The organism is Falsochrobactrum ovis (assembly GCF_003259955.1).
In the GTDB taxonomy this organism is placed as follows: domain Bacteria; phylum Pseudomonadota; class Alphaproteobacteria; order Rhizobiales; family Rhizobiaceae; genus Brucella; species Brucella ovis_A.
The window spans coordinates 18,095-71,595 of the sequence record NZ_QLMK01000012.1 but is presented as its reverse complement, the minus strand read 5'-3'; the positions used below and the strand labels follow the sequence as shown (position 1 = coordinate 71,595).

Genomic DNA, 53,501 nt, shown 5'->3' with positions numbered 1-53,501 from the left:
TGCGGTTAACGAAGATGATCCCGCTCAGAACGCGCCGATCATCAACGCGCTGGCGACCATGGCTCTTGGGGAAATAAGGACGAAGACGAGCCATTTGCTCGTCCGTCAGCCAAAATAAATTGCTCATGATTCAGGCTCCTGCACTGCCCTCTGAATCATAGACATCACGTCAAATCAATGGGTCCTGAACCTAGGCTTGCTGCGCCTATATTATAAATATAGCCAAGTTCTCGTAGTGAGTTTTCTACCCGCTCACGCGTCAAAGCGCTGACAAGCGGGCTTTTTCGGACGACTAAGGATGCTGTTGCGCGCGAAACTTTAGCGTGGCGTGCTACATCCAGCAGGGTAACCCGTTTTTTCTTCCACTCGCTGGCCGTCATATGCCTCCTGCGTAGTTTTGTGCCGGGCCCTATTTTCCGGCGAAGGGACTATGCAAATAGTGTTTTGTGGCTTTCTATATCAATTATTCGTGAGAAATGGGTCAACCCTACGGGAATAAGAATTTTGATAAAAGCTTAGTTTTATGCAGTATCGTCTTCGAACTGTTCTATTTCGGTTCAACTATTCTCATTTACTTACTCGCTTTAACATCCACTCAATTAAAGGTTGCTTGTAAGCCACCAGCAGAGTATTGCGGGTAATTGCGGGTTGGGATTGGTTCGGAGGATGTTTTATGCTTGCAGAAGGCAGCCACCAGCTGACGATTTTCAACGTCCCAAGTCCGTATAGACGCATTTTAATTTATGGGAGCGGAAACCTATCTTCATAAAATCCTTTCAGTTCGAAAATCCTTGATTTCCCTTCCTCACCGGACCTTCAACATATCAAGTTGATGGACTGAACCTATTGTTCTGACCAGCTTTACATCATCACAATTCGACGCCAACCTAGAGCAGGTTGTAAATTGAATTATGATATGTGCTATTTCGGGTACAGGGCTTTACTAGGTTTGGTGGTTTCATTGATAATAGGTTGTTGTTTAGCGAATTGCGCTATACTTCTGGTGGCGTTTTCTCCTAGTTCCCGAGGAACTTGCTTTTCATGACCTACCAACAAATTTTGTCTTTCAGTGTCATTATTCTCATGATGGCAGCGTTCATCTGGGGCAAAATCCGTTATGATATCATTGCGCTCTGCGCACTGCTTTTGGCCATCGCGGTGGGTGTCGTGCCTTTCGATCGAGCCTTCACCGGATTTAGTGATGACATTGTTATCATCGTCGGTAGTGCATTGATTGTTAGCGCGGGAGTTGCACGATCAGGCCTCATGCAAAATGCCGTTCAGCGTTTTCTCCCGGACTTAAACAATGTCCGGCTCCAGCTCTTAGTTTTGGTAGCGATTGTGAGTGTCCTATCGGCATTTGTAAAAAATGTGGGCGCTTTGGCGATTATGATTCCGATTGCTATTCAATTTGCGCGACGTTCGAATGTCTCGCCTTCAGTATTTTTAATGCCGATGGCCTTCGGCGCGCTATTGGGCGGTCTGATGACGCAGGTCGGGACTTCGCCCAACGTTGTGGTGTCTCGCCTTCGTGAGGAGCTGGTAGGAACACCTTTTACGATGTTCGATTTTACTCCAGTCGGCGCAATTTTGGCTATTGTTGGATTGATCTATCTGGTCGGCTTTTATTGGCTGGTGCCCGAACGTAGCCGGGGCAATCTTTCGCTTGATGAAGCAATCAAGATCAAAAACTATGCTTCAGAAGCCCGTGTACCCAAAACCTCGCCGCTTGTGGGAAAGCGCGTTACTGATCTTATCAAACCCGCTGAAGGTGAGGCGATGGTGACGGCAATCATCCGCAAAAAGCAACGGATGAAACCGCTACCGGACACGATTATCCTTCAAGATGATATAATCTTGTTGCAGGGCGATCCTAAAGCCCTAGACCTTGTGATTAGCGCGGGCAATCTCACTTTGGGTGAGGTTCGTAACCTATCGGACGCAACCGGAACCGGTAATATAGAGGTCGTTGAAGCTGTTATTGGCAAGAATTCGCGTCTCGTCGGCCTATCTGCGCAAAAGCTTGAGCTCCATGCTCGGTATGACGTTAATCTATTGGCGGTTAGCCGTCCTGGTGAGCGAATTACGGACCGTTTAAGCGAGGTAACGCTGCGGTTTGGTGACGTGGTTGTGCTCCAAGGTCGGCAGGAGAAACTGACCTCTTACCTTCCTGAGTTTGAATTGCTCCCGCTTGCCCGACGCAAACTTATGCTCGGCAGCGTTCGTCGGGGGCTGATCCCCTTTGCTATTTTGATGACAGCGGTTATCGCAACCGCATTCAGCCTGTTGCCGGTTGCAATCGCATTTTTTGCGGCCGCAGTCGCAATGCTAATCTTTAAAGTCATTCCTCTCAATGAAGTCTATGACGAGATTGACGGTCCGATTTTAGTGATGCTTGCGGCCCTAATCCCTGTGTCTGACGCTTTGCGAACCACCGGCGGAACAGATCTTATTGCGCAAGGGCTGGTTAGTATTGGCTATCAATTGCCGCCTGCGGCTGCATTGGCTCTTATCCTACTAGCGGCAATGATGGTGACGCCATTTCTTAACAATGCCGCGACTGTGCTGGTTATGGCTCCCATTGCCACAAGCTTTGCAAGTGGGCTTGGATTTAAACCAGAAGCTTTTCTGATGGCGGTTGCCATTGGAGCGGGCTGCGATTTCCTAACCCCCATAGGCCACCAGTGCAACACGCTTGTGATGGGGCCTGGTGGCTATAGGTTTAGTGATTATCCTCGGCTAGGCTTGCCGCTTTCAATTCTCATAGCGTTGGTAACGGTCCCGGCCCTGATGTTTTTCTGGCCGCTTCATTAAGTTTAAGCGTCGGACCCAACTGTGTTAATCCATTGCAGGCTTTGTTCCACAATCACATCGACACTATCGGAAACATCAGCACGGAAGACATGCGGTTCGCCGACAGGACTTTCAAGCGTTTCCATCTGAGATTTCAGCATGGATACTGGCATGAAATGCCCGGTTCTGCGCCCCATATGCTCGTGAAGGACTTCGAAACTACCATCCAGAAAAACAAAAAGAAGCCGCTCGCCAGCCGCCGCACGCAGACGGTCACGATATGTTTTCTTCAGTGCAGAACAGGAAACTACAAGGCCCGAATCTGCCTTTGAAAGATGTTCACCGATTTTATCCAGCCACGGCCAGCGGTCCTCATCTTGCAGCGGTATTCCTGCCGCCATTTTTTCGACATTAGACGGAGGATGCAGCACATCACCCTCAAGAAAATCTAAACCGAGCGCACGTGCGAGACGTTCTCCAATAGTGGTTTTCCCCGAGCCGGAGACACCCATCACTATGATTCGCAATTTATGCCCTTTACTATTTACTGATGATCAGAACGTCGGTCGCTCGTTGACCGCGCTCCACTGAGCATCACTTTCCGGAAATTTGATAGAAGATAGAGGATAATTTCACCCAAAAAGCGATGGTTACAATTCAAATCAGCGCATAACATAAACAATAGTTTTCAACGAGCAATTATCAAGTTATCACACAACTATGAGTAATGCGGATCAGGCTCTTGGTAGCGCTGCTCGCGTGAAAAATGCGTAAGCAATGAAGTGGCTTGTGCTAAACACAAGGCTTCTGTCGAATAAATTTCAGAGCCGTCGGAGCGAAGGCTCGTGACGGCGTGAGGAGGCTGTCTGAGATGCATGTTGCAATTATTGGTGCTGCGGGGATGATCGGGCGCAAGCTCGCGCAACGGCTTGCTAAGGATGGTAAAATTAACGATCAACCGATCGAAAAATTATACCTTGCCGATGTGATTGAAGCCGAAGCACCAGAGGGTTTTACCGGCGAGGTTGTTTCAGTAGCTATGGATATTTCCGCTCCTGAAGCATCACAACAAATTGTCGCCGCCCGCCCTGACATTATTTTCCATCTGGCGGCTATTGTGTCCGGCGAAGCCGAACAAGATTTCGACAAGGGCTACCGCATTAATCTTGATGGTACTCGCTATTTGTTCGACGCTATTCGGCACGCACATAATCAAGATGGATATACGCCACGGGTGATTTTCACCTCTTCGCTCGCTGTGTTCGGAGCTCCCTTTCCACAGTCCATTCCTGATGAGTTTCATACAACTCCACTTACCAGCTATGGTGCGCAAAAGGCGATTGGCGAGCTATTACTTTCAGACTACACACGCAGAGGGTTTTTTGAGGGTATTGGCATTCGCCTTCCTACGATTTGCATTCGGCCCGGCAAGCCGAATAAAGCGGCTTCAGGCTTCTTCTCAAATATTTTGCGCGAGCCGCTGATCGGCCAAGAGGCGATATTGCCGGTATCAGAAAATGTACGCCATTGGCATACGTCACCGCGTTCGGCTGTCGGATTTTTGATCCATGCCGCCACAATCGATAGCGAAAAAGTGGGTGCAAATCGCAACCTTACCATGCCGGGACTAAGTGCCACTGTAGGCGAACAGATTGAAGCTCTTCGTCGGGTTGCCGGTGAAAAAGCAGTAAAGCTTATTCGTCGTGAGCCTGATGAAGCCATCATGCGCATTGTAGGCGGCTGGGCACCCGGCTTTGAAGCCAAACGAGCTCGGGAGTTGGGCTTCACCGCTGAAACCTCATTTGACGAGATTATTAGAGCTCATATTGAGGACGAGCTGGGCGGCAGGCTTTAAGCATTCGCCCTGCTAAACCGCTAAACTATCAACATAAATCTGAACCTCAGGAGATTATCAGTGCAAGAGAACCCTGTTTTGAACTCGACCCTCATCCTGCCTGAAGACAGCTCTTCAGCGCTGCTGATTGGGCGCGTCTGGTCCAAAGCTAATAACGGTCCCTGCCCCGTTCTTATATCCAATGGTCAGGTCTTTGACCTTTCAAATCTCTGCGCGACAGTCTCCGGATTGCTCGAGCGTCAGGGACTGGTGGATGAATTAAAGAACGTCAGCCAGTTTGAAGATTTGGGAAGCCTAGACGAGTTTTTATCCGGCGAAAAAGGCTCACTACTCGCGCCAATCGACCTGCAGGCGGTCAAAGCTGCTGGCGTGACCTTCGCGGATAGTATGCTGGAACGCGTGATCGAAGAACAGGCCAAGGGCGATCCGAGCCGCGCGCTTGAAGTTCGCGAACGTCTCGCTCCGGTCATTGGCGATAGCCTGCGTGGCGTTGAAGCCGGATCTGAAAAGGCAGCCCAGGTCAAAAAATTGCTTCAAGAAATGGACCTATGGTCGCAATATCTTGAAGTTGGCATTGGTCCGGATGCTGAAATTTTCACCAAATCCCAACCTATGTCAGCGGTTGGTTGCGGTGCAAAGGTTGGTATTCTTCCAATTTCTGAATGGAACAATCCTGAGCCAGAAGTGGTGCTAGCAATTGCATCTGATGGCCGCATCGTTGGTGCTACATTGGGTAACGACGTCAACCTGCGTGACGTTGAAGGCCGTTCGGCGCTGCTTTTGGGTAAAGCCAAGGATAATAACGCATCCTGCGCAGTAGGCCCGTTCATCCGTCTATTCGACGGAGATTTCACAATGGACGTTCTGCGCAAGCTTAATATTGCGCTGAAGGTTGAAGGCAAGGACGGTTTCGTAATGACGGGCGAAAGCCCGATGGAGGCAATTAGCCGTGATCCAGAAAATCTGGCCGGCCAGCTGATGAACCGCAATCACCAATATCCAGATGGTGCAGTCTTGTTCCTGGGAACCATGTTCGCTCCCGTGAAGGATCGCCGTGGTGCCGGTCAGGGCTTTACGCACGAAATTGGTGACCGCGTGGAAATCGCGACACCTAAACTCGGTCGGTTGATTAACTGGGTGGATCGTACTGATAAGTGCCCTGAATGGACTTTCGGTGTCCGTGCACTGATTCAAAATCTCGCACAGCGTAATCTTATTGATAAGATTTAATCATCCATTTTGAAAAGAAAACCCCGCATATCGACTAGATATGCGGGGTTTTTTGTTTGATTATAGAACTAGCTATAATCAGCGTTTGAAAGCTTAGCCTTCAGGGAAGAAAGTGAACTTGATCACAAAAAGCAGTGCAACAATCCAAGTTGCGATATGCACTTCACGGCCCCGACCGGTAACAGCTTTGAGCAGCACATAGCTGATGAAGCCAAAAGCCAGACCATTCGCAATCGAATAGGTGAACGGTATTGCCAAAGCCGTCAAAGCGGCAGGCGCAGCTTCGGTAATTTCTTCCCATTCAATTTCTGCAAGTTCGCGCATCATTAAACATGCGACATAGACAAGCGCAGGCGCTGTCGCAAACGCAGGAACTGCACCTGCAAGAGGCGCAATGAACAGAGCTGCGATGAACATCAAGCCAATAATAAGAGCGGTTAATCCAGTGCGACCGCCGGCCTGAACCCCTGCTGCGCTCTCAACATAGGCAGTTGTTGAAGAAGTACCGAGTACCGAACCGCCAAGAATTGCGGTGCTGTCTGCAAATAAAGCACGTCCAAGTCGGTTTTTCTTGCCCGGTTCGAGAAGATTTCCGCGCTTGGCCACGCCGATCAATGTGCCGGTGGCATCGAAAACCTCAACCAGCACAAAGGCTAGGATGACGTGCATGATACCCATCGTAAAGACACCGGCCAGATCAAGCTGCATGAAGGTTGGTGCAAGGCTCGGCGGTGCAGAGAATATCCCGCTGAACTGGCTTATTCCCAATGCAATTGAGATAATAGTAACAAGAAGAATACCGATAAGGATTGCACCGCGGATCCGAAGTGCATCAAGTGCCGCAATCACGAAAAAGCCAAGGATCGCAAGCAGGGTTCCCGATTGAGTGAGATCACCCAAACTGATCAGGGTCGCTGGATTACCTACGACAATTCCGGCACTCTTAAGTCCGATCAGAGCGAGGAACATACCAATACCCGCGGCAATTGCACTGCGCAATGAGGCCGGAACGCCATCAACCAGCCAGCGACGTATGCCTGTTACCGTCAGGATGAGAAATATAACACCGGAAACAAAAACCGCACCCAGCGCCTGCTGCCATGTGAAGCCAAGGGCGCCAACAACAGTAAACGCGAAAAATGCGTTAAGCCCCATTCCTGGCGCCATACCAATCGGCCAATTGGCCACAAATGCCATCACGAATGAGCCCAGCGCGGCGGCAAGGCAGGTAGCAACGAAAACAGCGTTGCGATCCATACCCGTGGTGGACAAAATCTCAGGATTAACAAATATGATGTAGGACATGGTGAGGAAGGTCGTCAGACCTGCGATCACTTCCGTTCTTACGGATGTGCCATGTTCATGCAGTTTGAACAGCTTTTCGAGCATAGTTCCTCCAGGGCATCAATCTCGCCTAAAGCCCCTCACCGCAAATGCGCTGGCTATTGCCATGACACCAACCCGGATCTGGAGCTACCTTTGTAGCGTTTGCCATTTATGTTAACCGCCCCCCTGTTGGATCGGCGGATAGTTCCCCTTTACACCCATTGGACAGAAAAGCACAGTTCCGTCACATGAATGACTCTTTATTGACACGATTCATTTTGGACTGCCAGTGAGCATTATGCCAGCTATCGATCTTCGTATTATTTTTGAAAGAGCTTCAAAAACCACAGCTTAGCGGCATATGATTATATATTAATGTCGCTTTAGTCGTTAAATTAGCAAAGCTGTACCAAACATTCCAATCGCAAAAAAACTGTGCGCAACAAGGTTGAGGAAGCGAACGCGGCGCGCATGAGGCAGTCTGGACGCTGCCCAACCGATTCCCATGCCTGGTTGTAACAGAAACCATCCGGCTGCAACGGTCAGTAGTGCAAAGATCCAGACAGGCAAAAATGTTGGTTCTGCGAACCAATCAGTTCCAGCCCAGAAAGCAAAGATCACGCCGTAAATTATACCGACAATATAATGCCCGACCCAGCCCAGCGCGAGTTCATATTTATAAGGCTCGGCCTGTGCAATATCGTCATGGAAAACTTGCCCACGGCGCAAATGCCAGAACCAACGGCCCACCGGCGCCCAGTTAGGACGTGTTTGCCCCGGAAAAAATCCGAGGATGAACGCCCATATGTCCATCACAATGGTCGCGCCAATTCCGATCAAGATACCGTTGAGTAAAAGATAGGCCATTGCAAAGAAACCCCTCCAATTGCGCCCTCAAATAAGCGCGAATGGGAATATTCACAAGCTAAATCAATGGCTGGCCGTGTTGCAGAAAATTCAAAAGTAACGGCTAATAAAATAAAGCGTCGGGACTGGAGCACCGACGCTTATCAATTTAAATCTATTTTAGTTTCAATTTCAGGGCGATCCATTATTCGAGACGCCATGAAATTATTTACCGTAAACGGCGCTCTGGATCTGCGAACGGGATACACCGATATCGGCAAGCATATGATCATCCATTGCACCAAGTTCACGCAGTGCACGGCGACGGGAAACATATTGATTGAATTTCTGACGAATGTTCATTTCTTTTCTCCTCTTTGGATGAGACTTATTTAATCTTTCGGCCAATTTTTTACTACGGATATGATTGCAAATGAGGCATGCATTTTCGCTGGCACTCTCACACTTGAAAATGCCGTAAACGCTTACATTTTAAGCACTTTCTAATCTAAGAATTTCTTTTTTAAACCCTCTAGAACATCTCATTTTGCAATGTCCGATAAGATCGTCTAATGGCGAATAGAGGGGACAGTTCTTATTAATGGGATCGGGCATGCTTTACGGTATTATTTTGGCGTTCGCCTCATATGGCGCATTTGCGATTAGTGATGCATGCGTGAAGCTGCTCGACGGCACTCTTTCCCCTTATGAAGTTGCATTTTTTGGTGCGGTTTTGGGTATTCTCGCCATACCTTTTACCAAGAAAGCCGATGATCAATGGGGTGACATGTTCCGTACCACCAATCGCGGCTTGTGGTTGCTGCGAACGGTGTCGGCAGCTATGGGTGTCATAGGCAGCGTTGTCGCCTTTACATATCTATCTATGGCAGAAGCCTTTGCTCTCATTTTTCTGCTTCCGGCCTTTGTCACAATACTCTCTGTTATCTTTTTGAAAGAACAGGTCGGCTGGAGACGCTGGGCGGCAGTTGTGATTGGTTTCATTGGCGTGCTGGTGGTGCTTAGGCCCGGCTTCCGGGAGCTTTCTATCGGCCATTTGGGCGCGTTAGGGGGCGGCCTCAGCGGAGCCATCAGCATTATTATTTTCCGTCTTATGGGTAAGCAAGAAAAGCGTATCTCGCTTTTCACCTCGGGACTTATTGGCCCAATTATTATTTGTGGGATTTTGATGATCCCTTATTATAAAATGCCAGACCTAATTCAGTGGATCTATTTGGCGGGTTATGGTCTGCTTGCCGCATTAGCCAACATTCTTCTTATGCTTGCCGCACAGCGTGCGCCCGCCAGTGCCATTGCCACCCCACAATATAGTCAAATGTTATGGGCCATAGGTTTCGGATATTTTGTGTTCAATGACCAGATTGATCTTCCTATGTTCATCGGGATCGTTTTGATCACGATCTCTGGCCTCGTGACCTTTGTGCGAGAACGTCAGCGTGGCGTAGAGGGCCCGCCTGCTGTTGCAGCAACAGAACCAGCACCCGCTGTGATTGATGAGCGTTCTTGATACAAAGCGTCAAATTGAGTTTTCACCCCGCTCTGCTTGCGTTAAAACTCGATTTCGAATCTTGGTCGCGTCCTGAGTGAAAGGTTTTTAGGATGAGTAGCAAGCGGTCAATGTGGACCTATTATCAAGGGGAATGGCGTGAAGGCGACATACGTATCCTTGGCGCAGCCTCCCACGCAACTTGGCTCGGATCGCTTGTATTTGATGGAGCGCGTCTTTTCGAAGGTGTGACCCCCGATCTTGATCTTCATGCGGCCCGGGCCAATGATTCTGCCCGCGCTCTGGGTCTTCATCCAACGCTGACTGCCCAAGATATAGAAGCGCTTGCGCATCACGGATTGAAAAAATTCCAACCAGGAACAGATGTCTATATCCGTCCGATGTATTGGGCAGAAGAAGGCGATGCAACAACTGTCGGTGTTCTTGCCGAATCCACTGATTTTGCGCTCTGTCTTGAGGCAATACCAATGGTTGAGCCAAGAGGTTTTACCATCACAACCACTTCCTTCCGTCGGCCCTATCTTGAAGTCATGCCTGTTAACGCTAAAGCAGCATGCCTTTATCCTAACAATGCGCGCATGTTACGCGAAGCCCGAGCAAAAGGTTTCGATAATGCCATTGTGACGGATGTGTTAGGAAATGTCGCTGAAACAGCCACGTCTAACATATTCATGGTGCGTGGCGGAGAAGTGTTCACTCCCCTACCCAATGGCACTTTTCTAAATGGCATTACACGGCAGCGGGTAATTGGACTTCTAAGACATGCCGGAATAAATGTGCACGAAATCACTCTACGCATCGAAGATTTTCGAAATGCGGATGAGATTTTCTCAACAGGAAATATGAGCAAAGTTGTGCCGATTATTGGCTTTGACGATCGGCGTCTCGAATATGGTCCTGTTACACGAAAAGCGCGTGCGCTTTATTGGGAATGGGCCCATCAATAGACCTTAGAACCGCGGCTTCAGATGCTTGAACATTCACCTCTTTTTCTGTCAGTCGCGGTTTTTGCTGCTTTTTTGGTGGGGCTGTCCAAGGGCGGATTGCCGTCTGTCGGCACTCTCGCGGTCCCGCTCATGGCTTTGGTGATATCACCGGTAACAGCTGCTGCATTGCTTCTGCCGATCTATGTTATCAGTGATGTGTTCGGACTTTATCTTTATCGCCGACATTTTTCTGCACGCAATCTGGCAATCCTTATCCCAGCATCCATTTTGGGAATTGCTATTGGCTGGTATTTCAGCTCTCATCTTTCAAGTACATTTATTGGAATGCTGGTCGGGCTTGTCGGCATTTTCTTTTGCCTGAATACGTGGTTTGGCGCACGCTTTCGCAGCCAAGCACGCCGAGCGGATATTCCACGCGGTATTTTCTGGGGCGCTCTGACGGGCCTTACCAGTTTTGTTTCGCATTCGGGCGCTCCGCCATATCAGATGTATGTTCTGCCGCAACGATTGGAAAAACTGATTTTTGCCGGAACATCAACCATATTATTCGCTGTTGTGAATGCTATAAAACTCATTCCCTATTGGCAGTTACAGCAATTTTCTCATCTTGATTGGTCGCTAGGCTACTGGCTTATTCCGGCCGCAGTGATAGGCACTTTTATCGGAGCTAAACTCACCCGTATTCTTCCCGATGGTCCGTTCTTTCTGCTGGTTCAGATCACATTGTTCGGTCTATCCATCAAGCTCATCGCCGATTGGGTACTACCAATATTCGGACTTGTCTGATCTCAATTATGACCCGCCGGAACCACTCGCCACCACCCAGCGTTCGTTATTTGAAAAAGATATGGAGGCTGCAATGGTCGAGTTGGTCAATAATTTCGACAATTTGGAATTTATCATCACCAAAGCCCGGGAATATGACGTGCAGGTGCCCAGTGTGGATGAAAATTCGGGTTCAAATGCAACCGATGATGGCGAGCTTGATATTCTTGATGGCACTAACAACCCGACCGCAAAAGAACTTGTGGGAGCCATACGCGCGCTCAATGATGAAGCCCGAACTGAATTATTGGCACTTATGTGGGTTGGGCGCGGTGATTTCAGTGCGGAAGAATGGAAGGACGCACTTGCTGCAGCTCGCGAGCGCTACAAGGGTCGTGAGGCGAGATATTTGCTTGGAACGCCGCTTCTTGGCGATTATCTCGAAGAAGGTTTGGATGTGCTAGAAATTGATATCGAACCTTATGAAGCTGAATAAAGCCCTCTATAGCTGCGGCGTTGACATCCGCCCTGCCCCTCATAATTCATAAGTTTTCAATCTATTGTTGAGAGCAAAAATCTCGCCATTCAGATCTGGTGGAGATCTTTTTCTGTCGCAAAACTTTTGGTTTCCAGCTGTCGGCCAAGCTTGTACGAAACATTTCCACGCTATTTTTTACAAAAAGCGCATCGCGTGAAACGACAAGCACAGCGGACCCCGTGGCCCTCACTGATCGCTTGAAAAGCCCAGTTTTCCGCAAGTTTTCCTCCAATTTCCGGGCGCGGATTTCAAAGATTTTCTCACTCGGTTTTTTGTAATTTAGAACATTTACAAAAGATGATGATTGACGTCACCGACGCGATTTATTTAAAGATGACTCAATTGATCAACTTTATCGGTGACAAAAAAATGACTAGCCTGTTTAAGGGACCGCTGACTGATAACCCCCGCTATTTGCACTCGATTGCGAGCAAACCGTTATTCATAAAAGCGATTACCGCAGGCACTTGTCTTTCAACTGCGCTCTTATTCGGCACCCCAGCTCAAGCGCAAGATGGAAGCCCTGTTACTGATCCGGCAGCCGCAGTGAGCGGTGGGGTGGTCTTGGATCAGATTGTTGTCACAGCATCGTCAATTGCCACCACAACAAGAGATGCGCCAGCAAGCATCGCGGTGTTAAGCCAGGAGCAGTTACAACTTAGATCGACTCCCGATATCACCGAAGCGTTGCGGACAGTGCCCGGTGTTAATGTGGGTTTTGGCAGCGATGGTACTCGCGGCGTCAGCATACGCGGTATGGGCAGCAGCTACACGCTCATTCTTATCGACGGAAAGCGCGTCAATGCCGGTCTAACCACCATGCGCCATTATAATGGAGATCTGGGCTGGGTACCGGTTGATTCAATCGATCGTATAGAGATTGTCCGGGGGCCAATGTCTACGCTCTACGGATCTGACGCGTTGGGCGGTGTCGTTAATATCATCACCAAGAAATCGCCAGACCGCTGGTCCGGATCGCTTACGACTGAATGGATACAGCCTGAAAGCAAGGCAACTGGCGCCACCAAAAAATTAAGCGCTTATGTAAGCGGCCCCATCGTGCCAGATGAGCTTACTTTTACTGCCTATGGTAGCATCGGCAAGCAAAAACCGGCAGACCGTTCGCAACACGACGATATAGAAGCGCCACGCGGTATTGATGATTATGATATCACTACCAAATTCTCTTGGACGCCTAGTTCGAACCAATTATTTGAGATCGAAGGAAGCACCGGACAGGAAAAATATCGCCCCTATCTCTCCGATGGTGAAATCGATACAAGCAAGACTTCGATCCGCCGGACAACTGGATCTTTACGCCATGTTGGCGAGTGGGGTTTTGGCACATCTACAATAACTGCATTCATTGAAAGCGCTGACAACAGCCACAACACTCTCGATCGAGCGGGCAACATTACCGGCGACACAACGATTAATGTTCGCAGTTATACACTTGATGGCAAGCTCTCCATGCCGCTCGATTTTTGGTTTGAACAAGACCTGACTGTCGGCGGTGAAATTCGTTACGAAGAAATGAACGACCCGGAAAACCTCGGAAAGCTAAATTCCGTGACCGGCACTACCGGTTCGCCCGAAACAAGCATGTGGACCGGCGCCATCTTTGTTGAAGATCAGATCAAACTTCGTGAGGATCTAAAACTCACAACCGGCCTTCGCATTGATCAACATGAAAAATTTGGTACCCATGCAAGCCCGCGCATTTATCTCAATTATGATGTAACTGACAGCCTCACTCTTAAAGCCGGTTGGGCGCAGGCTTTTAAAGCTCCAAACATGCGTCAGTTAAACCCCAATTGGGTGCAAACTTCGCGTGGCAGGGGTTGTGGAGCGGCAGGTGGCCCTTGCGAAATGGTCGGAAATCCTGACCTGAAGCCCGAAACCAGCAACAGCTTTGAATTGGGCGGTGTCTATCAGCACGGCATATTAGAAGCCAGCCTGACTTATTTCTATAATGAGATCGATGATAAAATTACCTCTGCACGCCAGGCATCGCTAATAACGGGCGACGGCACCAAATATGTTCAGCAAATAAATATTGATCGTGCACGCACACAGGGGCTGGAAGGCGGGCTAACAATTTACCCCCATCCAGATTGGACATGGACGAACTCGTTCACATATTTGTTTGAATCCAAAAATCTTGAAACCGGAATGCCTCTCTCAGCGGATCCAGAATATTCAGTCCACTCGGAAGTGAGCTGGCAGGCCCGTGAGGATTTTAGTGTAACCGGCTCTGTCGCTTACTACGGAAAGCAAGTTGATTACGTTGCTTCTCCTGAAACCTTGATTGCACAAAATGTTTCACCTTATGCGGTGGCAAATATTTCGTTCAAATATGACCCGACGGAACATGTCTCGCTGCGTCTTGGCGTCAATAACATCTTCGACAAGCAACCGAAGACAGAATCAAATTACGTGGAAAACGGCAGAAGCTATTTCATCTCTCTGACGTCGAAATTTTAATCAATAGCGAGCGGCGGGCGGCACGATCGCCTGCCGCTGCCTGTTTGGCCCGCCCTCTGAACTTTAAATGTCGTCAGAACTTTAAATGTGGTCAGAACTTTAAGATGCATCCCACCCCACTCGCTAGAGCAAGTTTTTTCTCTTCCGCCTTTGACTGCACGAAAACTAGACTGTAAAGCACAAGATTAGTGAAAGGATCAAATTTCATGTTGAACCGCCGGAATTTCGCGCGTCTTTTTAGCGCTGTATTTATAACTGCCGCTCTCACATCATTTGCTGGCGCAGCGGACATTCCTGTCAAACACGCGCAGGGTGAAACCATCGTTCCCGCCAATCCGGATCAGGTCGTTGTTTTTGATTTTGCGACACTCGACAATCTTGATCGCCTCGGTGTCAAACTCGTTGGAGTCCCGGGCAACATCAAATTTCCAGACTACCTGAAAAAATACGAAAGCACGGATTATACAACGGTCGGCACCCTGTTCGAACCAGATTATGAAGCTGTCAATGCAGTCGAACCAGATCTGATTATTATCGGCGGTCGTTCTGCTGCAAAATATAATGAATTGGCCAAGATCGCTCCCACTATCGACCTAACAGTCTCTGCCGATAAGTTCATTGCCGACACAAAATCCAATATTGAAACGCTCGGTCAGATTTTCGGCAAGCAAGCGAAAGCAGAAGCTGAACTTGAAGAGCTTGATGCAGAAATTGCATCGCTTAAAGAAAAAGCTGCAAATAAAGGCACGGGCCTGATGATCTTGACCTCTGGCGGCCGGATGAGCGCTTTTGGGCCGGGTTCGCGTTTCGGTGTTATTCACGACAGTTTTGGTGTTAAACCCGCGGCTCCGGATCTCTCCATTGGCAATCACGGTCAGCCGATCACTTCGGAATTCATTCTTGAAACCAATCCGGATTGGCTGTTTGTCATCGACCGCGATGCGGCGATTGGTCGGGAAGGCAATTCAGCAAAACAGGTCCTCGACAATGATCTCATCCGCCAGACAAATGCGTGGAAAAACGATCAAATCGTTTATTTGAAATCGCAGAATTGGTATCTCATCGGCGGTGGGCTTGGCGCGCTGCATGATACTATTGCACAGCTTTCTAAAGCATTCGATAAAGTGGATTAATCTTTTATATCAGCCGCTTCTGGCCATTCTCTCCAGCGTATTTGTAAGAGTTTAAGCTTCTTTCAAAAACACGCGCTGAATGGTCCGAAGCGGGTAAGGCAGGAACTGGAACAGGTGTGAAGCGAATTGCAGCCGCTATAATTATTGTCGCCCTACTGGCTTTAATCAGCCTGTTTATAGGCGTTAGCGATGTGTCACTCTCCACGCTTTTCGGACCTGATCGTAGCTCCCGAGCGGTCGAGGTGCTTCTTGTCAGCCGTGTCCCGCGTACAGTTGCAATCATTTTGGCTGGCATGTCGATGGCCGTTGCGGGGATGATTATGCAAATGTTGACCCGCAACCGCTTCGTTGAGCCATCGACAGCGGGAACCGTCGAATCTGCCAGTCTGGGCATTTTGTTGGTTATTCTATTTGCTCCTGAAACGCCGGTCTTTGGCAAAATGCTGATCGCGTCGATCACAGCACTGGCTGGCACGGCACTTTTCCTGCGTATCTTGCGCAGCATTCCCTTGCGCTCAATTCTGGTCGTGCCGCTTGTCGGCTTGATGTTGGGCGGTATCATCAGTGCGATTACCACCTTCATCGCTTACCGCTTTGACCTGTTACAATCGCTCAATTCCTGGACTACCGGGGATTTTTCTGGCGTTCTTCGCGGAAGATATGAGCTCTTATGGCTTTCTTTCTTCCTGACCGTGATCGCGTATATTGCTGCTGATCGTTTCACAGTCGCGGGCTTAGGCGAAGATTTTACAACCAATTTGGGGTTGAACTATCGCCGCATCGTAACCCTCGGGCTTGTCATTGTTTCGATGGTAAGCGCGTCAGTTGTTGTCACTGTCGGCATGATTCCATTCCTTGGTCTGATTGTGCCGAATGTGGTGAGTATGTTCATCGGTGATAATGTGCGGCGCACGGTTCCATGGGTGGCAATTTTTGGTGCCGGACTGGTTCTTGCCTGCGATATTGTCGGGCGCTTAATCCGATTTCCCTATGAAATACCGATCGGCACGATGATGGGGGTGGTTGGCAGCGCGATTTTCCTTTACCTTTTGTTGCGGCGAGGGTCTCGCCTTGCTTAGACGTCCGGCTGTCATATTAACGCTGTTAAGCGTACTCGTTGCGCTCTCCTGCATCGCTTTCATGACTATTGGCGCAAAAGGAAGCTGGTCCTTTGTGCTGTCATTTCGCGGCACGAAACTGGCCGCAATGGTTTTGGTTGCCTATTCGATTGCGGTTTCAACAGTGCTGTTCCAGACTGTCACGAATAATCGCATTCTAACCCCCTCCATCATGGGTTTTGACTCGCTTTATGTCCTCATCCAGACGCTAATCATATTTATTTTCGGGACGGTAAATATTGATGGCCTGGGGCCCAACGCGCGCTTTCTTACTGAAACGGCGATTATGGTGTTATTCGCAGGCGCGCTTTACGCTTGGATTTTTTCAGGCGCGATGAGAAGTTTGCATCTGGTAATGCTGGTAGGCATAGTGTTTGGTGTGTTCTTCCGCAGTTTTTCCAATCTAATGCAGCGGATGCTAGACCCCAATTCCTTTGCAGTTTTGCAAGATCGCTTTTTTGCAAATTTCAACAGTATAAATTCCGAAATTCTGTTAATTGCAGCCATTATCGTATTAGCGGTTTCGCTTTACGGCGGGCGTATGCTGTATCAATTTGATGTTCTTTCGCTAGGGCGTGATCAGGCAATCAATCTTGGTGTCAATCACAAACACGTTGTGCGGATCATTCTGCTTTTGGTGACAATTCTTGTATCCGTCTCAACTGCGCTGGTCGGCCCGATCACCTTTTTTGGCCTCCTTGTCGCCAATCTCGCCCATATGATCGCAGGCTCAGCAAAACACCGCATCATATTGCCGGTGGCGGTTCTGCTTGGCGTGCTCTGCCTCGTTGGTGGCCAAACCATTCTTGAACGGGTCTTTGCATTCAATACCGCGCTCAGCGTCATTATTGAATTTTTAGGCGGTCTTGTCTTTATAACCCTGCTCATAAGAGGAAATGCGCGTTGATTGAAGTCAGCCAAGTCAGCAAGTCCTATAATGCAGCGCTTGTCGTCGATAATGTATCGCTCGCGCTTCCAGCTCGCGGCATTACATCCATCATCGGACCCAATGGCGCAGGCAAATCCACCCTGCTTTCGATCATAAGCCGCCTGTTAATGATGGATAAGGGACAAGTAACTGTCGATGGGTTAGATATTTCGACCACTCGTGGCGATGTGCTTGCAAAACGGCTTTCGATCCTCCGGCAGGAAAATGCCATTACCTCGCGCCTCACCGTGCGTGATCTTGTTACTTTTGGCCGTTATCCACATTCCAAAGGTCGTCCCACTCGCGAAGATTTCAACCATGTTGATCAGGCGATCAATTATCTGGGTCTGGAAGGTCTGGGGGATCGTTTTTTAGATGAGCTTTCAGGCGGACAACGCCAACGCGCCTTTGTGGCGATGGTGCTCTGTCAAGATACCGACTATGTGCTGCTGGATGAGCCGCTCAACAATCTCGACATGAAACATTCGGCTTCAATGATGAAATTATTGCGCCGCGCGGCGGACGAGCTGGGCAAAACGATCGTTCTTGTGCTGCACGATATCAATTTTGCGTCCTGCTATTCCGACCATATCGTCGCAATGCGAAACGGCAAGGTGGCGCATCAGGGAACCCCGGATGAAATCATTCGTCCGGAAATACTACAAGATATTTACCAGATGGAAATTGCCGTCGAGATGATCGGCGGAAAACGTATCGGCGTTTATTATCTTTGATCAGCAGGCGGAGCTGCGAGAAAGATATTTCTCACAAAATATCAAAGAGAACCAATCGGACCGGATGATCAAGCTAAACGCAGGCGCTTGGGCAAATTTGCTCTTGGCGCTTGTGGTTTCATTGATCATTTTACTTTACTTGGGGGAGCCACACTTGAAAAATCACATTTGGGGGAGCCAGCAATGACTGCAACGGCACGGGGAGTTTGGGACTTTTGGACCGATCGCGGCGGCACCTTTACCGATGTGATTGCGCGGGATCCGAAGGGCGCGCTTCATGCGCGCAAGGTTCTCTCTGAAAATCCGTCAGTCTATAAAGATGCTGCCGTACACGGCATTCGCCTGCATCTGGGGCTGGAGCCTGGCAAGCCTATTCCCGCTGGCCTAATAGGCGAAGTGCGCATGGGCACCACTGTCGCTACCAATGCTCTGCTTGAACGCAAAGGCGAGCGTTTGGCATTGATCACTACCAAGGGTTTCCGGGACGCGCTGCGCATAGGCTATCAGGAACGCAAAGATATTTTTGCCACCGAGATTCTTAAACCCGAAGCCCTATATCAAAGCGTCATTGAGATTGATGAGCGTGTCCGGGCTGATGGTAGTGTCGAAAGGCCGCTTGATCTGAATGAAGCGGAAAAAGCGCTTCTAGCGTTGAAGCAACAAGGTTTTAATACAATCGCTATTTGCTTCATGCATGCTTATAAATTTCCCGGCCATGAGATTGAAATTGCTCGCCTTGCTCGCGAAATTGGCTTTGATCAGATCTCTGTCAGCCATGAAGTCTCACCGCTGATTAAATTGGTAGGGCGCGGCGATACAACCGTTGTTGATGCTTATCTTTCGCCCGTATTGCGCAGATATGTAGCGCAGGTTTCAAGCGAACTTGATATCGAGCGCACTGGTGCGCGCGTTATGTTCATGATGTCATCGGGCGGATTGACAGCGGCCGATCTTTTCCAAGGCAAAGACGCAATCCTATCTGGCCCGGCAGGCGGCGTGGTCGGATTTGCCCGAACTGGTGAAGCAGCCGGCTTCGGACAGGTCATAGGCTTTGACATGGGCGGCACTTCCACCGATGTAGCGCATTTTGATGGCGAATATGAGCGCGCATTTGAAACGGAAGTTGCAGGCGTGCGGGTACGTGCGCCCATGATGCTCATTCATACGGTCGCTGCCGGTGGTGGCTCTATATTGCATTATGACGCCGGTCGTTTTCGGGTTGGCCCCGATTCTGCCGGTGCCTACCCCGGCCCTGCCTGTTATCGCAATGGTGGTCCGCTCTGCGTCACCGATGCCAATGTGATGTTGGGCAAATTGGTTCCCGAATATTTCCCAACTATTTTTGGACCAGAGCAAAATCAGCCTTTGGATGTGGAGCGTGTCCGAGATCTTTTCACGAAACTTGCCGATGAAATCGGCGATGGCCGGTCACCGGAAGCGGTTGCGGATGGATATATCCGGGTTGCAGTCGCCAATATGGTTGAAGCAATCAAAAAAATTTCGGTCCAACGCGGCCATGATATTACGCAATATGCGCTAAATTGCTTTGGCGGTGCTGGCGGCCAGCACTCCTGTCTGGTTGCCGACGCTTTGGGTATGGAGAATATTCTTCTTCATCCTATGTCTGGCCTGCTCTCTGCCTATGGCATGGGGCTGGCGGATATAAGAGCAACCCGTCAAAAAGCCTTGGGCGTACCACTTAATGCGAGCGCTCCCGCAGCGCTCAAAAAAATGGGCTTAGAACTAGCGCAAGAATGCCTGGCAGAGCTTAACGCACAAGGCATCGAAACTGATGCCATTCAGCAATTTTTACGTGCTCATATTCGTTATGCAGGGACTGATACGGTCCTTTCTATCGACGCTACTTTCCCCGAACTGGATAGCGCTGAGCGGCTTCGAGCAGAATTTGAAGCAGCGCATAAACGCCGCTTTGGGTTCATTGCTGAGAATAAGGCACTGGTAATTGATGCGGTAGAATTTGAGACCGTAGGCGGTGGCGCAGCCGAGGTGGAAAACGCAATGCCGCTGAATGATAAGGCTGAAGTGATAACAGATAAGCGTACCCGCTTTTTTTCACTGGGCGAATTCCATGATGCCAGCGTGGTTATGCGTGATGAAATTAAACGCGGACAAACGGTAACCGGTCCTGCCATCATCATTGAGGACAATCAAACCATTATTATTGAAGATGGCTGGCAGGCGCGATTGACAGAACTTGATCATATTGTTCTTTCGCGAATTAAAGCCCTGCCAACACGCACAGCAATTGGCACAGAGGCTGACCCTGTGATGCTGGAAATTTTCAACAATTTGTTCATGTCGATTGCCGAACAAATGGGCGTGACACTTCAAAACACCGCCTATTCGGTCAATATTAAAGAGCGGTTGGATTTCTCCTGTGCAGTCTTTGACGCGGAAGGAAACCTAGTAGCAAATGCACCGCATATGCCAGTGCATCTGGGTTCAATGGATGCTTCAGTCGCCACCGCAATTAAACAGAATAGCAACATAAATCCTGGCGACGTGTTTTTGATCAATGCCCCGTATAATGGTGGCACTCATCTGCCTGATCTTACTGTTTGCACCCCAGTTTTTGACGATAAAAATCGCGCAATCCGGTTCTGGGTCGCAAGCCGTGGTCACCATGCCGATATTGGCGGCATTGCCCCCGGCTCAATGTCGCCGCTAGCGGTCAATATTGAGCAGGAAGGCGTCTATATCGATAATTTCAAACTGGTTGATCGGGGCGTTTTTCGCGAAGAAGCTTTGGCTTGCCTGTTGACGGGGGCGAAATATCCGGTTCGAAACCTCACGCAGAATGTGAACGATCTCAAAGCGCAAATCGCAGCCAATGAAAAGGGTGTTGCGGAACTCAAGAAAATGATCACTCATTTCGGTGAAGATGTCGTGAATGCCTATATGGGCCATGTTCAGGATAATGCTGCCGAAAGCGTGCGCCGCGTCCTCGATAAATTGCCCGATGGTGAATTTACCTATGAGATGGACCAAGGTTGTCAGATCAAAGTTCGGGTGACAATCGACAAGGAAAAACGCGAGGCGACAGTCGATTTCACAGGCACATCCGAACAACGCCCGGACAATTTCAACGCGCCAGAGCCGGTCACTCGTGCTGCTGTCCTTTATGTATTTCGTGTGTTGGTGGAAGGCGATATTCCGATGAATGCGGGCTGTCTGCGCCCGATCAAAATTATCGTGCCGCAAGGCTCAATGCTTTCGCCGCAATATCCGGCAGCGGTTGTGGCGGGCAATGTGGAAGTCAGTCAGGCGGTGACCAATTGCCTCTTTGGCGCAACTCGCGCCATGGCCGCAGCACAAGGTACGATGAATAATCTGACCTTTGGCAATGACGAATATCAATATTATGAAACCATTTGTTCAGGCTCGCCTGCGGGGCCCGGTTTTCATGGAAGTGATGCGGTTCACACGCATATGACCAATTCCCGCCTTACCGACCCAGAAATTCTTGAATCGCGGTTTCCCGTTCTGCTAGAGGATTTCCATATTCGCGAAAATTCAGGCGGCAAAGGCAAATGGCATGCCGGCAACGGGACCAAGCGCACAATACGCGCGCTAGAAAAGCTCGACTTTGCTATTCTCTCTGGTCATCGGCGGGTCGCGCCCTTTGGTCTTGAAGGCGGGGAACCGGGCCAAACTGGCCGCAACGAAGTGCGCCGCAAAGACGGCACGATTGAAGTGCTGGGCAATTGCGATCAAACCGTCCTTGACGCGGGAGAGGCTTTCACTGTGATTACACCCACCGGCGGAGGCTATGGAAAAGCCGAATAACAAACCAATAACGCCGCGCTTAAGCGGCGTTTAATTTTATATTTTAGACCATCGGACCTTCACAGTCCCACAACATTAGAAATTTTATTATCTTTACTCTCGTGATCGAAAAAATATTTTTCGAAAATAGCAGGTTTCTGGAGCTTTTAAACGCTCCATTAGAATCTAATTCCTGTATTTTAGATTTAGACGAATATTTTTTACGGGTGCTCGATATGAAACTCTTCAAACTTTTTGCTACTGCCGCAGTGATACAGGCATCGCTTTTCTCAGCAGCATGGGCTGGAGAAAACCTCGACGCCATTCAGCAAGCAGGCGTCCTTAAAATTGGCACTGAAGGTACCTACGCACCTTTTACCTATCACGACAAGGATAACAAACTGGTTGGCTTTGACGTTGAAATTGGTGAAGCCGTTGCGCAAAAGCTCGGTGTTAAGCCAGAATTCATCGAAGGTAAATGGGATGGCCTGATCGCTGGCCTTGATGCAAAGCGCTATGACGCTGTTATTAATCAGGTCGGCATCACCGAAGAGCGCCAGAAGAAGTTCAACTTCTCCGATCCTTATATTGTCTCGAAAGTGGTCCTGATCGTGCATGAAAATAATGATACGATCAAAGGGTTTGACGATCTCAAAGGCGTTAAATCAGCCCAATCGCTAACCAGCAATTATGGTAAGCTTGCGCAAGAATCCGGAGCTGAATTAGTCGCAACCGATGGGTTTGATCAATCAATCCAGCTGGTTTTAACCGGTCGTGCGCAGGCCACGCTCAACGATAATCTTTCCTATCTTGATTTCAAAAAGCAGCAGCCCGATGCACCAGTGAAGGTCGTTGCTGAGAAGGAAAATGCAGATGCGTCCGGCATTATCGTTCGCAAGGGTGATGATGAACTCGTAGCGGCCCTCAATAAAGCGCTAGCTGAAATCAAGGCCGACGGCACCTACGATAAAATTTCACAAAAATATTTTGGACAGGACGTTTCCAAGTAATTCTCTGACACACGGAAAATCGGAAGCCGGAACCCGTTTTCGGCTTCCGTTCTTTGTGCTGGGCCGTCATATTAAGTCCCCGTGCCAAGCAAAGGAACCGCAAACGTGCCCCATTGGCTTCATTTAATGGTCGAGTCCTTGCCCACTTTATTATGGGCTTGCCTGTTATTTACTATCCCGCTTACAATTTTATCGTTCATATTTGGGCTATCTCTTGGGTTGTTAACCGCTCTGGTGCGGCTGTTTGCACCACTTTGGGTTTCGTGGATTGCCCGATTTTACGTCTGGGTTTTCCGGGGCACGCCCCTTCTCGTCCAGCTTTTCGTTATCTTTTATGGTCTGCCCAGCATAGGCATTTATCTGGATGCATTTCCGGCAGCTCTGATCGGATTTTCGTTAAATGTCGGCGCTTATAGTTCCGAAGTCATCCGTGCAGTCATTTCTTCGGTTCCAAAGGGGCAATGGGAAGCGGCCTACTCCATCGGTATGAATTGGCGCCAAGCTCTGACCAGAACCATTTTACCTCAGGCCACGCGAACTGCCGTTCCTCCGCTTTCAAACACATTCATATCGCTGGTTAAAGACACGTCCCTTGCGGCTGCAATTACAGTGCCGGAACTATTTCAATCAGCGCAGCGGATTGTGGCCACCACCTATGAGCCGCTGATACTTTATATTGAAGCTGCGCTGATCTATCTTGGATTGAGCTCGATTTTATCTGCTCTGCAAGTCAGACTTGAGCGTCGTTTCAGACGCTATGGCGGCACCTTGGAGACGAACTCATGATAGAGCTTCAAAACATCCAAAAACGCTTTGACGATGCCGTTATTTTAAACAATATCAATGTCCGCATTGATGAAGGCACCGTGACCGCACTGGTTGGTCCTTCCGGCGGGGGGAAAAGCACTCTTTTGCGCTGCATAAACCTGCTTGAGATCCCGACTTCGGGAACTCTCACGCTTGGCAACCACACCCTCGACTTTTCCCCCAACCGCAAACCAGCTTGGTCGGAAATACAGGCTATACGTCGCCAGACCGGTATGGTGTTTCAGAATTTCCAGCTTTTTCCGCACCAGACAGCTATTCAAAACGTCATGGAGGGTCTGATCACGGTCTTGAAATGGCCGCAGGAAAAAGCACGTGAACATGCGATGGAATTGCTGACCAAGGTTGGCATGGCACATAAGGCAGATGTCTGGCCTTCCACTTTATCTGGAGGACAACAGCAGCGGATTGCCATTGCGCGTGCTTTGGCGCCCTCGCCCCGGGTGCTGCTGTGTGATGAGCCAACTTCCGCGCTTGATCCGGAACTTGCGACAGAAGTGGTAGATGTCTTAAGCAAGCTTGCCAAAGAAGGAACCACAATGGTGATCGCCACGCATGATTTACGTCTTGCAGCGAAAATCGCACAAAATGTCGTCTTTTTAGAATCGGGCAATATAGTCGAAACAGGGACTGCCCGTGACGTGTTCGTCAGGCCTGAGCACAACCGTACAAAGCAATTCGTTGCCACTATCAATGCGGCTCACAGCTACGACATATGACCTTAACGGGCTTTCGCACACAAGGTGCGGCCCGTTCTTTCATTGAACTATCAGCCAATATAATTTTTCAGGTCACTTGCAGCGTCGCCCTATTGGTAAATGTCACAACCGCTGTTACATTATAGGCAACGTAAAATTAAAGCGCCATGCTAGCGTCCTTCGGGTTCGCGCGGCGCCAAAAGGACAAGAACCTTGAAAAACCCCGACGAGCGCCCCAGCAACATGGCGCAATCCGGGGCGTCTAACGGACGATCGAGCTTAAACTACGCTCGGAATCCGTCTGAGAATGGCAACCGCAAATCGCGTAAAAATGCCGTTCCAGAAATCGGCAAAATGCCTGGGGCAGCCGATTTAGGACGCACGGATACGGAAAAACCGGCAATTCACAGTCAGGCCAAACGCTTGCGGCGGCGTAGGCGCGGTAAAATGCGCAGCACGGCAGACGCTATTTCTGAGACCGTACTAGGTCTGGTCGATGCAGCTGCACAGAGCAAAACTGCTGAAGGCAAGCCATCAGGAAAAATTTCGAATCGCCGCCGACGTGCGCGTAAGAAAAAGCAGGCGCGGATAGAGAGCGTTGCCGCTTCATCATCCGAATTCAAACAATCTGTGCAGACCAGCCCTTCGCACAATTGCTCGCATGTGTCTGTCCTAGCTGGCAAACGGGGGCCTGCCGCCTCTCAGATACGCCATAAATGGCATGATACTCGCGACGCTCCGCTTTATGCCGCGCTCGATTTGGGCACCAATAATTGTCGTCTGCTCATAGCGACCCCCACGCGTCCTGGGCTATTTCGGGTGGTAGATGCTTTTTCGCGCATTGTCCGATTAGGCGAAGGGCTCTCAACCACTGGCCGGTTGAGTGATCATGCCATGCAACGAGCCGTTGACGCGTTGAAAATCTGCTCCGAGAAGCTTGCCTCGAAAAAAATCAGACGAGCCCGGCTTATCGCGACTGAGGCCTGTCGCTCAGCAGAAAATGGCGAAGAATTTCTTCAGCGCGTATTAGATGAAACCAACTTGCAACTTGAGATCGTAGATCGACAGACAGAGGCGCGTTTAGCGGTTTCCGGATGCGGAACGCTCATCACCCGGGATACGGATGCCGTCGTGCTATTTGATATTGGCGGTGGCTCATCAGAAATTGCGCTGATTGATGTTTCCGAACGCCGGTCCCCACGTTTGGCCGAACATATTCGCGCATGGACCTCACTGCCTGTAGGTGTCGTAACTCTCGCCGAACGTTTTGGTGGGCGCAATGTGACGCCTGAAAGCTATGATAATATGGTTCAGCACGTCACAGAACTTTTGTCGAGCTTCGCTCAACGCCATTGTCTTGGCCATCTGACCGCGGGTTCTAGGTTTCACCTATTGGGCACCTCAGGCACTGTTACCACGCTTGCCGGAATTCACTTGGGGCTTGAACGCTATGATCGGCGCAGAGTTGATGGTATGTGGATGGGTGCAGAAGAAGTCACCCAAATGACCAATCAGCTTTTGTCATGGGATTTTGAAGCTCGCGTTGCCAATCCTTGCATCGGGGCGGACAGAGCCGATCTGGTCCTGGGGGGCTGCGCTATTCTTGATGCCATACGCATAGTTTGGCCTAGCGAAAAACTTCTCATTGCTGATCGTGGTCTCCGCGAGGGCATTTTAACTGAATTAATGTCGCGTGATGGTGCCTGGCGGCAAAATCGTTCGTCAAACGTCCACAACAGCGCAAGAAACAGGCATTGAGCATGAGTAGATCAGGCGGAAACAGAAGCAGGGCAAAAACCACCGGTGGGCGGGGTGGTTCTGGTACCAGCAGACTGCATGTCCGGGTTAAAAAGAAGGCTGGGACGATTAAGGAGTCGTCGCGTCGCTGGTTGGAGCGCCATCTAAACGATCCCTATGTGCATAGATCGCGTCAGGACGGCTATCGGTCGCGCGCTGCTTATAAATTGATCGAAATTAATGATCGTTACAAGGTACTGAAAAAAGGCCAAAAAATTATTGATTTGGGTGCAGCTCCCGGCGGGTGGTCGCAGGTTGCTGCAAAAATTGTCGGCTCAACTGACGAAAATCCGCTGGTTGTTGGCATTGATTTTCTTCCAGTCGATCCTTTGCCAGGCGTGATCATGCTGCAAATGGATTTTTTGGATGATGATGCTCCGCAAAAATTGATGGAAGCCTTAGGCGATCAACCCGATCTGGTAATTTCGGATATGGCGGCCCCCACAACCGGCCATCGCCGGACCGACCATCTTCGGACCGTGCATCTATGCGAGGTAGCAATTGATTTTGCGGTGTCAGTTTTAAAACCTGGTGGCCACTTTTTGACGAAAACATTTCAGGGCGGAACTGAGAATGAGATGCTAACCGTATTGAAGCAAAAATTCCGCTCAGTCCATCATGTAAAGCCACCGGCTTCGAGAGCTGAATCGGTCGAACTCTATCTTCTGGCTCGAGACTTTAAGGGATAACAGACTAGGTTTGGTCTTGCAAAAAGTGAGGCCGGAAATCCGGCCCCACCTTTAAATTAGATTAGATATTATATTATATGTCGGCGGCGTTCACGTTCGATCTCTTCCGGGGTGTAATAGTCAGCATCCGGATCAAATCTTTCCCAGCCTTCATTTGTATATAGCTGGCGGCGTTCAGCAACATCGACGCGATTAGCGCCGGATAATATCGATTCTGCTTCCGCATAACGCTCATCGGGCACGCGTGCTGTGACTAAAGCGCCGCCGCGGCGCACGCCCTCGGCATAAAGATGAGCATCCTCCTCTGGCACTCCTGCCTCTGTGAGAGCTCCGATCAAACCGCCAGCTGCTCCGCCGACAATAGCGCCGCCAGCTGCGCCTGCAAGTGTTGCCGCAAGCCATCCCGCAGCTACAACCGGTCCCACGCCTGGAATAGCCATGACACCTAAGCCGGCTAATAATCCGCCTGCCCCGCCTACAGCCGCACCAATACCGGCACCGACGCCTGCGCCCTCGGCGGCGTTGCTTTCAGTTTCGTCATGGTGCGACACAATACTGATATCAGATGACGAAAAGCCTGCATTTTCAAGCCTTTCCACTGCATCCCGAGCTGCGCTATATGTATCGAATAATCCCGTTGCGGTTTTCATGATAACGTCCTTTCTGGTGCTAACAGTCGCTGTTAAGGGGTTTTGGTCGTTACATTGCCCTGATAGTCGAGCTGCACAGTGACGTTGTCTGCACCTTTGGTGGCTGTGCCTTCCCAGATCCCATTGTCTTTAAGTGTCAGCCCTGTGACATTGGTAAATCCGGCGTCTTGAATGCGGTCTTTTGCCTGTTCTTCAGTGAAACTATTTTCACCTTCCACAGGAGCTTGAGGGTTCGTTGTGTCCGGGGTAGCAATGGCTGGAGTTTCCGTTGAGGTTGCGTCAGTTCCCGTAGCGGGCGCATCCTGCGCAAAGCCAATTGAAGGCGCAATAATAAGAGCGCTTGAAAGCGCTAATAGCTTGATATTCATCGTGTTTTCTCCTCGAACACAGTTGTTTCGATAAGTGGAAAACTCGCATAACGGCGTTCGGTTCCTTAAGAATTTGAATTATGTGAATGAGCTAATGGAAAAAGCGGGTGGACGCTTCTCTCTTAAATTTACGCGCATTATGGGGAGCAAGCTTAGCGCAGTTCATTGACGCAATTGGAGCGATGCTCATATCAACGGATCCTGACGGTAACGAAGCATTCAGCGCATAGCGCATGAGAGAATATTTGTTGTGCGGCTAAATATGAGCCGCACATAGGTTCCGGCATATGTTCGGTCCCGGCATGTGTTAACGATCTCAAGCAGCTAGACATCTGCTCGCAAACCGGAAGCCATATATTTAAACACTTCGATAGCACGGGGTAAAACCTTTAGCGGATCGTCTCCGGCTGCAACCCAAAGTGCTGCGTCAAAAGCAGCTCCACTCAACAGCCGTGATGCCGATTCAATATCCACGGGCTTCATAATCCCGTCCGATACCAATTCCGTTACAATAGATTTCGTAGCGACCAGACAAGCATTTTGACTAGGCCAGTTCGACGGGTCGCCCAAAACAGCAGGTCCATCAAGCAGCACAATTTGCCGAATTTCCGGATCAAGCGCCATTTCGATATAGGCCGCCCCTTCTGCCAACAGACCTTCCCATTTGCTTGCCGCCTGTCCAGCAATTTCCTGAGCACGTTGTGCCATTTCGCCATCAACTTGCGCTACAACAGCTGCAAACAAACCTCGTTTGTCGCCAAAATTATGATAGAGCGCGCCGCGAGTCAGTCCGGCAGCGGCGGTCATCTCATCCATGGAAGACGCAGAATAACCCTGTTGCGCAAACATCTTGCGCGCAGAAGCTATCAGCTTGGCGCGATTTTCTTCCATTTTTTGGACGCGGCTTTTGGGGATCACCTCAAACATCTCCTAAAAAAGCAAAACCATTCTATTGACATACGCCTCGTATGTGACATATTAACATACGAAACGTATGTAAACTAGCATTCCTAAGATTATCTGAAGCCTCACCATCAAAGAAAGTTGCCATCATGACCCAACGCCAAGCTATTTTCCCCAAAGACCGCCATGCACTTTATGAAAAACACGGATATTCTGCCGCAATCCGTTCCGGAGATTTGGTTTTTGTTTCCGGCCAGGTGGGAAGTCGTCCAGATGGGTCTCCCGAGCCAAAATTCAGTGATCAAGTACGGCGCGCTTTTGCCAATCTGCGTTCAACGCTGGATGCGGCTGGCTGCACATTCGAGGACATAATTGATATAACCACATTCCATACCGATCCAGAAACACAGTTTGAAACGGTGATGGAAGTTAAAAATGACGAATTTAACACCCAGCCCTATCCCAATTGGACAGCTTTGGGAGTGAATTGGCTGGCTGGATTTGATTTTGAAATCAAAGTTATCGCACGCGTCCCTTCCGCCGCCTGATGAACAGGTTTTACATGCCCCTTCTGGTGCTACACCTTCAACCACGGTCTCAATCGCCGGTCGGGGCATATACGGTTTTAAGAAAGATAGTTCATACCCGCTTAGCGCGCAGCATTTTCAAGAAAAGCCTAATTAGCGCGGCTGGTCGGATAGAGTCTCTGCCAACTGTCTTGCGATTGATGCGATTGCCGCATTGCGCTGCTCTATCGACGCATCGGTTTGTGTAATATAAATTGCCGCAATCAACGGTTTTTGCTCTGGCGGCCAGATGATGGCGACGATCCCCCGCGTTCCATAGCCGCCCGCACCGGTACGATCTCCAATACGCCAAGTTTCGGGCAGTCCCGCACGCATCAACGGGCCACCAACTTCATTCGACATCATCCAATTGGTCAAGGTCTTGCGCGAATGGGCCGACAGACCATCTTCCAGAAGCAATTTATGCGACAAATTAACGATAGCATCAGGTGTTGTCGTATCGCGTGGGTCGCCAGGAATTGCTTCATTAAGTTCGGTTTCCCAGCGATCCAATCGCGTGACTATATCTCCTTGCGCACGCAAAAATGCAGTTAAACCCTGCGGGCCGCCAATAGCTTCCAGCACTTTATTGGCAGCAGTATTATCGCTTGTTCGCATTGTCGCGTCGCAGAGAGTCTCCAAACTTACCGCTTGCCCCACCCAATTTTCAGTTAAAGGCGAATAAGTAACAATATCATTTTGGTTAATTGTCACCCGCCGATTGCCATCTTCTTTGCCCTCATCGATATGCGCGAGAAGTGCGGCGCAAGCCAATAATTTGAAGGTACTAGCCATTGGAAAACGTTCATCCGCTCTATAGCGCCATGTTTCGCCGGTACCGGTATTCCTGATCGCCAGACCTATACGGGCATTGATTTGTTTTTCGGCCTCTTGAACCTTACTGATCAACTCCGCCTCACCTGCAACTGCGGGCGATAAGAGGAGAAAAAGAGACCCAAAAAGTCCAAGCGCCGATAGTTTCATGCCCTATCCTTCCGCTAACGCGAATTTAATCCGTGAAAACTATCAGCAATTTGCCAAACACAAAATAGTTTACGCAAAACCTGCACCCGCACTCAAAGAGGGCTACGCAACGAAGTGTTTAAAAGCCCGCAGGGAACAACCGGACAGCGTTTTCCTACCCCATCCGTTCAATAGTTAGACAATTCTGATCAATCAACACTCGATGGCGACTGGTTCCAACAACTCGTCAGCTTCTGACTTTAAACATGCGCCTAGGGTTGGGTTGTGCAAGCGAAAAGCCTATCCCGCGTATCTGGCGCTGATCTTCCGCGGCCGCTTTTACCATTCGTCAAGCCAAGCTGGCGCAAAAGGCGGCCTCTGTCTGGCTGATCATCCAGCCATCAACAATAAGGTAATCGTCTTGATCAAAATCGGCACGACATTGCATCTGAAGGTACGCAAGACGCTCCTTCGGGCACGTCGTTTCCATTGCCGCCGCGCTGTACGGTTTCGCAGCAAGCGACGCAGTCACATATTCAGGGACTGCATATTCCGGACGTTCGCGTAATACCGCCAAGCCGACTTTGCGCAATATTTCTGTGTCAACACCGTCGACACCCTCGAACTGGGCAAAGAAATCGGGGACATTGCGATGGACGAAACGACAACCGATAAGGCCCGCTCCATACGCAACGGCTCCGACACCCAGCACACCGCCGATCCCGAGCAAAGCGCGGCGAGTATATTTGGACATTGAGAATCTCCTCAGGTCAGTTGCATTAGAGCTTCGTCAGCCAGATGATCGGCCAGCCTTATCGCAAGGGCTGTCAGAGTTAGTGTCGGGTTAGCGGTTCCGCCAGTGGTAAACACGGAACTGCCTGCAATAAACAGATTATCGACCGAGTGCACACGGCAATTTGCGTCAACTACGCCCTGTCGGGGATCATCGTGCATGCGCGTCGTGCCAATGTGATGATATCCGGTAAAGACTTGATCTAGATCCGGCGGGTCATCGATACCAAGCTGCAACCGCCCAAGCCCCGCACTACCAAAAGCCTTGCCGATGAGTTCATGAGTCCGCCGGAGGCTCAGCATATCGGAGTCGGAAACTCGCCAATCCAACGTTATGCGTCGCAGGCCAAGCGCATCAATTTCATCGTTAAGCGTAACACGGCTATCTGGATCGGGTGCCTGTTCTGCATCCTGTCTAAACGCAATCGAAGAAATACGGCCCGATCCGAAAACCTTCCTTAGGAGGTGACGAGAAACGCCAGTAATGACCGAGCCTGGAGCCTCAGCGACCGTGCACAATCTTTCCGCCACACGTTCGGGCGCTTGCCCGCGAGCGAAAGACTTCGTCAATGTCGAGAAGGCAAGCCAGGCATGGTCGCGAAAGTCGTCATTATGCGCCTGATTTTCCCAGGTAATATCCATAAAGGCCGCATTATTGAGCAGCTTTTCGCTTCGTTTCACATGATCAGGCAGTTTGAGACCAATGCGCAGCTGTGCGGTTTCTGTCGCCTGCTCGTAAAAGCTCATATCCGTTTGATCGTCCGCTAGCGCCAGACGACTCGCCGTAACATTCAAATGGTCCATGAAATACCGGCCCACCAAATCCCGCTCATTGCCCAATCCGGTTGCACGCTGGCGGTTAGCGTTAAGCAGAATGCGCGGGTTTTCGATGCCACCACAAGCTAGTACATAGGCCTTGGCCGTTATCGTCGCCTTGTTGCCCTCAAGCGTGGAGACGGTGATCGCTTCAATCCTTGAGGTGCCTGTTGATTGCCGCTGAGAAGTGACCCGGTTTGGGGTGATATTTCCATTTAGAATTGACCCATGTTTGAACCTTCCCTCGTTTGTTTTTCAGCGAGGGCTATGGAGTGATCGACATGGCATTATTGAGCGTTATCCGACGGTGGCATTACCGGGACGAACTATCGATCCGCGAGATTGCCCGACGAACAGGCCTATCGCGGAACACCATCCGCAAGTATCTGCGTCTCAATGGCGCTGAGCCAAAATTTCAGGTTCCGGACAGGCCAAGCAAACTCGACCCATTTTCTGACCGACTTACCACGTGGTTAAAGTCGGAAGATCGCAAACCTCGTAAACAGAAGCGCACGGTGAAGCAGATACACGCCGACCTTGTCGCTCTGGGCTATGAGGGATCATACAGTCGCGTTGCCACCTTTGCCCGCGAGTGGAAGGCCGATCTTCATATGCACAACCAGACATCAGGCCGGGGCACGTTTGTCCCTTTGAGCTTTGATGCTGGAGAAGCATTTCAATTTGACTGGTCGGAAGACTGGGCAATTATCGGCAATGAGCGGACAAAGCTTCAAGTCGCCCATACCAAGCTTAGTTATTCCAGGGCCTTTATCGTTCGCGCCTATCTCACACAGTCCCATGAGATGTTGTTTGACGCTCACAACCATGCATTCCGAGTGCTTGGTGGTGTTCCACGACGCGGCATTTATGACAATATGCGTACAGCCATCGATAAGGTCGGGCGAGGCAAAGAGCGTGACGTCAATATCCGCTTTCAAGCGATGGCCAGCCACTATCTGTTTGAACCAGACTTCTGCAACCCAGCATCGGGCTGGGAGAAGGGACAGATTGAGAAGAATGTTCAGGATTCTCGGCATCGGTTCTTTCAACCCGTTCCACGATTTGCTTCGCTGGATGAACTGAACGACTGGTTGGAAGAGCGTTGCAAGTTTTTCTGGGCAACCACAACGCATGGTAAAATGCGCGGCAGCATAGCCGATCTTTGGGCTGAAGAAGTCCAGACCCTTATGCCCGTTTCCCGATCTTTTGATGGCTTTGTCGAATATACCAAGCGCGTATCACCGACCTGCCTCGTTCACTTTGATCGTACGCGTTATAGTGTTCCAGCATCCTTTGCCAATCGCCCTGTAAGCCTGCGTGTCTATCCTGATCGTGTCGTGGTCGCTGCCGAAGGGCAGATTATTTGCGAGCATTCACGCATCTTCAATCGCTCTCACGAAGCACCAGGTCACACCGTCTATGACTGGCGGCACTATTTGTCGGTCATTCAGCGAAAGCCCGGCGCATTGCGCAATGGCGCTCCCTTCACGGAGCTTCCTGAAGCGTTTCGCACACTCCAGCTTCATCTGTTGAAGAAGCCGGGTGGCGATAGGGAAATGGTCGATATCCTTTCCCTCGTCTTACAGCATGATGAACAGGCCGTACTTATGGCAGTCGATATGGCGTTGAAGTCGGGAGTGCCGACAAAAACCCATATTCTCAATTTGCTTCATCGTTTGGTCGACGGCAAATCTCTCATTCCACCCCCGATTAACGCGCCGCAGGCACTGACCCTTAACAATGAACCCAAGGCCAATGTCGAACGCTACGACACCTTGAGAAAGACGGAGGCTCGTCATGCGTCATAATCCAGCGAGTGGTGCTATCGTTATCATGCTGCGGCAATTAAAGATGCATGGCATGGCACAAGCAGTTGGTGAACTCACCGAACAAGGATCACCAGCTTTCGAGGCAGCTATTCCAGTTCTGTCACAGCTGCTTAAGGCGGAAACAGCAGAGCGTGAAGTCAGATCAGTTGCCTATCAGCTCAAAACTGCACGCTTTCCAGCCTACCGTGATCTGAACGGCTTTGACTTCGCAAGCAGTGAGATAAATGAGGCATTGGTCCAGCAGCTGCATCGCTGTGACTTTCTCAATGATGCAAACAACATCGTTCTGGTTGGTGGACCCGGCACGGGTAAAACTCATATCGCCACCGCTATTGGTGTCCAGGCGATTGAACACCACCACAAACGCGTCCGGTTCTTCTCAACAGTTGAACTTGTGAATGCACTTGAGCAGGAAAAAGCCCAGGGCAAATCCGGACAGATCGCCAACCGGCTCATTTATTCCGATCTCGTCATTCTTGATGAGCTCGGATATCTACCATTCAGTGCATCCGGTGGCGCGCTTTTATTCCACCTGCTCAGCAAACTTTACGAGCGCACGAGTGTCATAATCACCACCAACCTCAGCTTCAGTGAATGGGCAAGCGTGTTTGGCGACGCCAAAATGACGACTGCATTGCTCGACAGGCTCACCCATCACTGCCACATCCTAGAAACCGGAAATGACAGCTTCAGGTTCAAAAACAGTTCCGCTCAGGAACCAAAACGAGCGAAGGAATACACGAAACTTGACCGTGAATAAAAACCCGAACATTAATTAAAAGGCGGGTCAATTCTCGGTGGAAAAACCGGGTCACTTCTCAGCGGCAATCAACATCAATGGCAACAAAAACACGCTGTTGAGGACGCTGATAGCCACTAAGGGAGGGAAATCGGCGGGAATTGGCGTTCCCGGTTTTATACCAAGGTGGCGGAGGGAGCCAACCTGACAGCAAACTCTCTCGGCGGAACGCTACGCAAATGCCGGTGGCCGGAGCGAAAAGAGGCGAAAGCGTAGATTTCGAGGGTTTTTGAGAACGGCGGCGTAAAAATAACCCCGATCCACTTCTTTTACAACAAAAATCTTAAATATTCGCTGGCCAAGCCGCGCAAGAAGGGTCAATAAGAGCATACAAGTAAGTGGGGTAGCAATGTTTTCATTGTTTTGGATCTAGGGGAATATCTTGGACAGAATTTATCGTCATAAATTGTGGATGCTGACTAGTGTTTGTGGGCTCGTTTTATTGCCCACAGTGCCGGCATTTTCTCAAATGGCTAACAACGGGCAAGTTACCGTAGTGGGTGATAATCAAGCTGGTCTCTCTTGGACGGCTTCACCCGGTGCAGAGCTGGTGAACACCGAAAATGGTATTATCGATGTTTATGGCGACAAAAGCACAGGCATAAGAGTATTTGGGCCGGGTGTTGAGGGGGCCGAGGTTTCTGTTGAGAACCACGGAACTATCGAAACCTTCTTGGGAGAGGCAGGCAGTTCTCACAAACACGGCATCATTGTTGGCGGTGATCCCAATGCCGGAGATGGTGGAATCGGTGTCTCTACCGACGTAACTATCATTCACTCAGGCAACATAACAACACACAGTGAGTCCTCTCGGGGCATATATGTGCTGCGGGCACAGGGTAATTTTATTGAGCCTGGACCGTTGGGTACGGTCTATATTGATGCTTCTCAGGGCACGATCAGCACACTTTCTACAGGAGGCGGGGATAACACATCTGACGGCATTTATGTTGGTGCCGGTAATGCAGATGTTGCCGTAATTGCCGGAGATATCGATGTACATGGATCGGGAACGGGCGTCGCGGTGACAACGGACCTTTCGTCCGAGGTCTCAACAGTCGAAGGGACAGCTATCCGCACCTTTGCGGGAAGTGCCCATGGAATTCAGAACTTTTCCAGCGGCGATTCCACAGTAAGCGTTATGGGGGATATTTTCACGTCTGGCACAGGGGCTGCTGGTGTGAACGCGTCTGCAGGATGGTTTTTCGAACCTGATGGCAAATCATCGGTAACAGTTGGTGAAAATTCACGCATTGAAGTGAGCGGAGCATCTTCTGTAGGCGTACAAAGCGCTTCATTCGGAGTGGGGGAAATCGATGTCTCCGGAGAGATTGTTGCAAGCGGAAATGATGGAATTGGGATAGATGTAGGAGGTTCGACCTACAGTGTCACGATTGCGAATACCGGCCTTGTCAACGGTGGCTGGGGCGAGAGCGGTGTTGCGATCAACGCATTTGGAACTGGCGGTGAAATCACCAATAACGGTGGACTGACATCGCTCTCTGATCGGCTTGTGACAAGCATTCCACCGTCGGATTTCGGCGATCCTGATGCGCAATTTGGCAACATGACGCTGAATAATACGGGAGAGATGACCGGTTACGTCACATTGGGTGCGTTGGGCGGTAACCAGTTCTTCAATGATAATCTGTTCGTCATCCGAAATTTCTCCGACACTGACGGCGACGGAAATCGGGATCTCCGTGGCGTTGCAATTAACGACATGGGCGGGAGCGATTCCCACTTCGTCAATGGTAGCAATGGTATGATTACGCTTGGAGTCTCAGATGCTGAGGACTTCGATGCAACTAGTTATTATGTGGCTGCAACAGGCATCGACAACAGTCCTTTATCGCCAAATATCTACGATTTCAGTCGCCCGGGCCTTTTGCAGGGCCAGTTCATAAATACGGAAAGCTTCTTGAACAGAGGGCTTATCGATTTGACGGGTGCAGAAATCGGCAACACGTTGGTGATTACCTCTTCTGATGATGCGTCAACCATCGGAACCGGTACTTTTATCGCCGATGGGGGCGTGCTGCGACTCGGCGCGATTCTGAACGATGGCGATGGTGGTGAAGGCTCAATAGCTGACATGCTGATTGCTGATCGCGTCGAACTAGGCTCCGCTGCAACTACCATTGAAGTTGCCATCCGGGATCAGGCCAGCGAGGCCCTAACCGTTGCCAATGGAATTCAGCTAGTTCAGGTTCGTGATAAGGATTACTCCGCAGAAGACGCATTCATCCTTGGTGGAGAAAATTCCTATGAGCACAATGGGGCTCAGGCGATAGGTGATGGAGCTTATGCATATAAACTTTATCACAATGGTTTAGGAACTGATGCCGCTGATGGAAATTGGTATCTTCGTTCTCAGCTCCAAGATGATGATCCTACAGACCCCTTATATACTGGAGGTGTTCCTGTTTATGAGGCCTATCCCCAACTTTTACTGGGTTTGAATGGACTACCAACATTGCAGCAGCGCGTTGGTAATCGCTACTGGAATAACGCTGGCAATAAAGTGCTCATTCAGGGCGCTGATGCCATTGTACCTTTTGCTCCAGCAGAAGAGGCTGGTGTTCTAATCGAAGAAAATGCCATATGGGGTCGGATTGAAGGTTCGCATACAAAAATTACGTCCAAAACATCAACCTCAGCTACTGATTATGACTACAACACCTTCAAACTTCAGGCAGGCATTGATGGCCTATTGCATGAAAATGATGATGGTAAGCTGATTGGCGGTGTGACTGTTCATTATGCGCACGGCAAAGCCGATATCTATTCAGTTCACGGTAATGGCGACATCAAAACCGATGGCTACGGTTTTGGCGGAACACTCACCTGGTACGGTGAGAACGGTTTCTATGTCGATAATCAGGCCCAAGTGACCTGGTATGACAGCGATCTGTACTCCAGCACAGTCCAGTCATCACTGGTAAATGGCAACAGTGGTTTCGGATACGCGCTATCGATTGAGACCGGTAAGCGCATTACCATGGATGACCATTGGTCGCTGACGCCACAGGCACAGCTCGTATACTCTAATGTTCGATTTGATAGCTTCACCGATCAATTCAACGGGCATGTCTCTAGAGAGAAAGCGGCAAGCCTACAGGGACGCCTGGGCATTAGCGCTGACTATCAAAACTCATGGCTTAATGACCAAGGGATGATGAACCGCAGTTATGCATATGGTATCGCCAACCTCTATAACGAATTCCTTGATGGAACGAAGGTTGACGTTAGCGGTGTAACCCTTGCGAATGAACGCGAGCGTCTGTGGGCCGGGATCGGTATCGGTGGCTCATATAACTGGGATGATGACAAGTATTCCATCTACGGTGAAGGCTCTATCAATACCAGTATTAAGAACTTTGGCGACAGCTATAGCTATAAGGGCACTCTAGGCATTCGCGTTAAATGGTAGGCTGACCGACCGATTAGTATAATCGCGAAAAAGGCCGCCAGAAAAACTTGGCGGCCTTTTTCCTTGGAGGGCTGATATTAGTCGCGAATCAGGCGTATTGCGGAACTGCCAGACGCTGCTCAAAGTAGCATTGAATCTATTCGCGCATTCTCGATTGAATACGATTCAAACCTACGATACGCTGCTTGGCAGACTAGAAACTGGGTGATCCCAGTTTCCGCTTGGTCATATTTTGGGGGCATTTTGGGGGCCGGAACAGCCAATCTTCGTTGGAGTGTTGAGCGACGACTCGAATTCATCGAGTTCCGACTGTTTTGGGACGGGCGCGTCAACCGTAGCGACCTGACGTCTGCGTTCGGTGTTTCGGTGAATCAAGCGTCCACCGACCTGAACCGCTACATCGGGATGGCTCCGGACAACATGGTCTACGACAAGAGCGCCCGGACCTACATCCGAGGCAGCAAGTTCGCCCCCCTATTTTTAAAGCCGGACGCCAGCCGTTACCTTTCTCAGCTGCGTTCCGTCGCCGATGGCATCCTCGACCGCGCGGACGCCTGGATTGGCCAGTTCCCTGCCTACGGCGCCGCACCGACCCCTGTGCGGGGAGTCAATGCAAAGACCCTGCGGTCAGTGGTCGCCGCAATTCGCCGATCAGAAGCCATCGAGGTCAAATACCAGTCGCTGTCCCGGCCGGAGCCGCGCTGGCGCTGGATTGCGCCACCCGCGATCGGGTTCGACGGTTTCCGCTGGCACACACGGGCCTTCTGTCTCACCGATCAGAGCTTCAAGGATTTCCTGCTCTCGCGGATCATCGAGACCCGCGGCACCAAGCCGAGCGAGATCAGCACTGAAGGAGATGCCGACTGGAACGAGCATGTCACTTTGGAGATCGGACCGCATCCTGAACTGTCTGAAACGCAGCAAAAGGTCGTCGCGCTCGATTACGGAATGCGCAGCGGAAGGGCCACGATCCCGGTTCGCAAGGCGCTTCTCTACTACGCGCTGAAACGGCTGGGGCTGGATACCGACCCCACGGCGCGGACGCCGATGGATCAGCAAATCATCCTTCTGAACCGAGAGGTTATCGATGAAGCTAATCGATAACACCTCTCATCTTCTCGGGGATGATCTGAAGGATGCCATCGGCCGCGGCACACGTCTGCGCATCGCTGCGTCATGCTTCTCGATCTACGCATTCGAAGCTCTGAAGTCTGAGCTCTCGAAGATCGACAGCCTGCAGTTCATCTTCACCGCGCCCACATTTGTGCCGACCGAGGTTGCCGACCGCCTCCGGAAGGAACGTCGGGAGTTTTTTATTCCCAAGGCGCGACGGGAAAGCGGTCTCTACGGCACAGAGTTCGAGATCCAGCTGCGCAACAAGCTCACTCAACGCGCCGTCGCTCGCGAATGCGCTGATTGGATCCGCAAGAAGGCCAGGTTTCGTTCCAACACGACAAAGGCCCCGATGCAGCAATTTATGCATCTGGCTGGCTCCGAAGGCGAAGTGGCCTATATGCCAATCAGCGGCTTCACGGCCGTAGATCTTGGCTACCAAAAGGGCGATGCGGTTTCCAACTTCGTGACCCGCTTCGATGTTCCTGAGCACGCCAAGATGTATCTTCACCTATTTGATCAGATCTGGTCGGACCCGGAAAAAGTGAATGACGTCACTGCGGCCATCTGCGAGCACATCGAGTCCGTTTATCAGGAGAATTCGCCCGAACGCATCTATTTCATGATGCTGTACAGCATCTTCCAGGACTTCCTGGAGGACGTTGACGAGGACGTGCTGCCGAACGACCTCACCGGGTACCGCGACAGCGTGGTTTGGAACAAGCTTTTCAACTATCAGAAGGACGCGGCGACCGGCATCATCAACAAGCTCGAAACATACAACGGGTGCATCCTCGCGGACAGCGTGGGACTCGGTAAGACTTTCACCGCGCTTGCCGTCATCAAATACTACGAACTGCGCAACCGCTCCGTTCTCGTGCTCTGCCCCAAGAAGCTTGCGGACAACTGGCGGAACTACAATACGAACCTGACCACCAATATCTTCGCAAAGGATAGGTTCAACTACGATGTCCTTTGCCACACGGACCTGTCCCGGACATCGGGCGAGTCCTTTGGCATCCCGCTGAACCGGGTCAACTGGGGCAATTACGACCTCGTCGTGATCGACGAATCCCACAATTTCCGCAACAACGATGTCTACAAGGACCGCGAGACGCGCTACCAGAAGCTGATGAACAAGGTCATCCGCGCCGGCGTGAAGACCAAGGTTCTGATGCTCTCGGCGACACCGGTCAATAACAGGTTCACTGACCTTCGTAATCAGCTTGCGCTTGCATATGAGGGGCAGTCCGAGGCGCTCAGCAAAAATCTGAAGGCCCAGACCAGCGTCGAAGAGATCTTTCGCCGGGCCCAGAAGGCCTTCAATGAATGGTCGTCCCTGCCGCCAGAAGAGAGGACCGCTGCGTCGATCCTGAAGGCGCTCGACTTCGACTTTTTCGAGCTTCTCGACGCCGTGACCATTGCCCGGTCACGAAAGCATATCGAGACCTTCTACGACACGAAGGACATCGGGAAGTTCCCCCAAAGGCGCAAGCCGCTCTCTTATCACCGCCCGATCACCGAGCGTTCGGACGTGGTGGGGTTCAACGACATCTTCACGCAGCTCTCGGTGCTGAAGCTCGCGGTCTACGCCCCGATCAGTTACATCCTGCCCAGCCGTCTGCGGAAGTACGAGGAGATCTACGACACGCAGGTCGAGGGCGGACGCGGCAAGCTCAGACAGGCCGATCGAGAGCGCAGCCTTCAGGCGCTGATGACGACCAACCTGCTGAAACGCCTGGAGAGCTCGGTCGCCGCGTTCCGGCTCACCCTGCGGTCTCTCGGCGCCAACATCTCGCGCACGCTCGACGCGATAGACCAGTTCGAGAAAACCGGACGAAGCGAGAGCGTCAGCGACTACCTTGCCGAAATGAGCGACTTCGACCCGGAGGACGATGACCTCTCCGGCCTCGACGAGTTCACGGTCGGAAAGAAGGTCCAGATCAGCCTCGCCGACATGGATCTGCCATCATGGAAGCACGACCTGGCTGCGGACCTGGTCCTGATCGAAGACCTGATCGCTTCAATGGAAAAGGTCAAACCGGCGGACGACGCCAAGCTCCAGCGCCGACCCGCGTAATCCCGTTGTCGGCACGAGGTTGGTGCGTGAATGGGATGGCGTCGAACACACGGTGACCGTGCTGCGCAATGGCTTCGAGTGGCAGGGGCGACGTTTCAAATCGCTATCGGCGACTGCGCGCGCGATCACCGGCAGCAACTGGAATGGCTATCGCTTCTTTGGTCTTGGCGATGCGCGCAGGAGTGAACGATGAATATTAAACAGCCCCAGCGCCGTTTGCGCTGCGCGATCTACACGCGCAAATCCAGCGAGGAAGGCCTCGACATGGAGTTCAACTCACTCGACGCTCAGCGCGAGGCCTGCGAGGCCTATATCGCCAGCCAACGCTCGGAAGGATTTGCTGCCATTCGTGAACGCTATGACGATGGCGGTCACTCCGGCGGCACGCTGGAGCGCCCTGCATTACAGCGGCTGCTGGCTGATGTCGAAGTCGGACTGATCGACGTCATCGTCGTCTACAAGATTGACCGGCTGTCGCGATCGCTGATGGACTTTTCCAAGTTGGTCGAGGTTTTTGAACGCAATCAGGTGACGTTCGTATCGGTCACCCAGTCTTTCAACACCACGACGTCGATGGGACGTCTGACGCTCAACATCCTGTTGTCCTTTGCCCAGTTCGAACGCGAGGTGATCGGTGAGCGTATTCGCGACAAATTTGCAGCCTCGCGCAAGAAGGGCATGTGGATGGGTGGCTACGTCCCGCTTGGCTATGATGTCCGCGACCGGAAACTGGTGATCAATGAAGAAGAGGCCAAAACGGTCAGGATGATCTTCGAGCGCTTTGTGGCCACCGGTTCGGCCACCAGGCTGGCGAAGGCGCTGGCGGCCGAGGGTGTCGTCAACAAGCGTGGCAAGCTGATCGACAAGGGCTTTCTCTACAAGCTGATCAACAATCGCGTCTATATCGGCGAGGCCGCTCACAAGGGGACCAACTATCCCGGCGAGCATGAGGCGATCATTGGTCGTGAGCTATGGGACGCGGTCCAATCTGTGCTGAAAACCAGTCCTCGGCTGCGTGCTGCCGCATCAAGAGATCAGACACCGGCGATGCTGAGGGGGCTGATCTTTACCGACACTGGCGCTGCCATGACGCCGACTGCCACCAAGAAGGGCAGCAAGCTCTATCGTTACTACACCTCAATGGACCTTATTCGAAACCGACCCACCGATGCGGAAGGACCGCAGCGGCTTCCTGCCGCCATGGTCGAAGATGCGGTCGTCGGCGAAATCCGTCGCATGATCGCCACGCCTGAAATCAGAGCGCGAGCAATTGCCGCTTTGAAATCGGACATGCCGGACATAGACGACAAGGCAGTGATTGCCGCGCTTGATGATTTCGACACGCTCTGGGCCTCGCTGTTTCCTGCCGAGCAGGCGCGCATTGCCCAGTTGCTGGTGGCCCGCGTCACCGTGGGTGCATCTGGTCTTGCCATCGACCTGCGCCATGACGGCATCAAATCACTGGCGAGACAAATGATGGCACCGCAGCTGGAAAAGGATGCGGCATGACGGAAAACACCATCCGCGTGGTCATCCCGCTCACCCTCCGTAGGAAGAACGGTCGCCCGAAGATTCTGCCGCCGGCTGACCATGGACCCGCCGAGGCGCGGGCGCAGGACGCGCATGTGCTGCGCGCCATCGCCCGCGCCTGGAACTGGCGACGCAGGCTGGAGCGCGACGAGGCCTCGACCATTGCCGACATCGCCACCGCCGAAAAGGTCACTGACCGCTTTGTCAGCCGGATGATGCGGCTGGCGTATCTAGCGCCGGAGGTGCTGGAGAAACTACTCATCCACCGCATCCCGCCGGCGTTATCACTCAACGATCTGATCGCCGTGGCCGAAATGCCATGGGCGGAGCAGATGGAGGCGGTGTTCAGCACAGCATTAGGCTCTACGTTGTAAGGCAGGTTTCGACTCCGTTTTGGTCGTTCAAGATACCGAAGGCCGGTCGCGAAAACCGACATTGTAAATTGCCCCCGCGATCACGCTGGGCGCTCTGTGTGTGCCGGCGTCAAAACCTGACTGCCAGATTTGCCTTGAACCCGTGATCGTAGGCATCCGATGCGATCTGGCCGGTATAGAAGAGACCGAACGTGGCTTCGGGTGTCAGATTGATGTCGAGCCCGGCTTCGATCACCGCACTGTCCTTAGCGATCGGCGCACCAGCGATGGAAAAGGCATTGCCAGCCGAGAAGGCGTGAATGCTGTCAGGCGTGGTGTCGCCAAAGGCGTGTTGCCAGCCCACCATGCCTCGCAAAGTCGCATCGATCGTACCGAGCGTCATAGCGTGCTCGCCGCGCAGGCCGAGCGTGGTGAAGGTAATGTTCGTACTACCGCTGTTGGCCGAGAGCGCAGCCGCGCCGCCCTGTTCGGTAAAACTGTCAGTGTGCAGGCTGACATGAGCGAAATTAGCGAAGGGCTCGAGGTGGGTATTGCTGTCGATCTCGATGCCGTAGCCGAGTTCTCCAAACGTCTGGAAGGTGCCGGCGCTGTAATTACCGCCCAGACTATCGGCAAGGCCGGGAATTGCCACCGCGCGATTGGTATCGATATCGTGCCAGGTGTAGGCAGCACCCGTACGGAACGCGATGTCGCCCCACTTTGTGCCGCCATAAAGACCGAGGTGGTAGTTGTCACTCGATCCAGTCGCGGCGCGGTTCTCGACATCGAAACGCGAATGGCTGTAACCGGCCAGAACGCCCACGCGCCAGTCGCCGACCAACGTATCTGTCCCGACAAGCAAACCACCGGTTGAGCGGTCGAGACTTGCGGCATTGCCGTCGCTGTTGGTGGAGCCCCACGAGCCAAAGCCGTGGCTCCAGAACACTGGCCCTCCATGATCGGCAACAACCAACCTCGGCGTATCGCCCGAACCATAGGCCAGCACCGGAGCATAGGAAGCTCCTGCCGTGGCAAAGGCTGCACGAATGCGGTCGTTGGCAGCGTTGCGGATGAACCGGCTGTCCTCAATCAGCGCCGTTTGCGTGGAAGCATGAATCTCGCCCGATAGCGCATCGAAGCTGGCGCGGATGAGATCGTTATCAACGGCAAGCTGGGCGATGGCGTCATAGACTGGGTGACCGGCGTCGAACCCAATGGTTTCGATCCCTTCGGCCGTGGCGATCTGATTGGGGGTATGTGCCGCCGACGCAAAGTCACGATCGTTACGGACAAGTTCCAGGTCGACAGTGCCTGCGCCATAGTCATAGAGCAGGTCCGGGTTGAGGAACGCGAAGTCGGAGGTGACGCCTTCGAACGCGCCCGAGAGCACGCCGTCCGCCGACAGGATCGTATAGGTCGAGCGCAGATCGTAATTGCCATCGGCCCCGATATGGGCGACGGACCCACCATGCAGAGTAGCGTCTCCGGTGACTGCGACGAGATCGCCTTCGGCTCCTTCGGGGTTTACCTCGATGGCAAAGCGTGAGCCGGCATGGAACACAAGATCGCCATCGACCGTCAGCGTTCCGAAGGAGTTGCCTGGCGAAAGTTTGCCGCCCGAGGCAACAGTCACCAAGGAACCGGCACCGGATCCGATCGTTCCGGACCCGCCAAGCGTTGCGCTATCAAGCACGTAGAACGAGCCGCCGAGTGTGCCGTTGACGGCCAGCGTCCCGGCGCGGATGGTCGTCGTTCCCGTGAATGCGGAACCGTCGCCGGTCAGCGTCCAGCTGCTTGTGCCGGTTTTCTCAAACGCCTCGAAGCCGCGATACTGCGCCGTGTCGCCGATCATCGAGACGTCGAAAATGTCGCTCCCGGCGCCACCGAGGGCTAAGATGTCGTTGGCGTCGGCTGTGGCATCGACGACGCCAGTGATGACTGATCCGGCGTGGAGCTCCAACCGGTTGTTTTCGCCGGTAAAGGTGACGGCGTTGGCGCGTTTGACGCCGTCGCCAGACAGGCCGCCGGAAATCGTACCGCTGTTGATGATGGTGATACTGCTACCGACGACCCCCGCGCCGCCGGCGCCATTGCTGTCATCGCCAATGCCGCCGTCGCCGCCAACGATACTGCCCGATATGACCAAGCTTTCGGCATTTAAAATCAGGCCCGCGCCACCATCGCCGCCATTGCGGCCAGCGCCACCAGCTCCACCGGCGAGGTTTCCTTTTATGGTCAGAGTCGTGCCCTCATAAGCTAACCCTGATCCGCCGTCGCCGCCATCGCCAGTCTGATACTTGGCATTGCCGCCTACCCCGCCCTGACCACCCATCAGGCTGTCTCCAAAAGCTACAGAACCGGCCCCGTCTCCGATTACAACCGCCCCGTAGCCACCAGCACCTCCGCCTCCACCATCACCACCGGTGTTCGCTGCACCGGTTCCTAGTGCATCTCCTCCTCTTCCTCCGTCTCCGCCTCTAAATGATCCGTCGGGAGTCACGCCACCTATAAATCCGTGAGCGCCACCACCGCCACCGCCGCCGCCGGCGAAAGTTGCGTCGGTTACATCACCCCCGGCTGCGCCATGGGCACCCGCCGCGCTTCCGCCGGCTCCGCCTGTTCCCGCGCTTCCTGGGCCAAGGCCGTAACGGCCGTCGCCGCCAGCGGCGCCCGGCCCGCCTCCTCCACCGCCTGCGGCTGACGCCTGGCCACTTTGCCCCGGCAATCCCTGATGATTGGCGTCGACATCGCCGCCGGCACCACCGTCACTCCCACCACCGTTGCCACCCCCAGCCAGCGCGGCGCCGGAAGCCAGCAACAGAGCAAGGAAAGGTGCAGTTGCTATGGTGGGAGCAAGGGCAATGTTTGACGAGAATGTGGAGCCCCGCGTGGCCTTGAACCTGATCAGCGCCGTCAATTGTCTCACCATGCCGCAATTTCTCCTAGTCACCACAGTTCGATACGCGCCAGATCACGTCATTATCTGGCCGACCTTTCACAATATCATCAATGAACAGGAAGCTCTCGTCCCCGCCATGCCGCAAAACACCGCTACCGTAGCCCAATTATCCCGCAACCGAAAGTATTGGCGCTCGCAAAACCGATATCAGATCATTTCGGTCGTGGGTCGCATTCCCACGCCAGCCGAGAATACGCCTCCATAATCCCAGAATTCGCCGTTGGCGCCGAGAAAGCAACTTAGCCGGGCAGACTTCAAATCGTCAGAACAACTGTTGTCAGCCATCAGCTTTGCACGAAACATGGTTATTTCCAGATCGTGATGTTGCATGATGGCAGTCCACATCCGCTTTACATCCTTTAGCCCGAAAAAACCGACAGGCAGAAATCTACCCCTTTTCAAATTTTATTCTATAGCGATATCGGCTCGTTGCACTGCGTTGTATTCCGCCCGAAAACGCCCACCTCGGGTGTCTCTGTTTAGGCTGACTGGTGGCAGCACCCGTTACAACTTGGGCGTAGCACTAAAACCACAACGCATTGAAACCATAATGATTTTTTAGACCGAACCAAATTGACCGAGGTTCGCATGGTTTGAGACGAAAGCCATTCAGAGACTGAAAATCGTGCTCGTGGCAGTCTCAGAGGTTCGGTCGAAACCGCTAACCCCCTTTGAAATCAAAAGGAATTTCGGCGATCAAATCGGGATGTAGGGAGTTTGCAATCTGATAGTGGCGGAGGGAGAGGATCGCAGATCCAACGTTCTCTGGCTATCGGTGTCTCACCGAAGCAGCGGCGGGCACTGCCGCCATCACTGACCAGACATTCCGGAAGTCCGCGCTACGTTTGTACGGCCAACATGCACGTGACGTTCTGGTCAAAGGATGTCGGGTCGATCTGCATCCGCGCGAGTTTAAACCCGGGCGCTCCGCCGTGACGCCGCTCGGCCAGATCGGTTGTGTGCTGATCCAGGTCGATGACCGGCCGGCTTTCGATCTGATCGTGCCGTCGACTTTCGCCCGCGCGGCTGTCGATTGGATGGAGACGGCGGCGGCCGAGTTGGTCACGGCTCATGCCGCCATACTGCTTGCGCCACCTGTAATACGTCAGCTCCGAAACGCCGATCTGGCGAACCGCATCCGCCATCGCCATGCCCTGGCCGCGCAGAACTTCAACCTGCCGAAGCTTCGTGACGATCTCATCGGGCTTGTGTCGCTTGGTTGCCATCGTGGTCCTCCTTCATGGTCAAAACCATACTTCAAGGTGGACCCGTCCATGGGGGCAGATCACATTCGCTTTCCGGGTTCACGCGCGAGATGCGGGTGCAGGTCTCGGGGTTCTTGATGAAACGGTGCCGGTTCCAGGCCAGAACACCGGCATAAAGCTCGTTGTTGAGGATGCCGGTGCCTGCATCGGGATTGCCTCTGATGGTCGCGTCGATCCACGGACGGTTGCGCGGACCCGGAACCCCCTGGAGGGTGAAGTACTCACCTGAAAAGCGTAGAACCGTGTTAGCTCGTGGTGTAGCTCCTGGCGATCAGGCGGCTAGCACCAGCTGCGCCGTTTTTGCCACTTCCTGTACGCGCGAATGGGCGGCGCTAATTGCCTTCTCGGCGGCTTCCGGGCCGAAGGCGAGGCCTTCGACATAGATCACCTCGACGTCGGTCATGCCCATGAAGCCGAGTACGGACTTCAGGTAGGGGACCGCGTGGTCCATGCTTTTCGCCGCTCCCTCGGAATAGACGCCGCCGGCGGCCAGCACGAGATAGACCTTTTTGCCCGTGGCAAGACCGACCGGGCCGCTTTCCGTGTAGCGGAAGGTCAAGCCCGCCCGGGCCACATTGTCGATCCAGCTTTTCAGCGTCGAGTAGATGCTGAAGTTGATGAGACCGGTCGCGATTACCACGGCGTCGGCGGCAAGCAGTTCGTCGACGAGCTGGTCGGAATAGGCGACGGCTGCGGCTTCCTCCGCATTGCGCGCCTCGGCCGGTTTGCGGATGGCGGTGGTGGTGACCTCGTCGAGGTGGGGGACTGGGTGGCTGCCGATGTCACGATGGACGATCGCGGCGCTTGGCAAGCGATCGGCGAGCTGGTTGGCAAGATCGATCGCAAACTTGCTGGAGAGGGATTCATTGCCGCGCGGGCTGGAGGTAACGAGCAGAATGGAGGACATGGTCTCTTCCTTTCATCAGAATCGGAGACGGGCCTAGGTGTCGCCAAAATCTAGGCTTGGAAGATCATCGAGAAAACCGATAAAATATCGAACAAAACTATCGATCAATTGGATGGATTACCATGGAAGCGCAACCCACTTTCGACCAGCTGCAGGTGTTCCTGACCGTTGTCGAGACCGGCAGTTTTTCGGCTGCGGCCCGCGCGCTGAACCGGGCTCAGTCGGTCGTCAGCTACACGATTGCCAACCTCGAAGCGCAGCTAGAGGTGCAGCTGTTCAAGCGGGCTGGCTCGCGCCATCCCCGCCTGACCGAGGCTGGAAAGGCCATGCTGACGGATGCCCGCCGCATCGCTGCCGGGCTCGAAAGCCTGCGCGCCCGTGCAAGAAGCCTTAAGGAGGGTGTCGAAGCAGAACTGTCGCTCGCCATCAGCGTCATGGTGCCGTCTGAAGCGGTCGTAGCCTCGCTGCGCGCCTTCCGCGAAAAGTTTCCGGCCGTTTCGCTAAACCTCATCGTTGGTGAGCTTGGGATGGTCCACGACCTGATTCTGAGCGGCAAGGCGGATGTGGGCTTTTCCGGCGCGCTGCTGGTCCACGACGATCGCATCACGCCGGAGAGGATCGGCCATTCCTACATGGTGCCGGTCGCTGCGCCCGATCATCCGCTGGCCCGGCTCAACCGGCGGCTTACCCGAGCCGACGTGCGCGAGGAGGTGCAGATCGTGGTGATGGATTCTTCCGGCATAACGCGGGGACGCGACTTCAACGTTCACTCCTACAAGACATGGCGCGTGAGCGACGTTGTAACCAAGCACCGCCTGATCAGCGGCGGCCTCGGCTGGGGCGGCCTGCCGGACGCGGTCGTTCGCAAGGACATCGAGGAGGGCAGGCTGGTGGAATTGCTGGTCGATGCCTATGAGGTGACCGAGTACCCGATCTATGTCCTGCGCAGGACGGCCAATCCGCCGGGGCCCGCCGCCAGCTGGCTGATCGCTTCCTTCCGCGAGCATCTGGACGTGGCCTGACCCCATGAGGTGGTCCGGTTTCAGTCTTAATGCATGATCGGCTTTACGGCCATCGCCTGGGCAGATGACGGAGCCGATCCGCGCGGCGGCGCAGGCCAGATGATGGCTTCCGGCGCCGGCGGCTTGTAACCGAGCGATCCAGGCGGGCGCCAACTTTCCACGATGATCCTGCCTCCTAGAGCGCGTAGAAGATCTTGCTGTCGGGAAGTTCATCGCGCAGGCGAGCGTTGAAGCTTTCGATGTAGCCGTTCTTCTCTAATCGATGGTGGGTGGGTCACCTTGCTTGAGCGACAGCGCTCGCGCCGAATTGCGCTGGCAGTATCCGATCCCGCTGACCAACAAACATCGGAAGCGCCTGATCTGGCACCGCACTAACCTCTTCGTCAGCCAAGGAGTAGCTTAGGACAACGGATCAGGCGCTCGCGAGCCACCCCTTGTCCTGCAAGGTCTGAAGGGCGATACTGATTTGGCGCGGCGAGAAACGCTTCTTCCGCTCGTTCCAAGCATAAACCTTGGCCATCGCATCCTCCGCGCTGACAGCGTTCTCGCGAGTCGTCACCCAGTGTACAGTTGCGAGGAGTTCCAGGCCGAACGGCGTCTCGAACCCCTCCACGAGCTCAGCCACACGATCAAAGCGAGCAGCAGTATCTTGCTTGTCCGACAAGAAGGACTCCGCATCCTTCACCGCTCCTGGGACTAGTTCGAGCTGCTTGTCGGGCGCATCACCACCATCCGCGTATCCCGACACAAGGTGTCCTTCGACCGCGCGAAGGACGTGTCGCAGGTTCTCGGCATAGGGACCATACGGCGCCTTCGCATACTTGAGGCGTAGTGGCTCACCTGCCTCCTGCATGAAATACATGAGCTTATGCACTTCAAGGAGCGTCACGAACGGGTCCATCAGCCCGCCAAGGTAGCGGTTCATCAGAACCACCAGTGCGGCTCGTCCGGGGCTCATAGTCGGAACTTCCCGCGACTTGGTCGTGACCGGCGCATTGTTGGGCTCAAAGACAATGACGTCCAAGTCCGGCAGGTCGCGCAACGCTGCTTCGATCCGGGGACGTACATCCCCCCAGTTTAGGCCACCAAGGCCGCTCCCAAGCGGCGGGATGGCGATCGATCGGATGCCTCGCTGCCGAATCTCTTCGGCAAGGGCGACAAGCCCAGAGTCGATGTCCTCCACCCGACTTTTACCGCGCCAGTGTCGCTTGGTTGGAAAGTTGATGATGTACTTGGGGTTAGTAAAGGTGCCCGTCTCGAAGACGAACATCTTCCCTGGCTGAACCTCGTCGCGCTTGCACGCGGCTTCGTATGCCTTGAAATTCGCCGGAAATGCATTCTTGAACTGGAGAGCGATGCCACGGCCCATGATGCCGACGCAGTTCACCGTGTTGACGATCGCTTCTGCGTCCGCCCCCAAGATGTCTCCTGTCGTATATCTGATCATGGTCATCCTCCCCTCAGTAATACCATTCTCTTCGAATTTCGACGCTCGGCCGGTGGCTGGCCCCGTTCATGGCAGCGTAGACCCGCTGAGCGATCCCCTGTGAGTGAACGCCGATCCTTTCGACCAGGTGCCAAGGAAACGACTGCTGAACAAGAAACTCAGCCTGTTTTGCCTCCTTGACTGTTGATTGCCGCTGAGAAGTGACCCGGTTTGGGGTGATATTTCCATTTAGAATTGACCCATGTTTGAACCTTCCCTCGTTTGTTTTTCAGCGAGGGCTATGGAGTGATCGACATGGCATTATTGAGCGTTATCCGACGGTGGCATTACCGGGACGAACTATCGATCCGCGAGATTGCCCGACGAACAGGCCTATCGCGGAACACCATCCGCAAGTATCTGCGTCTCAATGGCGCTGAGCCAAAATTTCAGGTTCCGGACAGGCCAAGCAAACTCGACCCATTTTCTGACCGACTTACCACGTGGTTAAAGTCGGAAGATCGCAAACCTCGTAAACAGAAGCGCACGGTGAAGCAGATACACGCCGACCTTGTCGCTCTGGGCTATGAGGGATCATACAGTCGCGTTGCCACCTTTGCCCGCGAGTGGAAGGCCGATCTTCATATGCACAACCAGACATCAGGCCGGGGCACGTTTGTCCCTTTGAGCTTTGATGCTGGAGAAGCATTTCAATTTGACTGGTCGGAAGACTGGGCAATTATCGGCAATGAGCGGACAAAGCTTCAAGTCGCCCATACCAAGCTTAGTTATTCCAGGGCCTTTATCGTTCGCGCCTATCTCACACAGTCCCATGAGATGTTGTTTGACGCTCACAACCATGCATTCCGAGTGCTTGGTGGTGTTCCACGACGCGGCATTTATGACAATATGCGTACAGCCATCGATAAGGTCGGGCGAGGCAAAGAGCGTGACGTCAATATCCGCTTTCAAGCGATGGCCAGCCACTATCTGTTTGAACCAGACTTCTGCAACCCAGCATCGGGCTGGGAGAAGGGACAGATTGAGAAGAATGTTCAGGATTCTCGGCATCGGTTCTTTCAACCCGTTCCACGATTTGCTTCGCTGGATGAACTGAACGACTGGTTGGAAGAGCGTTGCAAGTTTTTCTGGGCAACCACAACGCATGGTAAAATGCGCGGCAGCATAGCCGATCTTTGGGCTGAAGAAGTCCAGACCCTTATGCCCGTTTCCCGATCTTTTGATGGCTTTGTCGAATATACCAAGCGCGTATCACCGACCTGCCTCGTTCACTTTGATCGTACGCGTTATAGTGTTCCAGCATCCTTTGCCAATCGCCCTGTAAGCCTGCGTGTCTATCCTGATCGTGTCGTGGTCGCTGCCGAAGGGCAGATTATTTGCGAGCATTCACGCATCTTCAATCGCTCTCACGAAGCACCAGGTCACACCGTCTATGACTGGCGGCACTATTTGTCGGTCATTCAGCGAAAGCCCGGCGCATTGCGCAATGGCGCTCCCTTCACGGAGCTTCCTGAAGCGTTTCGCACACTCCAGCTTCATCTGTTGAAGAAGCCGGGTGGCGATAGGGAAATGGTCGATATCCTTTCCCTCGTCTTACAGCATGATGAACAGGCCGTACTTATGGCAGTCGATATGGCGTTGAAGTCGGGAGTGCCGACAAAAACCCATATTCTCAATTTGCTTCATCGTTTGGTCGACGGCAAATCTCTCATTCCACCCCCGATTAACGCGCCGCAGGCACTGACCCTTAACAATGAACCCAAGGCCAATGTCGAACGCTACGACACCTTGAGAAAGACGGAGGCTCGTCATGCGTCATAATCCAGCGAGTGGTGCTATCGTTATCATGCTGCGGCAATTAAAGATGCATGGCATGGCACAAGCAGTTGGTGAACTCACCGAACAAGGATCACCAGCTTTCGAGGCAGCTATTCCAGTTCTGTCACAGCTGCTTAAGGCGGAAACAGCAGAGCGTGAAGTCAGATCAGTTGCCTATCAGCTCAAAACTGCACGCTTTCCAGCCTACCGTGATCTGAACGGCTTTGACTTCGCAAGCAGTGAGATAAATGAGGCATTGGTCCAGCAGCTGCATCGCTGTGACTTTCTCAATGATGCAAACAACATCGTTCTGGTTGGTGGACCCGGCACGGGTAAAACTCATATCGCCACCGCTATTGGTGTCCAGGCGATTGAACACCACCACAAACGCGTCCGGTTCTTCTCAACAGTTGAACTTGTGAATGCACTTGAGCAGGAAAAAGCCCAGGGCAAATCCGGACAGATCGCCAACCGGCTCATTTATTCCGATCTCGTCATTCTTGATGAGCTCGGATATCTACCATTCAGTGCATCCGGTGGCGCGCTTTTATTCCACCTGCTCAGCAAACTTTACGAGCGCACGAGTGTCATAATCACCACCAACCTCAGCTTCAGTGAATGGGCAAGCGTGTTTGGCGACGCCAAAATGACGACTGCATTGCTCGACAGGCTCACCCATCACTGCCACATCCTAGAAACCGGAAATGACAGCTTCAGGTTCAAAAACAGTTCCGCTCAGGAACCAAAACGAGCGAAGGAATACACGAAACTTGACCGTGAATAAAAACCCGAACATTAATTAAAAGGCGGGTCAATTCTCGGTGGAAAAACCGGGTCACTTCTCAGCGGCAATCAACACCT

47 protein-coding genes and 4 pseudogenes are annotated in these 53,501 nt (G+C 52.3%); 31 read left to right on the top strand and 20 right to left on the bottom strand.

Translation table 11 applies throughout. The features are described from left to right. A pseudogene (locus C7374_RS12625) lies at nt 1–127 on the bottom strand (IS5/IS1182 family transposase); the annotation flags it as partial. A 64-nt stretch (nt 128–191) separates the two neighbouring features. Continuing rightward, a pseudogene (locus C7374_RS12620) lies at nt 192–380 on the bottom strand (LacI family DNA-binding transcriptional regulator); the annotation flags it as partial. A 661-nt stretch (nt 381–1,041) separates the two neighbouring features. Here C7374_RS12620 and C7374_RS12615 point away from each other — a divergent pair. Continuing rightward, nucleotides 1,042–2,814, top strand: coding sequence for an SLC13 family permease (locus tag C7374_RS12615; RefSeq protein WP_111575980.1), 1,773 nt, complete (start codon nt 1,042–1,044; stop codon nt 2,812–2,814). 2 nt (nt 2,815–2,816) lie between these two features. Here C7374_RS12615 and C7374_RS12610 read toward each other — a convergent pair whose 3' ends face one another. Next, complete coding sequence (locus C7374_RS12610; protein ID WP_111575979.1) at nt 2,817–3,305, bottom strand: gluconokinase; 489 nt, start codon at nt 3,303–3,305, stop codon at nt 2,817–2,819. Nucleotides 3,306–3,664: 359 nt separating this feature from the next. Here C7374_RS12610 and denD point away from each other — a divergent pair, with 359 nt between their 5' ends. Beyond that, nucleotides 3,665–4,648, top strand: coding sequence for a D-erythronate dehydrogenase (gene denD, locus C7374_RS12605; protein WP_111575978.1), 984 nt, complete (start codon nt 3,665–3,667; stop codon nt 4,646–4,648). Nucleotides 4,649–4,708: 60 nt separating this feature from the next. Beyond that, a complete protein-coding gene (locus C7374_RS12600) occupies nt 4,709–5,878 on the top strand; it encodes a fumarylacetoacetate hydrolase family protein (RefSeq protein ID WP_111575977.1) in 1,170 nt (389 codons plus the stop codon). 93 nt (nt 5,879–5,971) lie between these two features. On the opposite strand, the gene C7374_RS12595 is transcribed toward C7374_RS12600, so the two are convergent. The 3 genes from C7374_RS12595 to C7374_RS12585 form a co-directional block, all read right to left on the bottom strand. Then, the gene (locus C7374_RS12595; protein WP_111575976.1) at nt 5,972–7,267 is read right to left on the bottom strand and encodes an NCS2 family permease; all 1,296 of its coding nucleotides are present in this window, start codon (nt 7,265–7,267) and stop codon (nt 5,972–5,974) included. Between the two features lie 327 nt (nt 7,268–7,594). Beyond that, nucleotides 7,595–8,071 (bottom strand): DUF2938 domain-containing protein, encoded by a 477-nt coding sequence (locus C7374_RS12590; protein ID WP_111575975.1) that lies wholly within the window; start codon nt 8,069–8,071, stop codon nt 7,595–7,597. A 204-nt stretch (nt 8,072–8,275) separates the two neighbouring features. Next, the gene (locus C7374_RS12585; RefSeq protein WP_111575974.1) at nt 8,276–8,413 is read right to left on the bottom strand and encodes a DUF1127 domain-containing protein; all 138 of its coding nucleotides are present in this window, start codon (nt 8,411–8,413) and stop codon (nt 8,276–8,278) included. A 250-nt stretch (nt 8,414–8,663) separates the two neighbouring features. Here C7374_RS12585 and C7374_RS12580 point away from each other — a divergent pair, with 250 nt between their 5' ends. The 15 genes from C7374_RS12580 (at nt 8,664) to C7374_RS12505 (ending at nt 27,027) form a co-directional block, all read left to right on the top strand. Beyond that, nucleotides 8,664–9,575, top strand: coding sequence for a DMT family transporter (locus C7374_RS12580; RefSeq protein WP_111575988.1), 912 nt, complete (start codon nt 8,664–8,666; stop codon nt 9,573–9,575). A 92-nt stretch (nt 9,576–9,667) separates the two neighbouring features. After that, the gene (locus tag C7374_RS12575) at nt 9,668–10,522 is read left to right on the top strand and encodes a branched-chain amino acid aminotransferase (protein ID WP_111575973.1); all 855 of its coding nucleotides are present in this window, start codon (nt 9,668–9,670) and stop codon (nt 10,520–10,522) included. 21 nt (nt 10,523–10,543) lie between these two features. Next, nucleotides 10,544–11,308 carry a sulfite exporter TauE/SafE family protein gene (locus C7374_RS12570; protein WP_111575972.1) on the top strand — a complete coding sequence of 255 codons (765 nt, stop codon included), beginning with the start codon at nt 10,544–10,546 and terminating at the stop codon, nt 11,306–11,308. Between the two features lie 73 nt (nt 11,309–11,381). Beyond that, nucleotides 11,382–11,783, top strand: coding sequence for a DUF3775 domain-containing protein (locus C7374_RS12565; RefSeq protein ID WP_111575987.1), 402 nt, complete (start codon nt 11,382–11,384; stop codon nt 11,781–11,783). A gap of 411 nt (nt 11,784–12,194) precedes the next feature. After that, nucleotides 12,195–14,309, top strand: coding sequence for a TonB-dependent receptor domain-containing protein (locus tag C7374_RS12555; protein ID WP_245412661.1), 2,115 nt, complete (start codon nt 12,195–12,197; stop codon nt 14,307–14,309). Nucleotides 14,310–14,515: 206 nt separating this feature from the next. Continuing rightward, nucleotides 14,516–15,442, top strand: coding sequence for a siderophore ABC transporter substrate-binding protein (locus C7374_RS12550; protein WP_111575970.1), 927 nt, complete (start codon nt 14,516–14,518; stop codon nt 15,440–15,442). Nucleotides 15,443–15,558: 116 nt separating this feature from the next. Next, nucleotides 15,559–16,521 carry an ABC transporter permease gene (locus C7374_RS12545; RefSeq protein WP_111575969.1) on the top strand — a complete coding sequence of 321 codons (963 nt, stop codon included), beginning with the start codon at nt 15,559–15,561 and terminating at the stop codon, nt 16,519–16,521. After that, complete coding sequence (locus tag C7374_RS12540) at nt 16,514–17,467, top strand: iron chelate uptake ABC transporter family permease subunit (RefSeq protein WP_111575968.1); 954 nt, start codon at nt 16,514–16,516, stop codon at nt 17,465–17,467. Before C7374_RS12545 ends, C7374_RS12540 begins: the two co-directional genes overlap by 8 nt. Then, on the top strand, nt 17,464–18,222 hold the full coding sequence (locus C7374_RS12535; RefSeq protein WP_111575967.1) for an iron ABC transporter ATP-binding protein: 759 nt from the start codon (nt 17,464–17,466) through the stop codon (nt 18,220–18,222). Before C7374_RS12540 ends, C7374_RS12535 begins: the two co-directional genes overlap by 4 nt. A gap of 183 nt (nt 18,223–18,405) precedes the next feature. Then, nucleotides 18,406–22,029 (top strand): hydantoinase B/oxoprolinase family protein, encoded by a 3,624-nt coding sequence (locus C7374_RS12530; protein ID WP_111575985.1) that lies wholly within the window; start codon nt 18,406–18,408, stop codon nt 22,027–22,029. A 215-nt stretch (nt 22,030–22,244) separates the two neighbouring features. Then, nucleotides 22,245–23,018: an amino acid ABC transporter substrate-binding protein gene (locus C7374_RS12525; protein ID WP_111575984.1), complete on the top strand. Its 774-nt coding sequence runs from the start codon at nt 22,245–22,247 to the stop codon at nt 23,016–23,018. A 105-nt stretch (nt 23,019–23,123) separates the two neighbouring features. After that, nucleotides 23,124–23,804, top strand: coding sequence for an amino acid ABC transporter permease (locus C7374_RS12520; RefSeq protein ID WP_111575966.1), 681 nt, complete (start codon nt 23,124–23,126; stop codon nt 23,802–23,804). After that, nucleotides 23,801–24,562, top strand: a complete 762-nt coding sequence (locus tag C7374_RS12515) for an amino acid ABC transporter ATP-binding protein (RefSeq protein WP_111575965.1) — start codon at nt 23,801–23,803, stop codon at nt 24,560–24,562. The genes C7374_RS12520 and C7374_RS12515 overlap by 4 nt, the downstream gene beginning before the upstream one ends. Before the next feature lie 192 nt (nt 24,563–24,754). Then, nucleotides 24,755–26,299 carry a Ppx/GppA phosphatase family protein gene (locus C7374_RS12510; protein ID WP_245412660.1) on the top strand — a complete coding sequence of 515 codons (1,545 nt, stop codon included), beginning with the start codon at nt 24,755–24,757 and terminating at the stop codon, nt 26,297–26,299. A gap of 2 nt (nt 26,300–26,301) precedes the next feature. Then, the gene (locus tag C7374_RS12505) at nt 26,302–27,027 is read left to right on the top strand and encodes an RlmE family RNA methyltransferase (protein ID WP_111575963.1); all 726 of its coding nucleotides are present in this window, start codon (nt 26,302–26,304) and stop codon (nt 27,025–27,027) included. Nucleotides 27,028–27,095: 68 nt separating this feature from the next. Here the strand turns inward: C7374_RS12505 and C7374_RS12500 are convergent, their stop codons facing one another. The 3 genes from C7374_RS12500 to C7374_RS12490 form a co-directional block, all read right to left on the bottom strand. Continuing rightward, nucleotides 27,096–27,677 carry a general stress protein gene (locus tag C7374_RS12500; RefSeq protein ID WP_111575962.1) on the bottom strand — a complete coding sequence of 194 codons (582 nt, stop codon included), beginning with the start codon at nt 27,675–27,677 and terminating at the stop codon, nt 27,096–27,098. Nucleotides 27,678–27,709: 32 nt separating this feature from the next. Continuing rightward, a complete protein-coding gene (locus C7374_RS12495) occupies nt 27,710–28,045 on the bottom strand; it encodes a PepSY domain-containing protein (protein ID WP_111575961.1) in 336 nt (111 codons plus the stop codon). Between the two features lie 324 nt (nt 28,046–28,369). After that, entirely contained in the window at nt 28,370–28,960 is a 591-nt protein-coding gene (locus C7374_RS12490; protein ID WP_111575983.1) for a TetR/AcrR family transcriptional regulator, read from the bottom strand. A 137-nt stretch (nt 28,961–29,097) separates the two neighbouring features. Between C7374_RS12490 and C7374_RS12485 the strand changes: the two genes are divergently transcribed. Continuing rightward, entirely contained in the window at nt 29,098–29,496 is a 399-nt protein-coding gene (locus C7374_RS12485; RefSeq protein ID WP_111575960.1) for a RidA family protein, read from the top strand. Nucleotides 29,497–29,628: 132 nt separating this feature from the next. Here C7374_RS12485 and bla read toward each other — a convergent pair whose 3' ends face one another. From bla to C7374_RS12470, 3 genes are all read right to left on the bottom strand, one after another. Next, nucleotides 29,629–30,498, bottom strand: a complete 870-nt coding sequence (gene bla / locus C7374_RS12480) for a class A beta-lactamase (protein ID WP_111575959.1) — start codon at nt 30,496–30,498, stop codon at nt 29,629–29,631. Nucleotides 30,499–30,826: 328 nt separating this feature from the next. Further along, entirely contained in the window at nt 30,827–31,231 is a 405-nt protein-coding gene (locus C7374_RS12475; RefSeq protein WP_111575958.1) for a hypothetical protein, read from the bottom strand. Nucleotides 31,232–31,242: 11 nt separating this feature from the next. Beyond that, complete coding sequence (locus C7374_RS12470; RefSeq protein WP_111575957.1) at nt 31,243–32,073, bottom strand: GMC family oxidoreductase; 831 nt, start codon at nt 32,071–32,073, stop codon at nt 31,243–31,245. A 293-nt stretch (nt 32,074–32,366) separates the two neighbouring features. Between C7374_RS12470 and istA (C7374_RS12465) the strand changes: the two genes are divergently transcribed. From istA (C7374_RS12465) to C7374_RS12430, 8 genes are all read left to right on the top strand, one after another. After that, complete coding sequence (istA, locus tag C7374_RS12465; RefSeq protein ID WP_111575946.1) at nt 32,367–33,893, top strand: IS21 family transposase; 1,527 nt, start codon at nt 32,367–32,369, stop codon at nt 33,891–33,893. Then, a complete protein-coding gene (gene istB, locus C7374_RS12460) occupies nt 33,883–34,674 on the top strand; it encodes an IS21-like element helper ATPase IstB (RefSeq protein ID WP_111575945.1) in 792 nt (263 codons plus the stop codon). The genes istA (C7374_RS12465) and istB (C7374_RS12460) overlap by 11 nt, the downstream gene beginning before the upstream one ends. Before the next feature lie 508 nt (nt 34,675–35,182). After that, nucleotides 35,183–38,146, top strand: coding sequence for an autotransporter family protein (locus C7374_RS12455; RefSeq protein ID WP_158527837.1), 2,964 nt, complete (start codon nt 35,183–35,185; stop codon nt 38,144–38,146). A gap of 243 nt (nt 38,147–38,389) precedes the next feature. After that, on the top strand, nt 38,390–39,250 hold the full coding sequence (locus C7374_RS12450; RefSeq protein WP_111575982.1) for a BrxR family helix-turn-helix transcriptional regulator: 861 nt from the start codon (nt 38,390–38,392) through the stop codon (nt 39,248–39,250). Further along, entirely contained in the window at nt 39,234–41,339 is a 2,106-nt protein-coding gene (locus tag C7374_RS12445; protein WP_245412659.1) for an SNF2-related protein, read from the top strand. The genes C7374_RS12450 and C7374_RS12445 overlap by 17 nt, the downstream gene beginning before the upstream one ends. A gap of 22 nt (nt 41,340–41,361) precedes the next feature. Next, complete coding sequence (locus C7374_RS12440; protein ID WP_342634725.1) at nt 41,362–41,532, top strand: DUF2924 domain-containing protein; 171 nt, start codon at nt 41,362–41,364, stop codon at nt 41,530–41,532. Further along, the gene (locus tag C7374_RS12435; protein WP_111575955.1) at nt 41,529–42,848 is read left to right on the top strand and encodes a recombinase family protein; all 1,320 of its coding nucleotides are present in this window, start codon (nt 41,529–41,531) and stop codon (nt 42,846–42,848) included. Before C7374_RS12440 ends, C7374_RS12435 begins: the two co-directional genes overlap by 4 nt. Continuing rightward, the gene (locus tag C7374_RS12430) at nt 42,845–43,243 is read left to right on the top strand and encodes a hypothetical protein (RefSeq protein ID WP_111575954.1); all 399 of its coding nucleotides are present in this window, start codon (nt 42,845–42,847) and stop codon (nt 43,241–43,243) included. The genes C7374_RS12435 and C7374_RS12430 overlap by 4 nt, the downstream gene beginning before the upstream one ends. A gap of 109 nt (nt 43,244–43,352) precedes the next feature. Here C7374_RS12430 and C7374_RS12425 read toward each other — a convergent pair whose 3' ends face one another. After that, entirely contained in the window at nt 43,353–45,554 is a 2,202-nt protein-coding gene (locus C7374_RS12425; protein WP_111575953.1) for an autotransporter family protein, read from the bottom strand. A gap of 230 nt (nt 45,555–45,784) precedes the next feature. Beyond that, on the bottom strand, nt 45,785–45,991 hold the full coding sequence (locus tag C7374_RS16390) for a hypothetical protein (protein ID WP_146612735.1): 207 nt from the start codon (nt 45,989–45,991) through the stop codon (nt 45,785–45,787). A 92-nt stretch (nt 45,992–46,083) separates the two neighbouring features. Here C7374_RS16390 and C7374_RS12410 point away from each other — a divergent pair, with 92 nt between their 5' ends. Next, on the top strand, nt 46,084–46,386 hold the full coding sequence (locus C7374_RS12410) for a hypothetical protein (protein WP_111575951.1): 303 nt from the start codon (nt 46,084–46,086) through the stop codon (nt 46,384–46,386). Nucleotides 46,387–47,236: 850 nt separating this feature from the next. On the opposite strand, the pseudogene C7374_RS12405 reads toward C7374_RS12410, so the two are convergent. The 3 genes and pseudogenes from C7374_RS12405 to C7374_RS12395 all read right to left on the bottom strand — a co-directional run. Next, nucleotides 47,237–47,407, bottom strand: a pseudogene (locus C7374_RS12405) (transposase); the annotation flags it as partial. Between the two features lie 31 nt (nt 47,408–47,438). After that, nucleotides 47,439–47,609 (bottom strand): hypothetical protein, encoded by a 171-nt coding sequence (locus C7374_RS12400; protein ID WP_342634724.1) that lies wholly within the window; start codon nt 47,607–47,609, stop codon nt 47,439–47,441. A 108-nt stretch (nt 47,610–47,717) separates the two neighbouring features. Continuing rightward, complete coding sequence (locus tag C7374_RS12395) at nt 47,718–48,353, bottom strand: FMN-dependent NADH-azoreductase (RefSeq protein ID WP_111575949.1); 636 nt, start codon at nt 48,351–48,353, stop codon at nt 47,718–47,720. A gap of 122 nt (nt 48,354–48,475) precedes the next feature. Here C7374_RS12395 and C7374_RS12390 point away from each other — a divergent pair, with 122 nt between their 5' ends. Beyond that, nucleotides 48,476–49,375: a LysR family transcriptional regulator gene (locus tag C7374_RS12390; protein WP_111575948.1), complete on the top strand. Its 900-nt coding sequence runs from the start codon at nt 48,476–48,478 to the stop codon at nt 49,373–49,375. A gap of 26 nt (nt 49,376–49,401) precedes the next feature. Here C7374_RS12390 and C7374_RS16385 read toward each other — a convergent pair. From C7374_RS16385 to C7374_RS12380, 3 genes and pseudogenes are all read right to left on the bottom strand, one after another. Next, nucleotides 49,402–49,628 (bottom strand): annotated as a pseudogene (locus tag C7374_RS16385) (integrase core domain-containing protein); the annotation flags it as partial. 159 nt (nt 49,629–49,787) lie between these two features. Beyond that, nucleotides 49,788–50,822 (bottom strand): type II toxin-antitoxin system antitoxin DNA ADP-ribosyl glycohydrolase DarG, encoded by a 1,035-nt coding sequence (gene darG, locus C7374_RS12385; RefSeq protein WP_111575947.1) that lies wholly within the window; start codon nt 50,820–50,822, stop codon nt 49,788–49,790. 13 nt (nt 50,823–50,835) lie between these two features. Next, nucleotides 50,836–51,042, bottom strand: coding sequence for a DarT ssDNA thymidine ADP-ribosyltransferase family protein (locus C7374_RS12380; RefSeq protein ID WP_245412663.1), 207 nt, complete (start codon nt 51,040–51,042; stop codon nt 50,836–50,838). 74 nt (nt 51,043–51,116) lie between these two features. Between C7374_RS12380 and istA (C7374_RS12375) the strand changes: the two genes are divergently transcribed. Both istA (C7374_RS12375) and istB (C7374_RS12370) read left to right on the top strand, forming a co-directional pair. After that, the gene (gene istA / locus C7374_RS12375; protein WP_111575946.1) at nt 51,117–52,643 is read left to right on the top strand and encodes an IS21 family transposase; all 1,527 of its coding nucleotides are present in this window, start codon (nt 51,117–51,119) and stop codon (nt 52,641–52,643) included. Beyond that, nucleotides 52,633–53,424 carry an IS21-like element helper ATPase IstB gene (istB, locus tag C7374_RS12370; protein ID WP_111575945.1) on the top strand — a complete coding sequence of 264 codons (792 nt, stop codon included), beginning with the start codon at nt 52,633–52,635 and terminating at the stop codon, nt 53,422–53,424. Before istA (C7374_RS12375) ends, istB (C7374_RS12370) begins: the two co-directional genes overlap by 11 nt. Nucleotides 53,425–53,501: the final 77 nt, after the last annotated feature.

Bases quoted from the DNA above. Each gene is read 5' to 3' on its own strand.
- C7374_RS12615 (WP_111575980.1), top strand. From the start codon at position 1,042: ATGACCTACCAACAAATTTTGTCTTTCAGTGTCATTATTCTCATGATG.
- C7374_RS12610 (WP_111575979.1), bottom strand. From the start codon at position 3,305: ATGGGTGTCTCCGGCTCGGGGAAAACCACTATTGGAGAACGTCTCGCA.
- denD (WP_111575978.1), top strand. From the start codon at position 3,665: ATGCATGTTGCAATTATTGGTGCTGCGGGGATGATCGGGCGCAAGCTC.
- C7374_RS12595 (WP_111575976.1), bottom strand. From the start codon at position 7,267: ATGCTCGAAAAGCTGTTCAAACTGCATGAACATGGCACATCCGTAAGA.
- C7374_RS12590 (WP_111575975.1), bottom strand. From the start codon at position 8,071: ATGGCCTATCTTTTACTCAACGGTATCTTGATCGGAATTGGCGCGACC.
- C7374_RS12585 (WP_111575974.1), bottom strand. From the start codon at position 8,413: ATGAACATTCGTCAGAAATTCAATCAATATGTTTCCCGTCGCCGTGCA.
- C7374_RS12580 (WP_111575988.1), top strand. From the start codon at position 8,664: ATGCTTTACGGTATTATTTTGGCGTTCGCCTCATATGGCGCATTTGCG.
- C7374_RS12575 (WP_111575973.1), top strand. From the start codon at position 9,668: ATGAGTAGCAAGCGGTCAATGTGGACCTATTATCAAGGGGAATGGCGT.
- C7374_RS12570 (WP_111575972.1), top strand. From the start codon at position 10,544: ATGCTTGAACATTCACCTCTTTTTCTGTCAGTCGCGGTTTTTGCTGCT.
- C7374_RS12565 (WP_111575987.1), top strand. From the start codon at position 11,382: ATGGTCGAGTTGGTCAATAATTTCGACAATTTGGAATTTATCATCACC.
- C7374_RS12555 (WP_245412661.1), top strand. From the start codon at position 12,195: ATGACTAGCCTGTTTAAGGGACCGCTGACTGATAACCCCCGCTATTTG.
- C7374_RS12550 (WP_111575970.1), top strand. From the start codon at position 14,516: ATGTTGAACCGCCGGAATTTCGCGCGTCTTTTTAGCGCTGTATTTATA.
- C7374_RS12530 (WP_111575985.1), top strand. From the start codon at position 18,406: ATGACTGCAACGGCACGGGGAGTTTGGGACTTTTGGACCGATCGCGGC.
- C7374_RS12525 (WP_111575984.1), top strand. From the start codon at position 22,245: ATGAAACTCTTCAAACTTTTTGCTACTGCCGCAGTGATACAGGCATCG.
- C7374_RS12515 (WP_111575965.1), top strand. From the start codon at position 23,801: ATGATAGAGCTTCAAAACATCCAAAAACGCTTTGACGATGCCGTTATT.
- C7374_RS12505 (WP_111575963.1), top strand. From the start codon at position 26,302: ATGAGTAGATCAGGCGGAAACAGAAGCAGGGCAAAAACCACCGGTGGG.
- C7374_RS12500 (WP_111575962.1), bottom strand. From the start codon at position 27,677: ATGAAAACCGCAACGGGATTATTCGATACATATAGCGCAGCTCGGGAT.
- C7374_RS12495 (WP_111575961.1), bottom strand. From the start codon at position 28,045: ATGAATATCAAGCTATTAGCGCTTTCAAGCGCTCTTATTATTGCGCCT.
- C7374_RS12485 (WP_111575960.1), top strand. From the start codon at position 29,098: ATGACCCAACGCCAAGCTATTTTCCCCAAAGACCGCCATGCACTTTAT.
- bla (WP_111575959.1), bottom strand. From the start codon at position 30,498: ATGAAACTATCGGCGCTTGGACTTTTTGGGTCTCTTTTTCTCCTCTTA.
- C7374_RS12475 (WP_111575958.1), bottom strand. From the start codon at position 31,231: ATGTCCAAATATACTCGCCGCGCTTTGCTCGGGATCGGCGGTGTGCTG.
- C7374_RS12470 (WP_111575957.1), bottom strand. From the start codon at position 32,073: ATGGACCATTTGAATGTTACGGCGAGTCGTCTGGCGCTAGCGGACGAT.
- istA (WP_111575946.1), top strand. From the start codon at position 32,367: ATGGCATTATTGAGCGTTATCCGACGGTGGCATTACCGGGACGAACTA.
- istB (WP_111575945.1), top strand. From the start codon at position 33,883: ATGCGTCATAATCCAGCGAGTGGTGCTATCGTTATCATGCTGCGGCAA.
- C7374_RS12455 (WP_158527837.1), top strand. From the start codon at position 35,183: ATGGCTAACAACGGGCAAGTTACCGTAGTGGGTGATAATCAAGCTGGT.
- C7374_RS12445 (WP_245412659.1), top strand. From the start codon at position 39,234: ATGAAGCTAATCGATAACACCTCTCATCTTCTCGGGGATGATCTGAAG.
- C7374_RS12435 (WP_111575955.1), top strand. From the start codon at position 41,529: ATGAATATTAAACAGCCCCAGCGCCGTTTGCGCTGCGCGATCTACACG.
- C7374_RS12430 (WP_111575954.1), top strand. From the start codon at position 42,845: ATGACGGAAAACACCATCCGCGTGGTCATCCCGCTCACCCTCCGTAGG.
- C7374_RS12425 (WP_111575953.1), bottom strand. From the start codon at position 45,554: ATGGGTGGTCAGGGCGGGGTAGGCGGCAATGCCAAGTATCAGACTGGC.
- C7374_RS12410 (WP_111575951.1), top strand. From the start codon at position 46,084: ATGTTTGACGAGAATGTGGAGCCCCGCGTGGCCTTGAACCTGATCAGC.
- C7374_RS12395 (WP_111575949.1), bottom strand. From the start codon at position 48,353: ATGTCCTCCATTCTGCTCGTTACCTCCAGCCCGCGCGGCAATGAATCC.
- C7374_RS12390 (WP_111575948.1), top strand. From the start codon at position 48,476: ATGGAAGCGCAACCCACTTTCGACCAGCTGCAGGTGTTCCTGACCGTT.
- darG (WP_111575947.1), bottom strand. From the start codon at position 50,822: ATGATCAGATATACGACAGGAGACATCTTGGGGGCGGACGCAGAAGCG.
- istA (WP_111575946.1), top strand. From the start codon at position 51,117: ATGGCATTATTGAGCGTTATCCGACGGTGGCATTACCGGGACGAACTA.
- istB (WP_111575945.1), top strand. From the start codon at position 52,633: ATGCGTCATAATCCAGCGAGTGGTGCTATCGTTATCATGCTGCGGCAA.